The 55,482-nt window shown below is 55.8% G+C and carries 56 protein-coding genes and 4 tRNA genes (1 of these 60 cut by a window edge); 36 read left to right on the top strand and 24 right to left on the bottom strand.

Annotation, left to right across the window (positions count from 1 at the left end; genetic code table 11):
- The first annotated feature begins 1 nt into the window (after position 1).
- Positions 2 to 1,900 (top strand): sulfate adenylyltransferase subunit CysN, encoded by a 1,899-nt coding sequence (gene cysN / locus ACLH0J_RS30575; protein ID WP_104903965.1) that lies wholly within the window; start codon positions 2 to 4, stop codon positions 1,898 to 1,900.
- A 103-nt stretch (positions 1,901 to 2,003) separates the two neighbouring features.
- Here the strand turns inward: cysN and ACLH0J_RS30570 are convergent, their stop codons facing one another.
- The 3 genes from ACLH0J_RS30570 to ACLH0J_RS30560 form a co-directional block, all read right to left on the bottom strand.
- Positions 2,004 to 2,903, bottom strand: a complete 900-nt coding sequence (locus ACLH0J_RS30570) for an acyltransferase (RefSeq protein ID WP_411390264.1) — start codon at positions 2,901 to 2,903, stop codon at positions 2,004 to 2,006.
- Positions 2,904 to 5,003: a phosphate acetyltransferase gene (pta, locus tag ACLH0J_RS30565; protein ID WP_411390263.1), complete on the bottom strand. Its 2,100-nt coding sequence runs from the start codon at positions 5,001 to 5,003 to the stop codon at positions 2,904 to 2,906.
- Positions 5,004 to 5,082: 79 nt separating this feature from the next.
- A complete protein-coding gene (locus tag ACLH0J_RS30560) occupies positions 5,083 to 5,373 on the bottom strand; it encodes a DUF3565 domain-containing protein (protein WP_411390262.1) in 291 nt (96 codons plus the stop codon).
- On the opposite strand from ACLH0J_RS30560, the gene ACLH0J_RS30555 reads away from it, so the two are divergent.
- On the top strand, positions 5,372 to 5,857 hold the full coding sequence (locus tag ACLH0J_RS30555; protein ID WP_411390261.1) for an FKBP-type peptidyl-prolyl cis-trans isomerase: 486 nt from the start codon (positions 5,372 to 5,374) through the stop codon (positions 5,855 to 5,857). The genes ACLH0J_RS30560 and ACLH0J_RS30555 overlap by 2 nt on opposite strands.
- Before the next feature lie 189 nt (positions 5,858 to 6,046).
- Here ACLH0J_RS30555 and rpsT read toward each other — a convergent pair whose 3' ends face one another.
- Positions 6,047 to 6,325 (bottom strand): 30S ribosomal protein S20, encoded by a 279-nt coding sequence (gene rpsT, locus ACLH0J_RS30550; RefSeq protein ID WP_003171647.1) that lies wholly within the window; start codon positions 6,323 to 6,325, stop codon positions 6,047 to 6,049.
- A 253-nt stretch (positions 6,326 to 6,578) separates the two neighbouring features.
- Here rpsT and murJ point away from each other — a divergent pair, with 253 nt between their 5' ends.
- From murJ to ispH, 6 genes are all read left to right on the top strand, one after another.
- A complete protein-coding gene (murJ, locus tag ACLH0J_RS30545) occupies positions 6,579 to 8,117 on the top strand; it encodes a murein biosynthesis integral membrane protein MurJ (RefSeq protein WP_411390260.1) in 1,539 nt (512 codons plus the stop codon).
- Between the two features lie 119 nt (positions 8,118 to 8,236).
- Positions 8,237 to 9,175, top strand: coding sequence for a bifunctional riboflavin kinase/FAD synthetase (ribF, locus tag ACLH0J_RS30540; RefSeq protein WP_411390259.1), 939 nt, complete (start codon positions 8,237 to 8,239; stop codon positions 9,173 to 9,175).
- 13 nt (positions 9,176 to 9,188) lie between these two features.
- Complete coding sequence (gene ileS / locus ACLH0J_RS30535) at positions 9,189 to 12,020, top strand: isoleucine--tRNA ligase (protein WP_411390258.1); 2,832 nt, start codon at positions 9,189 to 9,191, stop codon at positions 12,018 to 12,020.
- Positions 12,013 to 12,525 carry a signal peptidase II gene (gene lspA / locus ACLH0J_RS30530; protein ID WP_411390257.1) on the top strand — a complete coding sequence of 171 codons (513 nt, stop codon included), beginning with the start codon at positions 12,013 to 12,015 and terminating at the stop codon, positions 12,523 to 12,525. The genes ileS and lspA overlap by 8 nt, the downstream gene beginning before the upstream one ends.
- The gene (fkpB, locus tag ACLH0J_RS30525; RefSeq protein ID WP_042946987.1) at positions 12,518 to 12,970 is read left to right on the top strand and encodes an FKBP-type peptidyl-prolyl cis-trans isomerase; all 453 of its coding nucleotides are present in this window, start codon (positions 12,518 to 12,520) and stop codon (positions 12,968 to 12,970) included. Before lspA ends, fkpB begins: the two co-directional genes overlap by 8 nt.
- Before the next feature lie 193 nt (positions 12,971 to 13,163).
- Complete coding sequence (ispH, locus tag ACLH0J_RS30520; RefSeq protein WP_411390256.1) at positions 13,164 to 14,111, top strand: 4-hydroxy-3-methylbut-2-enyl diphosphate reductase; 948 nt, start codon at positions 13,164 to 13,166, stop codon at positions 14,109 to 14,111.
- On the opposite strand, the gene ACLH0J_RS30515 is transcribed toward ispH, so the two are convergent.
- On the bottom strand, positions 14,065 to 14,646 hold the full coding sequence (locus ACLH0J_RS30515; RefSeq protein ID WP_411390255.1) for a GspH/FimT family pseudopilin: 582 nt from the start codon (positions 14,644 to 14,646) through the stop codon (positions 14,065 to 14,067). The two genes, ispH and ACLH0J_RS30515, sit on opposite strands and share 47 nt — an antisense overlap.
- A gap of 205 nt (positions 14,647 to 14,851) precedes the next feature.
- Here ACLH0J_RS30515 and pilV point away from each other — a divergent pair, with 205 nt between their 5' ends.
- The 5 genes from pilV to thiO all read left to right on the top strand — a co-directional run bounded on the left by pilV (position 14,852) and on the right by thiO (position 18,152).
- On the top strand, positions 14,852 to 15,328 hold the full coding sequence (pilV, locus tag ACLH0J_RS30510; protein WP_411390254.1) for a type IV pilus modification protein PilV: 477 nt from the start codon (positions 14,852 to 14,854) through the stop codon (positions 15,326 to 15,328).
- A complete protein-coding gene (locus ACLH0J_RS30505) occupies positions 15,328 to 16,029 on the top strand; it encodes a PilW family protein (RefSeq protein ID WP_411390253.1) in 702 nt (233 codons plus the stop codon). Before pilV ends, ACLH0J_RS30505 begins: the two co-directional genes overlap by 1 nt.
- A 7-nt stretch (positions 16,030 to 16,036) precedes the next feature.
- Positions 16,037 to 16,567, top strand: a complete 531-nt coding sequence (locus tag ACLH0J_RS30500; protein WP_411390252.1) for a PilX N-terminal domain-containing pilus assembly protein — start codon at positions 16,037 to 16,039, stop codon at positions 16,565 to 16,567.
- Positions 16,568 to 16,578: 11 nt separating this feature from the next.
- On the top strand, positions 16,579 to 16,980 hold the full coding sequence (locus ACLH0J_RS30495; protein ID WP_411392913.1) for a type IV pilin protein: 402 nt from the start codon (positions 16,579 to 16,581) through the stop codon (positions 16,978 to 16,980).
- A gap of 62 nt (positions 16,981 to 17,042) precedes the next feature.
- Positions 17,043 to 18,152 carry a glycine oxidase ThiO gene (gene thiO, locus ACLH0J_RS30490; protein WP_411390251.1) on the top strand — a complete coding sequence of 370 codons (1,110 nt, stop codon included), beginning with the start codon at positions 17,043 to 17,045 and terminating at the stop codon, positions 18,150 to 18,152.
- Here the strand turns inward: thiO and ACLH0J_RS30485 are convergent.
- Positions 18,139 to 18,372: a PP0621 family protein gene (locus ACLH0J_RS30485; protein ID WP_411390250.1), complete on the bottom strand. Its 234-nt coding sequence runs from the start codon at positions 18,370 to 18,372 to the stop codon at positions 18,139 to 18,141. The genes thiO and ACLH0J_RS30485 overlap by 14 nt on opposite strands.
- Positions 18,373 to 18,501: 129 nt before the next feature.
- Positions 18,502 to 19,527 (bottom strand): outer membrane protein assembly factor BamD, encoded by a 1,026-nt coding sequence (locus ACLH0J_RS30480; RefSeq protein ID WP_411390249.1) that lies wholly within the window; start codon positions 19,525 to 19,527, stop codon positions 18,502 to 18,504.
- 149 nt (positions 19,528 to 19,676) lie between these two features.
- Here ACLH0J_RS30480 and rluD point away from each other — a divergent pair, with 149 nt between their 5' ends.
- The 7 genes from rluD to ACLH0J_RS30445 all read left to right on the top strand — a co-directional run bounded on the left by rluD (position 19,677) and on the right by ACLH0J_RS30445 (position 24,890).
- Positions 19,677 to 20,639 (top strand): 23S rRNA pseudouridine(1911/1915/1917) synthase RluD, encoded by a 963-nt coding sequence (gene rluD / locus ACLH0J_RS30475; protein WP_010565584.1) that lies wholly within the window; start codon positions 19,677 to 19,679, stop codon positions 20,637 to 20,639.
- The gene (gene pgeF / locus ACLH0J_RS30470; protein ID WP_411390248.1) at positions 20,636 to 21,361 is read left to right on the top strand and encodes a peptidoglycan editing factor PgeF; all 726 of its coding nucleotides are present in this window, start codon (positions 20,636 to 20,638) and stop codon (positions 21,359 to 21,361) included. The genes rluD and pgeF overlap by 4 nt, the downstream gene beginning before the upstream one ends.
- A 154-nt stretch (positions 21,362 to 21,515) precedes the next feature.
- The gene (gene clpB, locus ACLH0J_RS30465) at positions 21,516 to 24,080 is read left to right on the top strand and encodes an ATP-dependent chaperone ClpB (RefSeq protein WP_411390247.1); all 2,565 of its coding nucleotides are present in this window, start codon (positions 21,516 to 21,518) and stop codon (positions 24,078 to 24,080) included.
- A 301-nt stretch (positions 24,081 to 24,381) separates the two neighbouring features.
- Positions 24,382 to 24,457 (top strand) — tRNA-Asn (locus tag ACLH0J_RS30460).
- A 10-nt stretch (positions 24,458 to 24,467) separates the two neighbouring features.
- Positions 24,468 to 24,544 (top strand) — tRNA-Pro (locus tag ACLH0J_RS30455).
- A gap of 5 nt (positions 24,545 to 24,549) precedes the next feature.
- A tRNA-Lys gene (locus tag ACLH0J_RS30450) sits at positions 24,550 to 24,625 on the top strand.
- Positions 24,626 to 24,813: 188 nt separating this feature from the next.
- A tRNA-Pro gene (locus ACLH0J_RS30445) sits at positions 24,814 to 24,890 on the top strand.
- A 169-nt stretch (positions 24,891 to 25,059) separates the two neighbouring features.
- Here ACLH0J_RS30445 and xerC read toward each other — a convergent pair.
- Positions 25,060 to 26,379: a tyrosine recombinase XerC gene (xerC, locus tag ACLH0J_RS30440; RefSeq protein WP_008432853.1), complete on the bottom strand. Its 1,320-nt coding sequence runs from the start codon at positions 26,377 to 26,379 to the stop codon at positions 25,060 to 25,062.
- A complete protein-coding gene (gene mobH, locus ACLH0J_RS30435; RefSeq protein ID WP_008432854.1) occupies positions 26,376 to 28,262 on the bottom strand; it encodes a MobH family relaxase in 1,887 nt (628 codons plus the stop codon). The genes xerC and mobH overlap by 4 nt, the downstream gene beginning before the upstream one ends.
- 205 nt (positions 28,263 to 28,467) lie before the next feature.
- Here mobH and ACLH0J_RS30430 point away from each other — a divergent pair, with 205 nt between their 5' ends.
- Positions 28,468 to 28,956 (top strand): hypothetical protein, encoded by a 489-nt coding sequence (locus ACLH0J_RS30430; protein ID WP_019821334.1) that lies wholly within the window; start codon positions 28,468 to 28,470, stop codon positions 28,954 to 28,956.
- A 235-nt stretch (positions 28,957 to 29,191) separates the two neighbouring features.
- Positions 29,192 to 29,515, top strand: coding sequence for an Ac45/VOA1 transmembrane domain-containing protein (locus tag ACLH0J_RS30425; protein WP_008432855.1), 324 nt, complete (start codon positions 29,192 to 29,194; stop codon positions 29,513 to 29,515).
- Between the two features lie 32 nt (positions 29,516 to 29,547).
- Here ACLH0J_RS30425 and ACLH0J_RS30420 read toward each other — a convergent pair whose 3' ends face one another.
- The 5 genes from ACLH0J_RS30420 to ACLH0J_RS30400 are packed head-to-tail and all read right to left on the bottom strand — an operon-like array spanning position 29,548 to position 34,196.
- Positions 29,548 to 31,062, bottom strand: a complete 1,515-nt coding sequence (locus tag ACLH0J_RS30420) for a conjugal transfer protein TraG N-terminal domain-containing protein (protein ID WP_008432856.1) — start codon at positions 31,060 to 31,062, stop codon at positions 29,548 to 29,550.
- Entirely contained in the window at positions 31,059 to 31,439 is a 381-nt protein-coding gene (locus tag ACLH0J_RS30415; RefSeq protein WP_008432858.1) for a hypothetical protein, read from the bottom strand. Before ACLH0J_RS30415 ends, ACLH0J_RS30420 begins: the two co-directional genes overlap by 4 nt.
- Positions 31,440 to 31,447: 8 nt before the next feature.
- Complete coding sequence (locus ACLH0J_RS30410) at positions 31,448 to 32,809, bottom strand: integrating conjugative element protein (RefSeq protein WP_024073345.1); 1,362 nt, start codon at positions 32,807 to 32,809, stop codon at positions 31,448 to 31,450.
- Between the two features lie 20 nt (positions 32,810 to 32,829).
- Positions 32,830 to 33,771 (bottom strand): TIGR03756 family integrating conjugative element protein, encoded by a 942-nt coding sequence (locus ACLH0J_RS30405; RefSeq protein WP_008432863.1) that lies wholly within the window; start codon positions 33,769 to 33,771, stop codon positions 32,830 to 32,832.
- Positions 33,768 to 34,196, bottom strand: a complete 429-nt coding sequence (locus ACLH0J_RS30400) for a TIGR03757 family integrating conjugative element protein (protein ID WP_008432865.1) — start codon at positions 34,194 to 34,196, stop codon at positions 33,768 to 33,770. Before ACLH0J_RS30400 ends, ACLH0J_RS30405 begins: the two co-directional genes overlap by 4 nt.
- A 948-nt stretch (positions 34,197 to 35,144) precedes the next feature.
- On the opposite strand from ACLH0J_RS30400, the gene ACLH0J_RS30395 reads away from it, so the two are divergent.
- The 5 genes from ACLH0J_RS30395 to ACLH0J_RS30375 all read left to right on the top strand — a co-directional run bounded on the left by ACLH0J_RS30395 (position 35,145) and on the right by ACLH0J_RS30375 (position 38,733).
- Complete coding sequence (locus ACLH0J_RS30395; protein ID WP_008432869.1) at positions 35,145 to 35,477, top strand: DUF2790 domain-containing protein; 333 nt, start codon at positions 35,145 to 35,147, stop codon at positions 35,475 to 35,477.
- 217 nt (positions 35,478 to 35,694) lie between these two features.
- On the top strand, positions 35,695 to 37,020 hold the full coding sequence (locus ACLH0J_RS30390; RefSeq protein WP_008432871.1) for an OprD family porin: 1,326 nt from the start codon (positions 35,695 to 35,697) through the stop codon (positions 37,018 to 37,020).
- Between the two features lie 219 nt (positions 37,021 to 37,239).
- Entirely contained in the window at positions 37,240 to 37,515 is a 276-nt protein-coding gene (locus ACLH0J_RS30385; RefSeq protein ID WP_024073346.1) for a metal/formaldehyde-sensitive transcriptional repressor, read from the top strand.
- An 11-nt stretch (positions 37,516 to 37,526) separates the two neighbouring features.
- Positions 37,527 to 38,492 carry a CDF family Co(II)/Ni(II) efflux transporter DmeF gene (gene dmeF / locus ACLH0J_RS30380; protein WP_008437453.1) on the top strand — a complete coding sequence of 322 codons (966 nt, stop codon included), beginning with the start codon at positions 37,527 to 37,529 and terminating at the stop codon, positions 38,490 to 38,492.
- 43 nt (positions 38,493 to 38,535) lie between these two features.
- A complete protein-coding gene (locus ACLH0J_RS30375; protein ID WP_008437450.1) occupies positions 38,536 to 38,733 on the top strand; it encodes a DUF1289 domain-containing protein in 198 nt (65 codons plus the stop codon).
- Between the two features lie 303 nt (positions 38,734 to 39,036).
- On the opposite strand, the gene ACLH0J_RS30370 is transcribed toward ACLH0J_RS30375, so the two are convergent.
- From ACLH0J_RS30370 to ACLH0J_RS30350, 5 genes are all read right to left on the bottom strand, one after another.
- Positions 39,037 to 39,504 (bottom strand): DUF411 domain-containing protein, encoded by a 468-nt coding sequence (locus tag ACLH0J_RS30370; protein WP_008437448.1) that lies wholly within the window; start codon positions 39,502 to 39,504, stop codon positions 39,037 to 39,039.
- Between the two features lie 162 nt (positions 39,505 to 39,666).
- The gene (locus tag ACLH0J_RS30365; RefSeq protein ID WP_008437443.1) at positions 39,667 to 40,719 is read right to left on the bottom strand and encodes a copper resistance protein B; all 1,053 of its coding nucleotides are present in this window, start codon (positions 40,717 to 40,719) and stop codon (positions 39,667 to 39,669) included.
- Positions 40,691 to 40,936, bottom strand: a complete 246-nt coding sequence (locus ACLH0J_RS30360; protein ID WP_024073347.1) for a hypothetical protein — start codon at positions 40,934 to 40,936, stop codon at positions 40,691 to 40,693. Before ACLH0J_RS30360 ends, ACLH0J_RS30365 begins: the two co-directional genes overlap by 29 nt.
- Before the next feature lie 12 nt (positions 40,937 to 40,948).
- On the bottom strand, positions 40,949 to 42,844 hold the full coding sequence (locus tag ACLH0J_RS30355) for a copper resistance system multicopper oxidase (protein ID WP_058410493.1): 1,896 nt from the start codon (positions 42,842 to 42,844) through the stop codon (positions 40,949 to 40,951).
- A 177-nt stretch (positions 42,845 to 43,021) separates the two neighbouring features.
- Positions 43,022 to 43,228 carry a co-regulatory protein PtrA N-terminal domain-containing protein gene (locus ACLH0J_RS30350; protein ID WP_019821302.1) on the bottom strand — a complete coding sequence of 69 codons (207 nt, stop codon included), beginning with the start codon at positions 43,226 to 43,228 and terminating at the stop codon, positions 43,022 to 43,024.
- Between the two features lie 386 nt (positions 43,229 to 43,614).
- Here ACLH0J_RS30350 and flgB point away from each other — a divergent pair, with 386 nt between their 5' ends.
- The gene (gene flgB, locus ACLH0J_RS30345) at positions 43,615 to 44,028 is read left to right on the top strand and encodes a flagellar basal body rod protein FlgB (protein WP_008437437.1); all 414 of its coding nucleotides are present in this window, start codon (positions 43,615 to 43,617) and stop codon (positions 44,026 to 44,028) included.
- Between the two features lie 30 nt (positions 44,029 to 44,058).
- Here the strand turns inward: flgB and ACLH0J_RS30340 are convergent, their stop codons facing one another.
- The 5 genes from ACLH0J_RS30340 to ACLH0J_RS30320 all read right to left on the bottom strand — a co-directional run bounded on the left by ACLH0J_RS30340 (position 44,059) and on the right by ACLH0J_RS30320 (position 48,126).
- Positions 44,059 to 44,259: a heavy-metal-associated domain-containing protein gene (locus ACLH0J_RS30340; protein ID WP_008437435.1), complete on the bottom strand. Its 201-nt coding sequence runs from the start codon at positions 44,257 to 44,259 to the stop codon at positions 44,059 to 44,061.
- 111 nt (positions 44,260 to 44,370) lie between these two features.
- Positions 44,371 to 46,728, bottom strand: coding sequence for a heavy metal translocating P-type ATPase (locus ACLH0J_RS30335; protein ID WP_024073349.1), 2,358 nt, complete (start codon positions 46,726 to 46,728; stop codon positions 44,371 to 44,373).
- Positions 46,729 to 46,730: 2 nt separating this feature from the next.
- Entirely contained in the window at positions 46,731 to 46,976 is a 246-nt protein-coding gene (locus ACLH0J_RS30330; RefSeq protein WP_032899631.1) for a DUF2933 domain-containing protein, read from the bottom strand.
- A gap of 94 nt (positions 46,977 to 47,070) precedes the next feature.
- Complete coding sequence (locus tag ACLH0J_RS30325; protein ID WP_008437431.1) at positions 47,071 to 47,607, bottom strand: plastocyanin/azurin family copper-binding protein; 537 nt, start codon at positions 47,605 to 47,607, stop codon at positions 47,071 to 47,073.
- Positions 47,608 to 47,772: 165 nt separating this feature from the next.
- Positions 47,773 to 48,126 carry a co-regulatory protein PtrA N-terminal domain-containing protein gene (locus ACLH0J_RS30320; protein ID WP_008437430.1) on the bottom strand — a complete coding sequence of 118 codons (354 nt, stop codon included), beginning with the start codon at positions 48,124 to 48,126 and terminating at the stop codon, positions 47,773 to 47,775.
- Between the two features lie 205 nt (positions 48,127 to 48,331).
- Between ACLH0J_RS30320 and ACLH0J_RS30315 the strand changes: the two genes are divergently transcribed.
- The 8 genes from ACLH0J_RS30315 to ACLH0J_RS30280 form a co-directional block, all read left to right on the top strand.
- Entirely contained in the window at positions 48,332 to 49,027 is a 696-nt protein-coding gene (locus tag ACLH0J_RS30315; protein ID WP_008437429.1) for a heavy metal response regulator transcription factor, read from the top strand.
- The gene (gene copS / locus ACLH0J_RS30310; RefSeq protein ID WP_008437425.1) at positions 49,024 to 50,412 is read left to right on the top strand and encodes a copper resistance membrane spanning protein CopS; all 1,389 of its coding nucleotides are present in this window, start codon (positions 49,024 to 49,026) and stop codon (positions 50,410 to 50,412) included. The genes ACLH0J_RS30315 and copS overlap by 4 nt, the downstream gene beginning before the upstream one ends.
- A 359-nt stretch (positions 50,413 to 50,771) precedes the next feature.
- Positions 50,772 to 51,155 (top strand): copper homeostasis periplasmic binding protein CopC, encoded by a 384-nt coding sequence (gene copC / locus ACLH0J_RS30305; protein WP_008437424.1) that lies wholly within the window; start codon positions 50,772 to 50,774, stop codon positions 51,153 to 51,155.
- Between the two features lie 3 nt (positions 51,156 to 51,158).
- Complete coding sequence (gene copD / locus ACLH0J_RS30300) at positions 51,159 to 52,097, top strand: copper homeostasis membrane protein CopD (protein WP_008437423.1); 939 nt, start codon at positions 51,159 to 51,161, stop codon at positions 52,095 to 52,097.
- Between the two features lie 74 nt (positions 52,098 to 52,171).
- Complete coding sequence (locus ACLH0J_RS30295; protein WP_073844967.1) at positions 52,172 to 52,513, top strand: hypothetical protein; 342 nt, start codon at positions 52,172 to 52,174, stop codon at positions 52,511 to 52,513.
- Between the two features lie 99 nt (positions 52,514 to 52,612).
- A complete protein-coding gene (locus tag ACLH0J_RS30290; RefSeq protein WP_008437421.1) occupies positions 52,613 to 53,869 on the top strand; it encodes a TolC family protein in 1,257 nt (418 codons plus the stop codon).
- Positions 53,866 to 55,350, top strand: coding sequence for an efflux RND transporter periplasmic adaptor subunit (locus tag ACLH0J_RS30285; protein WP_008437420.1), 1,485 nt, complete (start codon positions 53,866 to 53,868; stop codon positions 55,348 to 55,350). Before ACLH0J_RS30290 ends, ACLH0J_RS30285 begins: the two co-directional genes overlap by 4 nt.
- On the top strand, positions 55,347 to 55,482 hold the 5' portion of the coding sequence (locus tag ACLH0J_RS30280; protein ID WP_008437418.1) for an efflux RND transporter permease subunit. It continues 3,023 nt past the right edge of the window; only the first 136 of its 3,159 coding nucleotides appear in the window; its start codon is at positions 55,347 to 55,349; the stop codon falls past the right edge of the window. The genes ACLH0J_RS30285 and ACLH0J_RS30280 overlap by 4 nt, the downstream gene beginning before the upstream one ends.

The raw sequence follows: 55,482 nt of genomic DNA, 5'->3' as shown, positions 1-55,482 counted from the left end.
CATGTCGCATCAATCTGATTTGATCAGCGAGGACATCCTCGCCTACCTGGGCCAGCACGAGCGCAAGGAAATGTTGCGCTTCCTGACCTGTGGCAACGTCGACGACGGCAAGAGCACCCTGATCGGGCGCCTGCTGCACGACTCCAAGATGATCTACGAAGATCACCTGGAAGCTATCACCCGTGATTCGAAGAAAGTCGGCACCACCGGTGACGACATCGACCTGGCGTTGCTGGTCGATGGCCTGCAGGCCGAGCGTGAGCAGGGCATCACCATCGATGTCGCCTACCGCTACTTCTCCACCGCCAAGCGCAAGTTCATCATCGCCGACACCCCTGGCCATGAGCAGTACACCCGCAACATGGCCACCGGTGCGTCCACCTGTGACCTGGCGATCATCCTGGTGGACGCGCGCTACGGCGTGCAGACCCAGACCCGTCGCCACAGCTTCATCGCCTCGTTGCTGGGCATCAAGCACATCGTGGTTGCCATCAACAAGATGGACCTCAACGGCTTCGACGAGGGCGTATTCGAGCAGATCAAGGCCGATTACCTGAAGTTCGCCGACGGTATCGCCTTCAAGCCGAGCACCATGGCGTTCGTGCCGATGTCGGCGCTCAAGGGCGACAACGTGGTCAACAAGAGCGAGCGTTCGCCCTGGTACACCGGCCAGTCGCTGATGGAGATCCTCGAGACCGTCGAGATCGCCAACGACCGCAACTACACCGACCTGCGTTTCCCGGTGCAGTACGTCAACCGTCCGAACCTGAACTTCCGCGGCTTCGCCGGCACCCTGGCCAGCGGCATTGTGCACAAGGGCGACGAAGTCGTGGTGTTGCCATCGGGCAAGAGCAGCCGCGTCAAATCCATCGTCACCTTCGACGGTGAACTGGAACACGCCGGTCCCGGCCAGGCCGTGACCCTGACCATGGAAGACGAGATCGACATCTCCCGTGGCGACCTGCTGGTGCATGCCGACAACGTGCCGCAAGTGACCGACGCCTTCGACGCCATGCTGGTGTGGATGGCCGAGGAGCCGATGCTGCCGGGCAAGAAATACGACATCAAGCGCGCCACCAGCTACGTGCCGGGTTCCATCACCAGCATCGTGCATCGTGTGGACGTGAACACCCTGGCTGAAGGCCCGGCGAGTTCGCTGCAGTTGAACGAGATCGGCCGGGTCAAGGTCAGCCTCGACGCTGCCATCGCCCTGGACGGTTACGCCAGCAACCGCACCACCGGCGCGTTCATCGTCATCGACCGCCTGACCAACGGCACCGTGGCCGCGGGCATGATCATCGCACCGCCGGTCAGCCACGGCAGCGTTGCGCAGCACGGCAAGTTGGCCCATGTGGCCACCGAAGAGCGTGCTCAGCGTTTCGGCCAGCAACCGGCCACTGTGTTGTTCAGCGGCTTGTCGGGCGCCGGCAAAAGCACCCTGGCCTATGCAGTCGAGCGCAAGCTGTTCGACATGGGCCGCGCGGTATTCGTACTGGATGGCCAGAACCTGCGTCACGACCTGAACAAAGGCTTGCCGCAGGATCGTGTCGGGCGTACCGAAAACTGGCGTCGTGCGGCTCACGTCGCGCGTCAGTTCAACGAAGCCGGCCTGTTGACCCTGGCTGCTTTCGTGGCACCGGATGCCGAAGGGCGTGAACAGGCCAAGGCGCTGATCGGTGCCGATCGCTTGCTGACGGTCTACGTCCAGGCATCGCCGCTGGTGTGCGCCGAGCGTGATCCGCAAGGCTTGTACGCGGCCGGTGGGGATAACATCCCTGGCGAGTCCTTCCCGTATGACGTGCCGCTGAATGCCGATCTGGTGATCGACACCCAGGCCCTGTCGCTGGAAGACAGCGTCAAGCAAGTGCTGGAGCTGTTGCGTCAGCGCGGCGCGATCTAAACCTTGTGGGAGGGGGCTTGCTCCCGATTGCTGAGTCTCAGTCACTGCATCTGGTGACTGATCCACCGCTATCGGGAGCAAGCCCCCTCCCACATTTTTTTGATCAATGGTGACCTGGGTAATCGGTGTGCAACTGTTCCAGCAGCGCATCCTTGTCTTCCCACAACCGATTGATCCAGCCCTGGAACGCCAACCGGTACTCCCCATCCTGCTCATAATTCTTGCCAATGAACTCGGGCGGAATCTGCACCTCTTCAAACTGCACCACCACGTCCTTCACATTCCCGCACAGCAAGTCCCAATACCCAGGGCGTCCGGCGGGATAGTGGATGGTCACGTTGACCAGTGACTTCAATTGTTCGCCCATGGCATCCAGCACGAACGCGATGCCACCGGCCTTGGGCTTGAGCAGGTAACGGAAGGGCGAGTTCTGCTGCGCATGCTTGCCGGGGGTAAAGCGCGTGCCTTCAGCGAAGTTGAAAATCCCCACTGGGTTGTCGCGAAACTTCGCACAGGTCTTGCGGGTGGTTTCCAGGTCTTTACCTTTCTTCTCCGGGTGCTTTTCCAGATAGGCCTTGGTGTAGCGCTTCATGAACGGAAAGCCCAACGCCCACCAAGCCAAGCCAATCACCGGCACCCAGATCAGTTCCTGCTTGAGAAAGAACTTCAGCGGCCGAATGCGCCGATTGAGTACGTATTGCAGCACCATGATGTCGACCCAGCTCTGGTGGTTGCTGGTCACCAGATAAGAGTGCTGGTAGTCCAGCCCTTCCAGGCCCTTCAGGTGCCAGCGGGTACGACGTACCAGGTTCATCCAGCCCTTGTTGTTGCTGATCCAGGCTTCATGGGTGTGGTTCATCAGCCATTCGCTGAAGCCCTTGGCGAAGGGCAAGGCCTTGAACAACGCCACGACGAACAGGAACGAGCACAACAGGATCGTATTCAATGCCAGCAGCAGTGAAGCAATCACCCCGCGCACGGCGGCAGGTAGAAAATCCAGCATTTAGATATCCATAGGTCGGTTGGCGGCTTGGATCGCAGTCAGCGCGATGGTGTACACGATGTCGTCGACCTGAGCGCCACGTGGCAGGTCGTTGACCGGCTTGCGCAGGCCCTGGAGCATCGGCCCCAGGCTCACGCAGTCGGCGCTGCGTTGCACGGCCTTGTGCGTGGTGTTGCCGGTGTTCAAGTCCGGGAACACGAACACCGTGGCCTTGCCGGCGACCAGGCTGTCGGGGGCCAACTGGCGTGCGACGGTTTCGTTGGCGGCCGCGTCGTACTGCAGCGGGCCGTCGATCAACAGCGAGCTTTGCTGTTCATGGGCGAGCAGGGTGGCTTCGCGGACTTTTTCCACTTCCTCGCCGCTGGCCGAATCACCGCTGGAATAGCTGATCATCGCCACCCGTGGGGTAATGCCAAACGCGGCGGCAGAGTCGGCGCTTTGCAGGGCGATTTCCGCCAGTTCGGCGGCGCTCGGGTGTGGGTTCATCACGCAATCGCCATACACCAGCACCTGCTCGGGGAACAGCATGAAGAACACCGACGACACCAGGGTGCAGCCCGGTGCGGTCTTGATCAGTTGCAGGGCCGGCCGGATGGTATTGGCGGTGGAGTGGATGACGCCGGAGACCAGGCCGTCGACCTCGTCCAGGGCGAGCATCATGGTGGCGATCACCACGGTGTCTTCCAGTTGCTGCTCGGCCATGGGCGCGTTGAGGCTCTTGCTTTTGCGCAACGCGACCATCGGTTCGACATAACGCTCGCGAATCAGGTCCGGGTCGAGAATCTCCAGGCCTTCGGGCAATTCGATGCCTTGGGCGCGGGCGACCGCTTCCACGTCCGCCGGCTTGGCCAGCAACACGCAGCGGGCGATGCCACGGGCCTGGCAGATGGCGGCGGCTTGTACGGTCAGCGGTTCACTGCCCTCGGGCAGCACGATGCGTTTGTTGGCGGCCTGGGCGCGCTGGATCAACTGGTAGCGGAACACCGCCGGCGACAGGCGCATCTCCCGTGGCGTGCCGCAACGCTGGTGCAGCCAGCGCGCATCGAGGTGGCTGGCGACGAAGTCGGTGATGATCTCCGCGCGCTCGCGGTCGTCGATGGGGATTTCTTTGTTCAGGCTGTTGAGCTGGTTCGCTGTTTCGTAGGAACCGGTACTCACCGACAGCACCGGCAGCCCGGCCTGGAAGGCGCCGCGGCAGAGGTCCATGATGCGCGGGTCGGGCAGGGTGTCGCTGGTCAGCAGCAGGCCGGCCAGGGGCACGCCGTTGATCGCGGCCAGGCTGACGGCGAGGATGATGTCGTCGCGGTCGCCGGGGGTCACCACCAGCACGCCGGGCTTGAGCAGTTCCACGGTGTTGCGCATGGTGCGCGCGCAGATGATGATCTTGGTCATGCGCCGGGTTTCGTAATCGCCGGCGTTGAGGATTTGCGCGCCCATCAGGTCGGCCACATCGCGGGTGCGTGGCGCGTTGAGTTCCGGTTGATAGGGAATGCAGCCAAGCAGGCGGAAATCGCCGCTGCGCAGCAACGGCGAGTGTTCTTTCAGGCGCGCCGAGAAGGCCTCCATGCTTTCATCGGTGCGGACTTTGTTGAGGATCACGCCGAGCACTTTCGGATCCTTCGGACCGCCGAACAGTTGGGCCTGCAACTCCACGCGGCCGGAGAGTTCGGTGAGTACTTCGTTTTCCGGCGCCGAGACCAGGATCACGTCCGCGTCCAGGCTCTTGGCCAGGTGCAGGTTGACCCGCGCGGCATAGCTGGCGCTGCGGGTTGGCACCATGCCTTCGACGATCAGCACGTCCTTGCCTACGGCGGCTTGTTGATACAGAGTGATGATTTCTTCGAGCAGTTCGTCGAGCTGGCCGTCGCCGAGCATGCGCTCCACATGGGCCAGACCCAGGGGTTGCGGCGGTTTCAGCCCGTGGGTGCGCGCGATCAGTTCAGTGGAGCGCTCGGGGCCGGTATCGCCCGGATGGGGTTGGGCAATTGGCTTGAAAAAGCCGACTTTCAGCCCGGCTCGCTCAAGGGTACGCACCAGCCCAAGGCTGATGGAGGTCAGGCCCACACCAAAGTCGGTGGGCGCGATAAAAAAAGTCTGCATGCGAATTCTCTGGAGGTGCATGGCTTCGGCGGCGCTCTATGGTTGAGTGCCTGCCGGGAATCAGACGCCAAGGTTATCGTTATTCGTGCCCTTGCGCACACCAGCCGCAGGCAAAGGGCTGGCCTATTTTTTCCAGGCGTTGCGCGGGGTCGAGTACCCAGGCGCGGGACTGCCAGGGCGGCTGGTGGCGCAGGTGCTGGGTATGGCCGCAAGACAGCTCGGCGACCCAGTGCCGGTCGGCGTCCTGGTGGAATCCGATGATCAAGGTGACCATTGATCGGTCCCGTCCGTCCGGGTTCTGTTCGCTTTCGGGCAAATCCTTGTTTAGACTTGTCCGTTCTTCAATCTTATGCAAAAGGTCTCGCCCCATGACGATCGCCGCTAACAAGGCTGTCTCCATCGACTATACCCTGACCAACGACGCTGGTGAGGTCATCGACAGCTCAGCCGGCGGCGCGCCGCTGGTCTACCTGCAAGGCGCGGGTAACATCATCCCCGGCCTGGAAAAGGCTCTGGAAGGCAAAGGCGTCGGTGATGAACTGACCGTTGCCATTGAGCCTGAAGATGCCTACGGCGAATACTCCGCCGAACTGGTCAGCACCTTGAGCCGCAGCATGTTCGAAGGTGTTGATGAGCTGGAAGTCGGCATGCAGTTCCACGCTTCCGCGCCAGACGGCCAAATGCAGATCGTCACCATTCGCGACCTGGATGGCGACGACGTCACCGTCGACGGTAACCACCCTCTGGCCGGCCAGCGCCTGAACTTCCAAGTGAAGATCGTTGCCGTTCGCGAAGCTTCCCAGGAAGAAGTGGCCCACGGTCACGTCCATGGTGAAGGTGGTCATCACCACTGATCGATGGTTTGATCGGTTGGTAGAAAAAACGCCCCGACTGGTACGGGGCGTTTTTTTTTGCCTGAAATCCACCACTCTCGCAAAGGGTGCTGCGATGATTCCGTGGACAAATAAAAATGCCCCGGACCTTTCGGTACGGGGCATTTTTTAACTGTTTCGCAACCTGGGCTGCGGCGCAGTTTTTACCACTTAGGCTGCAGCAGCAACGTTCAGAGCCTTGATGTGGCCATTCAGGCGGCTCTTATGACGAGCGGCCTTGTTCTTGTGGATGATGCCTTTATCGGCCATACGGTCGATAACCGGCACTGCCAGAACGTAAGCAGCTTGGGCTTTTTCAGCGTCTTTGGTGTCGATGGCCTTAACTACATTCTTGATGTAGGTACGAACCATGGAACGCAGGCTGGCGTTGTGGCTGCGACGCTTCTCAGCCTGTTTTGCACGTTTTTTGGCGGAAGGTGTGTTGGCCACCGTCGAGCTCCTCGAAAGACTTTTTAGGAAATAGCAAACAAAATAGGCCGCGAATCATGCCGATGACTTGAAGTGTTGTCAAGGGCGGCTGATGCGAACTGCTGAGTGGTCGATCTGAAGAGGCGGGTGATTTATTTCCGGCGCTTGACCTGTAAACTCGCGAGCTTTGGCGCTGTGCTGTTGCAGGCGCGCAGTATCGCATAAGTGGGCGCGTAGTTCGCCTGCTCTTTATCTATAGGCGCAAACTCTTTCAATGAATCTGCTCAAATCGTTGGCCGCCGTCAGCTCTATCACGATGATTTCCCGGGTACTGGGGTTTGTGCGTGACACCCTGCTGGCGCGCATTTTTGGCGCCAGCATGGCCACGGATGCCTTCTTTATTGCCTTTAAATTGCCCAATCTGCTGCGGCGCATCTTCGCTGAGGGGGCGTTTTCCCAGGCTTTCGTACCGATCCTGGCCGAATACAAGACCCAGCAGGGCGAGGAGGCGACCCGTACGTTTATCGCTTACGTCTCGGGCCTGCTGACCCTGGTGCTGATGCTGGTAACGATAGCCGGCATGCTCGCCGCGCCCTGGGTGATCTGGGCCACCGCGCCCGGTTTTGCCAATACCCCGGAAAAATTCGCGCTGACCACGGATCTGTTGCGCGTGACCTTTCCTTATATATTGCTGATTTCCTTGTCGTCCCTGGCCGGGGCGATCCTCAATACCTGGAACCGGTTCTCGGTGCCGGCCTTCGTACCGACCTTGCTTAACGTCAGCATGATCATCTTCGCGCTGTTCCTGACGCCGTACTTCGATCCGCCGGTAATGGCTCTGGGCTGGGCCGTGCTGGCCGGTGGCCTGGCGCAGTTGCTCTACCAACTGCCGCACCTGAAAAAGATCGGCATGCTCGTATTGCCGCGCCTGAACCTCAAGGACACCGGGGTGTGGCGCGTGATGCGCAATATGTTGCCGGCGATCCTTGGCGTGTCGGTCAGTCAGATTTCCCTGATCATCAATACTGCGTTCGCCTCGCTGCTGGTCTCCGGCTCGGTGTCTTGGATGTATTACGCCGATCGCTTGATGGAACTGCCTTCCGGCGTGCTCGGCGTGGCCCTGGGCACCATTCTGCTGCCGACACTGGCGCGCACCTATGCCAGTAAGGATCGCCAGGAATATTCGCGCATCCTCGATTGGGGCCTGCGCCTGTGCTTCGTGCTGGTGCTGCCTTGCTCCCTGGCGCTGGGCATTCTGGCCGAACCACTGACCGTGTCGCTGTTCCAGTACGGGCAATTCGATGCGCATGACGCATTAATGACCCAGCATGCGCTGATCGCCTACTCTGTCGGCCTGCTCGGCATCATCGTGATCAAAGTGCTGGCGCCGGGCTTTTATGCGCAGCAAAACATTCGTACCCCGGTGAAAATCGCGATCTTTACGCTCATCATCACGCAACTGCTCAACCTGGTGTTCATCGGCCCATTGGCCCACGCCGGGTTGGCCCTGGCCATCAGCGCCGGCGCGTGCATCAACGCGGGCCTGTTGTTCTATCAGTTGCGCAAGCAGCAGATGTTTCAGCCACAGCCGGGTTGGGGTCTGTTTGCCCTCAAGTTGCTGGTGGCTGTTGCAATGATGTCGGCGGTGCTGCTCGGCCTGATGCACTTCATGCCTGCCTGGGACCAAGGCCATATGCTGGAGCGCTTCCTGCGCCTGGGCGTGTTGGTGGTGGCGGGCGTGGTGGTGTACTTCGGGATGTTGCTGCTGCAAGGTTTCCGCCTGCGGGATTTCAATCGCAAGGCGCTGGGTTAGAGAGTTTGCCGCGATAAAACGGGTGTTTTATCGAATCAACCCATTTGGCCTGCGCTGTTGCCTGTCACCCAAGGCCGGGTGTGGTTATAATCGACCACTTTATGAGCAAGAAGCGCGTTATGCAGCTGGTTCGAGGTCTCCACAACCTGCGCCCCCAGCATCGGGGCTGCGTCGCCACTATTGGCAACTTTGACGGTGTTCACCGTGGCCACCAGGCTATCCTGGCCCGGCTGCGCGAGCGTGCGGTCGAGTTGGGCGTGCCTAGCTGCGTGGTGATTTTCGAGCCACAGCCGCGGGAATACTTTACCCCGGAAACGGCGCCGGCCCGCCTGGCCCGCCTGCGGGACAAGCTGCAACTGCTGGCCGAAGAAGGCGTGGACCGCGTCCTCTGCCTGGCCTTCAACCAGCGTCTGCAAAGCCTCAGCGCCGCCGAGTTCGTCGACCGTATCCTCGTCGATGGTTTGGGCGTGCAGCACCTGGAGGTCGGTGACGACTTCCGTTTCGGGTGCGATCGCGTCGGGGATTTCGATTTTCTGCAACACGCCGGTGTTACCCAGGGGTTTACCGTCGAAGCCGCGCAAACCGTCGAACTCGATGGCCTGCGCGTGAGCAGTACCCAGGTGCGTAACGCCCTGGCCGCTGCCGACTTCGCCTTGGCCGAGCGTTTGCTCGGTCGCCCGTTCCGTATTGCCGGACGGGTACTGCACGGCCAGAAGCTGGCGCGCCAATTGGGCACGCCAACCGCCAACGTGCAACTCAAGCGCCGTCGTGTGCCGCTGACCGGGGTTTACCTGGTGAGCGTCGACATCGACGGCCAATCGTGGCCGGGAGTCGCCAACATAGGCGTCAGACCCACGGTTGCAGGTGATGGCAAGGCCCACCTGGAGGTTCACCTTTTGGATTTTGCCGGGGATTTATATGACCGGCGTTTGACGGTGGTTTTCCACCAGAAGCTGCGTGAAGAGCAGCGTTTCGCCTCCCTTGAGGCGTTGAAAACGGCGATCAATGCGGATGTCGCCGCCGCCCGTGCACTAGCCGCACCTAGCGCCCATCGCTAACGAAGAGCCTTAAATGACCGACTATAAAGCCACGCTAAACCTTCCGGACACCGCCTTCCCAATGAAGGCCGGCCTGCCACAGCGCGAACCGCAGATTCTGCAGCGCTGGGACAGTATTGGCCTGTACGGAAAGTTGCGCGAAATTGGCAAGGATCGTCCGAAATTCGTCCTGCACGACGGCCCTCCTTATGCCAACGGCACGATTCACATCGGTCATGCGCTGAACAAGATTCTCAAGGACATGATCGTCCGCTCGAAAACCCTGTCGGGCTTCGACGCGCCGTATGTTCCGGGCTGGGACTGCCACGGTCTGCCGATCGAACACAAGGTCGAAGTGACCCACGGCAAGAACCTGGGCGCCGATAAAACCCGCGAACTGTGCCGTGCCTACGCCACCGAGCAGATCGAAGGGCAGAAGTCCGAGTTCATCCGCCTGGGGGTCCTGGGCGACTGGGCCAATCCCTACAAGACCATGGATTTCAAGAACGAGGCCGGTGAAATTCGCGCCTTGGCCGAAATCGTCAAGGGTGGTTTCGTGTTCAAGGGCCTCAAGCCCGTGAACTGGTGCTTCGACTGTGGTTCGGCCTTGGCTGAAGCGGAAGTCGAGTACGAAGACAAGAAGTCTTCGACCATCGACGTGGCCTTCCCGATCGCCGACGACGCCAAGCTGGCCGAGGCCTTTGGTCTGGCAAGCCTGGCCAAGCCGGCGGCCATCGTGATCTGGACCACCACCCCGTGGACCATCCCCGCCAACCAGGCGCTCAACGTGCACCCGGAATTCACCTACGCCCTGGTGGACGTCGGTGACCGCCTGCTGGTGCTGGCCGAGGAAATGGTCGAAGCCTGCCTGGCACGTTACGAGCTGCAAGGTTCGGTGATCGCCACCACCACCGGCTCCGCGCTGGAGCTGATCAACTTCCGTCACCCGTTCTATGACCGTCTGTCGCCCGTGTACCTGGCTGACTACGTCGAGCTGGGTTCCGGTACCGGCGTGGTTCACTGCTCGCCCGCCTATGGCGTCGACGACTTTGTGATCTGCAAGCAGTACGGCCTGGTGAACGATGACATCATCAATCCGGTACAAAGCAACGGTGTGTACGTGCCATCGCTGGAGTTTTTCGGCGGCCAGTTCATCTTCAAGGCCGACAAGGCGATCATCGAGAAGCTGCGCGAAGTCGGCGCACTCATGCAAACCTCGACGATCCAGCACAGCTACATGCACTGCTGGCGTCACAAGACCCCGCTGATCTACCGCGCCACTGCGCAGTGGTTCATCGGCATGGACAAACAGCCGACCAGCGGCGATACCCTGCGCAACCGTGCGATCAAAGCCATCGAAGACACCAAGTTCGTCCCGGCCTGGGGTCAGGCGCGCCTGCACTCGATGATCGCCAACCGCCCAGACTGGTGCATCTCCCGCCAGCGTAACTGGGGCGTGCCGATCCCGTTCTTCCTCAACAAGGAAAGCGGCGAACTGCACCCGCGCACCGTTGAACTGATGGAAGTCGTGGCCCAGCGCGTTGAACAGGAAGGTATCGAAGCCTGGTTCAAGCTGGACGCCGCTGAGCTGCTGGGCGACGAAGCGCCTCTGTACGACAAGATCAGCGACACCCTCGACGTCTGGTTCGACTCTGGCACCACCCATTGGCACGTGCTGCGCGGTTCGCACCCGATGGGCCACGCAACCGGCCCGCGCGCCGATCTGTACCTGGAAGGTTCGGACCAGCACCGCGGCTGGTTCCACTCGTCCTTGCTGACCGGTTGCGCCATCGACGATCACGCCCCGTACCGCGAACTGCTGACCCACGGTTTCACCGTCGACGAAAACGGTCGCAAGATGTCCAAGTCCCTGGGCAACGTGATCGCGCCGCAAAAGGTCAACGACACCCTGGGTGCCGACATCATGCGCCTGTGGGTAGCCTCGACCGATTATTCGGGCGAGATGGCCGTCTCCGAGCAGATCCTGCAACGCAGCGCCGATGCCTACCGCCGCATCCGCAATACCGCCCGCTTCCTGCTGTCGAACCTGACCGGTTTCAACCCGGCCACCGACATCCTGCCGGCCGAGGAAATGCTCGCCCTGGACCGTTGGGCCGTGGACCGTACCCTGTTGCTGCAGCGCGAGTTGCAAGAGCATTACGGTGAATACCGCTTCTGGAACGTGTACTCGAAGATCCATAACTTCTGCGTGCAGGAGTTGGGTGGTTTCTACCTCGATATCATCAAGGACCGCCAGTACACCACCGGCGCCAACAGCAAGGCACGCCGCTCGGCGCAGACCGCGCTGTACCACATCTCCGAAGCGCTGGTGCGCTGGATCGCGCCGATCCTGGCCTTCACCGCCGACGAACTGTGGGAATACCTGCCGGGCGAGCGTAACGAATCGGTGATGCTCAACACTTGGTACGAAGGCCTGACCGAACTGCCGGCCGACTTTGAACTGGGGCGCGAATACTGGGAAGGCGTCATGGCCGTCAAGGTCGCGGTGAACAAGGAACTCGAGGTCCAGCGTGCGGCCAAGGCCGTCGGTGGCAATCTGCAAGCCGAAGTCACCCTGTTTGCCGAGGAAGGCCTGACGGCCGACCTGTCCAAGTTGAGCAACGAACTGCGCTTCGTGCTGATCACCTCCACCGCGACCCTGGCACCTTTCGCCCAGGCCCCGGCGGACGCTGTGGCCACCGAAGTCCCGGGCCTCAAGCTCAAAGTGGTCAAGTCGGCCTTCCCCAAGTGCGCCCGTTGCTGGCACTGCCGTGAAGACGTTGGCGTGAATCCTGAGCATCCGGAAATCTGCGGTCGTTGTGTGGACAACATCAGCGGCGCTGGCGAGGTTCGCCACTATGCCTAATGCCACCGGTCGTTTCGGACGTCTGGGCTGGCTCGTACTGAGCGTGCTGGTCCTGGTCATTGACCAGGTCAGCAAGGCTCATTTCGAGGGCTCCCTGGAAATGTTCCAGCAAATCGTGGTGATCCCGGATTACTTCAGTTGGACCCTGGCCTACAACACCGGTGCTGCCTTCAGCTTCCTCGCCGATAGCGGCGGCTGGCAGCGTTGGTTGTTTGCCCTGATCGCCGTGGTGGTCAGTGCGGTGCTGGTGGTCTGGCTCAAGCGCCTGGGCCGCAATGACACCTGGCTGGCTATCGCCTTGGCCCTGGTGCTGGGCGGCGCGCTGGGCAACCTCTACGACCGCATTGCCCTGGGCCATGTGATCGACTTCATTCTGGTGCATTGGCAGAACCGCTGGTATTTCCCGGCGTTCAACTTTGCCGACAGCGCCATCACCGTCGGTGCAATCATGCTGGCCTTGGATATGTTCAAAAGTAAGAAAACCGGAGAGACCGTCAATGACTGATCAGGTATTGGTTGAGCAACGTATCGGCCAGAACACGGAAGTCACTTTGCATTTCGCACTGCGCCTGGAAAATGGTGACACGGTCGACAGCACGTTCGACAAGGCCCCGGCGACGTTCAAGGTCGGCGATGGCAACCTGCTGCCGGGTTTTGAAGCCGCGTTGTTCGGTTTCAAGGCCGGCGACAAGCGCACCCTGCAGATCCTGCCGGAAAACGCCTTTGGCCAGCCCAACCCGCAAAACGTGCAGATCATCCCGCGTTCGCAGTTCCAGGACATGGAACTGTCCGAAGGCCTGCTGGTGATCTTCAACGATGCGGCGAATACCGAGCTGCCGGGTGTGGTCAAAGCCTTCGATGACGCGCAAGTGACCATCGACTTCAACCACCCGTTGGCCGGTAAAACCTTGACGTTTGACGTAGAAATCTTCGACGTTAAAGCGCTCTGACTGACAACGCGGTTCAAAATGTGGGAACGGGCTTGCTCGCGATTGCTGACTAACATTCAGTGACTCTGTTGGCTGATACACCGCTATCGCGAGCAAGCCCGCTCCCACATTTTTCCGCGTCGTTATATAGAGATCAGCCGCGCCCGCGGTTGCAATGATCCAAATTCTTGCGCTGCAAGACACGAGGCACAGCATGCAAATCAAACTCGCCAACCCCCGTGGCTTCTGCGCCGGCGTGGACCGGGCTATTGAAATCGTCAACCGCGCCCTGGAAGTCTTCGGGCCGCCGATTTATGTACGCCATGAAGTTGTGCACAACAAGTTCGTGGTCGAAGACTTGCGCGCACGTGGCGCCATCTTTGTCGAAGAACTGGACCAGGTGCCGGACGACGTTATTGTCATCTTCAGTGCCCACGGTGTGTCCCAGGCGGTGCGTACCGAGGCGGCAGGCCGTGGCCTGAAAGTTTTCGACGCCACCTGTCCACTGGTTACCAAGGTCCATATCGAAGTCGCGCGCTACAGTCGCGATGGTCGCGAGTGCATCCTGATCGGCCACGCCGGGCATCCGGAAGTCGAAGGCACCATGGGCCAGTACGATGGCAGCAACGGCGGTGCCATTTACCTGGTGGAAGACGAAAAAGACGTCGCCAACCTGCAGGTGCGTAACCCCGAGCGCTTGGCGTTCGTGACCCAGACCACCTTGTCCATGGACGATACCAGCCGCGTTATCGACGCCTTGCGCAGCCGCTTCCCGGCTATCGGTGGGCCACGCAAGGACGATATCTGCTACGCCACGCAAAACCGCCAGGACGCAGTCAAGCAACTGGCCGATGAGTGCGATGTGGTGCTGGTGGTCGGCAGCCCTAACAGCTCCAACTCCAACCGCCTGCGCGAGTTGGCCGAGCGCATGGCCACACCGGCGTACCTGATCGACGGTGCCGAAGACATGCAGCGCAGCTGGTTCGACGGCGTCGAGCGCATCGGCATCACGGCGGGCGCTTCGGCCCCGGAAGTCCTGGTGCGCGGCGTTATCCAACAACTGCATGCTTGGGGGGCTACCGGCGCCGATGAGTTGGCCGGGCGTGAAGAGAACATCACCTTCTCCATGCCCAAGGAGCTGCGGGTTCGCTCACTGCTCTGAGTGCCAGGGTGCCGGAGTAGCTCCGGCACAACGCCTGCTCGGCTCGCTCGCTGCGCAGGCTGATGCGCCCGCTGGGCGCCAGCACGATCTGGTACAAGCTCTGTGCCTGCTCCCTGGCGCACACATGCAGCGTGCCAGCACGAAACCCCCCGCCTGAAAATACCGGTTCACCCAGCCCGCTGAAGCGGATCAGGTGCTTGACCGGCCCGTTCCCCAGGATCGGCACTCGCCCGCTGTCCTGGCGCTCCAGCAGCACGGGGTTATCGTCGTCCAGATGGCCGCGTCCGTTCACATCCAGTATCACTCGCCAACCCTGGCTCCAATCGTCGTCCAGTGCGTGAATGACCACCGCGCGGTTATGCGCGATGGCTTGTGCGCGCGCATAACGCAGTCCATTGGCCAGTGATTGCGCGGCACTTTGCCTTTGTTGGGATTCCAGCAGGCTCTTGAAGTTGGGCACCGCAAGGTGCGCCAGGATGCCACTCACCATCAGCCCGAGCAGCAGTTCGATCAGGGTGAAACCTCGTTGTCGCATGTGTCGCCCCTCCGTGGACGTAGGCCAATATTCGGCTGTAGTCATAGGTATAGCGCCCAGGCTGAGACGCTGGATGATGGCCTTTGTGTCCAAAGTATTTCCCTTTGTTCCCGGAGCGGCGCGCGCCGAAATCCGGCGCTAGTCTTGGCTCGCACAGCAGATTTCACTGGCTTTGTTTTGGCCTTCGACATGGATGACGACGGTAATGCTTACTCGCTCGACCCCTTGCTTTCCCCGCGCTGTGTCTGGGCGCCAAACCGGCATGACGCTGATCGAGGTGCTCGTGGCGATGCTGATTCTCTCTATCGGTCTGTTGGGCGCGGCGGTGGTCCAACTCAACGCTCTCAAGTACACCGACAGCTCAAGGATGACCAGCCAAGCCAGTTTCATCGCTTACGACATACTCGACCGCATGCGCGCCAATTCCGAGGCTGACTACGCATGGCGCCGGGCGGCGCGCGTGCCGGCCAGTACAGCCAGCGTGCGTGACTTGGACCTGCGTGATTTCGAGGCCAATATCCGCGGGTTTGCCGGGGAAAGTGCCAAAGGTTCGGTGTCAATCAGCGCAAGCGAAGTGACAGTGAGTATCAGTTGGGATGATCACCGCGGCACGGATGCCCCAGGCGCCCGGCAAACCTTCACCCTGATCAGCCGCGTCGGTAACGAGCCGGGGGCGGCGTGATGAGCGGCTCGGTTCGAGGTTTCAGCCTAGTGGAGTTGCTGTTGGCCCTGGCCGTGGGCCTGATACTGATACTCGGCGTTAGTCAGGTGGCGATCAGCTCGCGAGCGACCCATGCCAGCCAGCAGGCGGCAATGTTGCTTCAGGATGATGCGCGCTTTGTGCTTGGCAAGTTGGTGCAGGATATTCGCCAGGCCGGGATGTTTGGCTGCCTGGCCACGGCCTTCATCGAAAATGCCCCGCCGGCCTTTGATCGACCTGTCGCCTGGAGTACAGGGATCGCTTCCACATCGCTGACGCTCATCACCGCCGACAGTGACGGCGGCAAACCTGATTGGACAGTGTTGTCCGACTGCACGGGTACCGCCCAAGCCTATGCCGGAAATTCACCGGCGCCCGTGCCTGGGCAGATCCGCTTTGCGATACGCCAGCTCACCTACACGTTCGAAGCGGGCCAGTTGAAGATCAGTACGCCCGCAGCGCCAGCCAAGGCGGTGTTGGTGGATAACGTGCAGCGCTTCGATGTCAGCTTTGGCGTTGCCGACCAGCCAGCTTCAGTGAGGGTGGTGCGCTACGACTCCAGCCCGGCCGATGCGTCTTTGATACGCAGTGTGCGCATCCAGATGACGCTTCAGGATCCGACAGGCCGGGTAAAGGATCAAACCTACAGCGTCGTGGCGGCGCTGCGAAACCGTCTGGGGTAGGGCGAGCATGCGGCTTTCTGTGCGTGTTGATGTGAATCAGGCAGGGATGGTCCTGTTGATCAGCCTGGTGTTTTTGCTGCTGTTGTCGTTGATCGGCCTGGTGTCGATCCAGGAGGCTGTGACACAGCAGAGGATCGCCGGCAGCCTCTGGCATCGCAACCAGTCGTTTCAACAGGCCGAAAGTGGGCTGAGGTTGGGTGAGTCGCGCATACAGCGCGAGCCTGCGGCGGCGCCGGTGTGTCAATCGATTGTTACCTGTGCGCCACCGGGTGAAGCGTTTTCGGTAGTGACGGCCGGGACGAATCCTGGTTCGGCCGTGACCTGGGTCGCGATGAAGAATGGGCTCTACGGTATTCAATCCTTGGGGCAAGGTGTGGGGCTGGCCCATCTGCCGCCACAAACCCGGGCGGCGGTGTTTCGAGTGACGGCGGTGGGGTTGAGTGGGCAGTCGCGTACGGTGTTGGAGAGCGTGTACGCGGGGGTAGAAGAGGAGGGGCGCTCGCGGTTTCTGCGAGTGGCTTGGCGACAACTTCAATGAGGCGCAGTGGAGTGGGCATGGACAGCCAGGGTTTTACCTTGATCGAGTCGGTGATCGTTGTTGCGATCATCGCGTTTCTGGCGGGGATTGCTTACCCCGGGTATATCAGCCATGTAAAAAGGGTCTATCGCGCTGAAATCGTCGTGCTCTTGACCGAGCAGGCTCAGCACCTTGAGCGCTTTCATGCAAGGAATGGCAGTTTTATTGACGCAAGCGGCGTCAGTGCAGGCAACGATCGCTATAGAATCACCGCTGCATTGAACCCTCAGGATTACCGCCTGGTAGCCACGCCTGTCGCCGATTCGCTGATGGCCAGCGACCCTTGCGGCGACTTCAGCCTGACCAGCACCGGTGCGCGGGCCAACCCGGGCGCTGCGCCGCACATGTCGCGCAAGGCGTGCTGGGGGCACTGATGAGGATGCTGGATGATTGGGCGCCAGGTGCGCTTGTCCCTATTTATTGGCTGGATCAAATGATGGCTAAGCAACAGCAAGTGGTGATTGTCGGTGGTGGAGTAATCGGGTTGCTCACGGCGTTCAACCTGGCGACCCAGGGGCAGGCGGTGGTGCTGCTGGAGCGCGCGGGTGTGGGGCAGGAGTCTTCCTGGGCCGGTGGAGGCATCGTTTCACCGCTATATCCCTGGCGCTATAGCCCGGCGGTCACGGCGTTGGCCCATTGGTCCCAGGATTTCTATCCGCAACTGGCTGAGCGCTTGTTTGCTGCCACCGGCGTAGACCCGGAGGTTCACACCACAGGCCTGTACTGGCTTGATCTAGAGGACGAAGAGCAAGCTCTGGCCTGGGCTGCACGTGAAGGCCGGCCCTTGAGCAAAGTGGATATCTCCGCGGCCCATGATGCGGTTCCGGTGCTTGGAGGCGGGTATGACCAGGCAATCTATATGGCCAACGTCGCCAATGTGCGCAACCCGCGCCTGGTCAAATCCCTGAAGGCCGCGCTGTTGGCGCTGCCTGACGTGACGATTCACGAGCAATGCGAGGTGGCCGGCTTTGTGCTGGAGGGCGCCCGTGTGGTGGGCGTGAACACGGCCGATGGCGCGATCCTCGGTGATCAGGTCGTGCTGGCAGCAGGGGCGTGGAGCGGTGAGTTGCTGGGGACGCTGGGCTTGTCGTTGCCGGTGGAACCGGTCAAGGGCCAGATGATTCTGTATAAATGCGCGTCGGACTTCCTGTCGAGCATGGTCCTGGCCAAGGGGCGTTATGCGATTCCCCGGCGCGATGGGCATATCCTGATCGGCAGCACCCTGGAGCATGAAGGTTTCGACAAGACTCCCACTGAAACTGCATTGGAAAGCCTCAAGGCATCGGCGGTCGAGCTGATACCCGCTCTGGCAGGCGCAGAGGTGGTAGGGCACTGGGCCGGCTTACGTCCCGGTTCGCCGGAGGGCATTCCCTATATCGGCCAGGTGCCTGGCTTCGAAGGGTTGTGGCTCAACTGCGGGCATTACCGCAACGGCCTGGTACTGGCCCCGGCCTCCTGCCAATTGTTTGCCGACTTGTTACTGGAGCGTGCGCCGATCATCGACCCGACGCCCTATGCTCCCGCCGGTCGACTTAACGCTGGATAGACTTCGGCCCTTGTTCCAGATGCGCCTGGGTGCAATACCACTGCTGGTGTGAGCTGAGCGCGCGGTCCTGTGGCAAGTGCACGCCGCAGTGAGCGCAGCGCACCATCAGGGCCGCACTGGGTTCGCTTGCGGGTGGCTGTCCAGCAGCCGGGCTTTTGAATTTGCGCCAGAACCATACAGCGGCGGCAATAACGGCAATCCAGAACAGGAGACGAAGCATGATGGGAGGATTCTCGACAAGTAATGCGCCAGTTTAGCCAAGGACCTGCCGGGCGCACAGCGCAATAATGCAGCGCCCATGAAAAAGGGAGCCCCGCGGGGCTCCCTTTTTTTGCGTCGCGTCGACCGATCAGTCGAACACGCCGAACGTCATGTAGCTGAACCACGAGCGGTCCTGGTTGTTGCCCAGGGCCTGAGGTGCTTCCTCTTCGATCACGTCGCCGTTCTCGTCGTGTGGCTTTAGGTCCGCAGGAATCGCTTCCTTCGCGTCCTGGAATTGCTTCATCACGTCCTGGTTGGCGCGGGTTTCGCCCGGCGGCAACGGTGGACGCGACTCGATCAGGCCCAGGGTGTACTTGCTCAGCCACGAACGGTTGTCCGCTTCGGCAACCTGAGGCACGAACTGGCCGTCTTTCAGGCTAGGGTGGTCAGGGTAGTTCAGCTTGAGGGTTTCCAGGCTGGTGTTGGCCAGTTCGTCCAGGTGCAGACGCTGGTAAGCCTCGGTCATCACTGCCAGGCCATCACCCACCGAAGGGGTTTCCTGGAAGTTTTCCACTACGTAACGGCCACGGTTGGCCGCAGCTACATAGGCCTGACGGGTCAGGTAGTAGTGGGCTACGTGGATTTCATAGGCGGCCAGCAGGTTGCGCAGGTAGATCATGCGCTGCTTGGCGTCCGGCGCGTAGCGGCTGTTGGGGTAGCGGCTGGTCAACTGGGCGAACTCGTTGTAGGAGTCGCGGGCAGCGCCTGGGTCACGCTTGGTCATGTCCAGTGGCAGGAAACGCGCCAGTAGGCCTACGTCCTGGTCGAACGAGGTCAGGCCCTTGAGGTAGTAGGCGTAGTCCACGTTCGGGTGCTGCGGGTGCAGGCGGATAAAACGCTCGGCGGCGGATTTGGCAGCTTCCGGCTCGGCGTTCTTATAGTTGGCGTAGATCAACTCGAGCTGGGCCTGGTCGGCATAGCGTCCGAACGGATAGCGCGACTCCAGGGCCTTCAGCTTCGCTGTGGCACTGGTGTAGCTATTATTGTCCAAGTCTTTCTGAGCCAGTTGGTACAACTCGACTTCGCTCAGGTTTTCGTCGACGACTTCTTTTGTTGACGAGCAAGCAGCAGTCATGGCGAGGATGGCGATCAGCAGCAGGTGTTTCACTTGCATGGCGGCTTGCGTCCCTATGACGGCCGCTGTCTTGGGCGGGGCCGTCCTGTTATGATGAGCGCCCCGTTGAAAGCCTCGGGGCAAAAGACGCCGTATTTAACCACAAGCGCGCAGCCGAAACCAAAGGCTGTGCCACGCCTAGTCTGAGCATGTCCGATAAAATTGAACTTCGCGCAGAGGTGCCGTCCGAATTGGGCGGCCAACGCCTCGATCAAGTCGCCGCACAATTATTCGCTGAGCACTCGCGCTCGCGCCTTTCCGCCTGGATCAAAGACGGCCGCCTGACTGTGGATGGAGCGGTCATCCGCCCGCGAGACATAGTGCACGGTGGTGCGATTCTTGAGCTGACTGCCGAGCAGGAAGCCCAGGGAGAATGGGTCGCCCAGGACATCGAGCTGGACATCGTCTATGAAGACGACGACATCCTGGTCATCAACAAACCCGCAGGCCTGGTGGTTCACCCGGCGGCCGGGCACGCTGATGGCACCTTGCTCAATGCCCTGCTGCACCACGTGCCGGACATCATTAATGTGCCGCGTTGCGGCATCGTGCACCGCCTGGACAAAGACACCACCGGTCTGATGGTGGTGGCCAAGACCATCCAGGCGCAGACGCAGTTGGTGACGCAATTGCAGAGCCGCAGCGTCAGCCGTATCTACGAATGCATCGTGATCGGCGTCGTGGTGGCGGGTGGCAAGATCAACGCGCCGATCGGTCGCCACGGCCAGCAGCGCCAGCGTATGGCGGTGATGGAGGGCGGCAAGCAGGCCGTCAGCCACTATCGCGTGCTGGAGCGTTTCCGGTCCCACACCCATGTGCGGGTCAAGCTGGAAACCGGCCGTACCCACCAGATTCGTGTACACATGGCGCATATCAACTTCCCGTTGGTCGGAGATCCGGCCTACGGTGGTCGCTTCCGTATTCCGCCGGCGGCCAGTGCCACCATGGTTGAATCGCTGAAAACCTTCCCGCGCCAGGCTTTGCACGCACGCTTCCTGGAACTGGACCATCCGACGAGCGGTAAGCGGATGAGTTGGGAATCGCCTCTGCCGGACGATCTGGTCTGGTTGCTGTCGCTGCTCAAGCAGGATCGCGAGGCATTTGTCGGATGAGTGACTGGCTGACTCCTGACTGGCCAGCGCCGGCTCAGGTCAAAGCCTGCGTCACCACCCGTGCGGGCGGCGTCAGTCTGGCGCCGTTCGACAGCCTCAACCTGGGTGATCATGTCGAGGACAGCCTTGAGGCTGTTCTTGAAAATCGCCGTCGTCTTACCGATGCTTTCGATATTCAGCCGGCCTGGTTACGCCAAGTCCACGGGATCACCGTGGTTGAGGCCGATCCGTCGAGCACTGCCGAAGCCGATGGCAACTGGACCAGCACACCGGGTATTGCCTGCACCGCCATGACCGCCGATTGCTTGCCTGCGTTGTTCTGCAACCGTGCCGGCACGCGTGTGGCGGCTGCCCATGCCGGTTGGCGTGGGTTGGCGGCGGGTGTGCTGGAAGCCGCAGTCGAAAGCCTGGAAGCCGACCCGGCCGATGTATTGGTCTGGCTGGGCCCGGCCATTGGCCCGCAAGCCTTCGAAGTCGGCCCGGAAGTGCGGGAAGCGTTCGTGCAGCAACTGCCGAGCACCGTCCAAGCCTTTGTGCCGAGCACCCATTCCGGCAAGTTCATGGCTGATATCTACCAGTTGGCGCGTCTGCGCCTGGCTGCACGCGGTATCACCGTTGTTTACGGTGGCGGGTTCTGCACCGTCAACGATCCGCGTTTCTTTTCTTACCGCCGCAGTCCACGTACGGGTCGGTTCGCCTCCCTTATTTGGCTGGAGCGCTAGACTCTTCTGATCTGCGTCAACTGTCCGAAGCTTGAATCTCCCAGAATCCACCCCATCTATAGGGCTATCTGGCAGGTTTCTTCATTCAGGATGTGTTACTCGCGAGCAAGCTCGCTCATACATAGCTCCGGCCTGCTCAAAAGGAAGGTGACTAATGCGTATTGATCGTTTAACCAGCAAATTGCAATTGGCTTTATCGGACTCCCAATCCCTGGCGGTCGGCCTCGACCACCCGGCCATTGAGCCTGCGCACTTGATGCAGGCGCTCCTGGAGCAGCAAGGTGGTTCTATCAAGCCCTTGCTGATGCAGGTGGGTTTCGACGTCAACAGCTTGCGCAAAGAGTTGAGTAAAGAGCTCGACCAACTGCCGAAAATTCAGAATCCTACGGGCGATGTGAATATGTCCCAGGATCTGGCGCGTCTGCTGAACCAGGCGGACCGCCTGGCCCAGCAGAAAGGTGATCAGTTCATCTCCAGCGAGCTGGTGTTGCTCGCCGCCATGGACGAAAACAGCAAGCTTGGCAAATTGTTGCTGGGCCAGGGTGTCAGCAAAAAAGCCCTGGAAAACGCCATCAACAACCTGCGTGGCGGCGAAGCGGTGAACGACCCCAACCACGAGGAGTCGCGCCAGGCCCTGGATAAATACACTGTCGACCTGACCAAGCGTGCCGAAGAAGGCAAGCTTGATCCGGTGATCGGTCGTGATGACGAAATCCGCCGCACCATTCAGGTTCTGCAACGTCGCACCAAGAACAACCCGGTGCTGATCGGCGAGCCTGGCGTGGGTAAAACCGCAATTGCCGAGGGCCTGGCCCAGCGCATCATTAATGGCGAAGTGCCGGACGGTCTTAAAGGCAAACGCCTGCTGTCTCTGGACATGGGGTCGTTGATCGCGGGTGCCAAATTCCGTGGCGAGTTCGAAGAGCGGCTCAAATCCTTGCTGAACGAGCTGTCGAAGCAGGAAGGGCAGATCATTCTGTTTATCGACGAATTGCACACCATGGTCGGCGCCGGTAAAGGCGAAGGTTCCATGGACGCTGGCAACATGCTCAAGCCTGCGTTGGCGCGGGGCGAGTTGCACTGCGTCGGTGCCACCACGCTTAACGAGTATCGCCAGTACATCGAGAAGGATGCGGCCCTTGAACGGCGCTTCCAGAAAGTCTTGGTGGAAGAGCCGAGCGAAGAAGACACCATCGCGATCCTGCGCGGCTTGAAGGAGCGCTATGAGGTCCACCATAAGGTGGCGATCACTGACGGCGCGATCATTGCGGCGGCCAAGTTGAGCCATCGCTATATCACCGACCGGCAGTTGCCCGACAAGGCCATCGACCTGATCGACGAAGCGGCCAGCCGTATTCGCATGGAGATCGATTCGAAGCCGGAAGTGCTCGACCGTCTGGATCGGCGCCTGATTCAACTGAAAGTCGAATCCCAGGCACTGAAAAAAGAAGAGGACGAAGCGGCGAAAAAACGCCTGGAAAAACTCCAGGAAGAAATCTTGCGTCTGGAACGCGAGTATTCGGACCTCGAAGAAATCTGGAACGCGGAAAAAGCCGAAGTACAGGGTTCGGCGCAGATCCAGCAAAAGATCGAGCAGTCGCGTCAGGAGCTGGAAGCCGCACGCCGTAAGGGCGACCTGAACCGCATGGCCGAGTTGCAGTATGGGGTGATCCCGGATCTGGAGCGCAGCCTGCAGATGGTCGACCAGCATGGCCACAGCGAGAACCAGTTGCTGCGCAGCAAGGTGACCGAGGAGGAAATTGCCGAAGTCGTCTCGAAATGGACCGGTATCCCTGTGTCGAAAATGCTCGAAGGCGAGCGCGACAAGCTGATGAAGATGGAAAGCCTGTTGCACCAGCGCGTCATCGGCCAGGAAGAGGCGGTGGTGGCGGTATCCAACGCGGTGCGGCGTTCCCGCGCCGGGTTGTCCGACCCGAACCGTCCGAGCGGTTCGTTCATGTTCCTCGGCCCAACTGGCGTGGGTAAGACCGAGCTGTGCAAGGCCTTGGCCGAGTTCCTCTTTGATACCGAAGAAGCCATGGTGCGGATCGATATGTCCGAATTCATGGAGAAACACTCGGTGGCGCGCTTGATCGGTGCTCCACCAGGCTATGTAGGCTACGAAGAGGGCGGTTACCTGACCGAAGCCGTGCGGCGTAAGCCTTACTCGGTGATCCTGCTGGACGAGGTCGAGAAGGCCCACCCGGATGTGTTCAACATCCTGCTGCAAGTACTGGAAGATGGCCGTTTGACCGACAGTCACGGACGCACCGTGGACTTCCGCAACACGGTCATCGTGATGACGTCCAACCTGGGCTCGATGCAGATCCAGGAATTGGTCGGCGATCGTGAAGCCCAGCGTGCTGCCGTCATGGATGCACTGACCACGCATTTCCGCCCGGAATTCATCAACCGGGTCGATGAAGTGGTGATCTTCGAGCCTTTGGCACGGGATCAGATCGCGGGCATCACCGAGATCCAGTTGGGTCGCCTGCGGGCTCGTCTGGCGGAACGCGAGTTGTCTCTGGAGCTGAGCACAGAGGCCTTGGACAAGCTGATCGCGGTGGGTTACGACCCGGTGTATGGCGCACGGCCATTGAAACGTGCGATCCAGCGCTGGATCGAGAACCCGCTGGCGCAGTTGATCCTGTCGGGCAGCTTCATGCCGGGTACCAGCGTCACGGCGACCGTGGAAAACGACGAAATCGTCTTCCATTAAGCCCGACTTGCATGGTGATAAAGAGGAGGCCCCGCATTGCGGGGCCTTTTTTTTCGATAGGGCGTTGAACTGTAAGGCAAAGGCTTGTAAAGTGCGCCCCGCAGCAACGTCAGCCCACGGGTTTCTTCTCCCCAAGAAGAAATCAGAAAGAAGCGCAAATCATTGTCTTAAAAGCAGTTTAAAGGGTTGACAGGGGTTTTTAAGATTGTAGAATAGCGCGCCTCAGAGACACGAACGTAGCGATACGCTAGCGTCGAAGAGGAAGTAAAAAGCAGTAAAGTTTCACTTTGAAATATGTAGTTCCGTGATAGCTCAGTCGGTAGAGCAAATGACTGTTAATCATTGGGTCCCAGGTTCGAGTCCTGGTCACGGAGCCAATTTCAAAACCGGGGTATAGCGCAGTCCGGTAGCGCGCCTGCTTTGGGAGCAGGATGTCAGGAGTTCGAATCCCCTTACCCCGACCATTTTTGGGTCGTTAGCTCAGTTGGTAGAGCAGTTGGCTTTTAACCAATTGGTCGTAGGTTCGAATCCCACACGACCCACCATTTTTGAGACCAGTTGACGCTGGAATCAAATCTTAGAATCAGAGGTTCTAGCTCTGATAGAGGCGGTTTTACGGTTTTGGAAAGTGTTACAGCACTTAGATATCGCCGTAGACATGCAGCCGTCTGAGGCGAACAGTAGTTTCGGTTCGTCATGATGTCAATGTGCATAGGCTTTGCGATGCGCATTCCGGGGTATAGCGCAGTCCGGTAGCGCGCCTGCTTTGGGAGCAGGATGTCGGGAGTTCGAATCCCCCTACCCCGACCATATTTAATGAAAAAGGCGTCTTTATGACGCCTTTTTTTGTGCCTTGAGCAAAGTCGTACCGTTCGTCTGGAAAAAATCCGGATTTCGACCTGGTTCTTTATTCCGGGCATGCGAAAGCCTCTGGCCAACCAGAATTCCCTATAGCCAGTGCGCTTTGATTATGAGCGTACTAGGGCGATGCTCTGGAAAATGATGAGCTTCGCATTGAATGCTCAGTTGAGGTGCGTTTCCTGAATGTGCCGACACCAAGCCCGCTCGCCATTAGCGTCAATAGTAGACTCTGCTCTACTTGATCTACTGGTGGGTCCATAGAGCATGTCATTGACTCGCGATGCAGTTGCGCAGATGCGAGCTCGAGAGCCTTCTGTAGCGCGCTTCGGCCAGTCGACTTGGTCCGCCGATCAATACTGACCTCTGTGCTGCTAGATTGTTGTGGAGCTGGCAGCTTCTTGGGCTCTGGTTGAGCGGTTTCCTGTGAATGCACACCTATTTTGGCGGGTAAGGGGGCAGAGGGTTTGCCACTTGGATCAACCCGTGTCACTCGGCTCAGAGCGCCCTGAGCCCGACTCCGCTCATGTAGAACAGCACGCATATGGTCGTAGTCCGCCTCTATGTAATTCATCGTTGTCGCTAGATTCGAATGATTCAGCAGGCTTTTCGTGAGATGAATGTTTCGCTCAGGCTGCTTCATCAAGTCTGTTGCTAATGTGTGCCTGAAGCGGTGAGGGGTCATGCGCACGCCGATCTTATCGGTGAGCTTGCCGTACATTGACTCCACCTGGTCGATGTTCATTTCCTTGCCATGGAAGTGACGAGAGAATCTGTTGACGTTGAACAGCTGATCGTCTGGTGAAAAACCGATTTTCTCGGCCTCCCCCAAGATCCTGGATAAGTGTGGAGCGAGTCCTTCCATAATGGGGAGGAAAAACTCCCGATGGGTCTTCTCTGTTTCACCGCGGACCAAGATCATCTGGCTGTCCCAGTCGATATCTTTGTAACGCAGGCACAGCAGGGCATTCAGACGTATGCCTGTGTAATAAAACATCTCGAAGACGCTGAGCCAGAACCAGGCAGGTGTGATCTGGCTACGTTCATGCGTACAACGTTCTTGGCCTACAAGGGATATGAGCCAGTTGCGTGCTCGTTGGATGGCGTCTCCATTGATTGTCTTGCTGGCTCGCTTTGGTGGGATAACGCTGGTTTTCTTGAATGGGTTGATCGTGGTATGGGTCATCAGGCCGTGTTCTATGGCGTAGCCCCAAACAGTTCGAAGGTGATTTGAATAGGTGTTCCAGCTGCGTTTGGATAATCCGTTCTCAAGGACTTTTTTTCGCCATGTCAGAACCGCACGATGATCGATCTCCTCAACTGAGGCCGTTCGGAAATGCTTGAGTAGTGCTTTGGTCGAGGCGCGATAGATCTTTGCACTGGCAGGCCGCAGATCATGGGCAAAGATGTATTCCTCCGTCAGATTCGAGGGCGTCGTCATTGTGGCGGCTCCGTTGCTTCTGACTTCAAGGACAGGCTGATATTGTCGAAAGGGACCTCAGAGAAGATTGTTCGCGGGTCTAGTAGTAAGTACCCCTTGAGCTGCTTGGATTTTCGAGGTCCAACAACGTCACAGGTCCAAATATTCAAACTCTTATGCGTTTTTCGATGAAGTTTCTGTTTCTCGAAACTACGTTGAACCAGCTGCCAGGCGCTGACTTGCTGTACTTTGGCTTGCTGTTCGATATGGGGGAATTCAAGGACGTAGCGTTTGAAAATTCCAGGCGTTACCAGCATAGCGGTCCCTGCTACGGTATGAACCAGCGCTTTGGTATCGTTGATAATGATGGTCCGGGATGCGATGCCTTTCTTAAGCCATTCAACAAATCCCTGACCGATCTCGGTGTTATTGCTAGGCATCGGAGTGACTTCTTCGATTATTGCTAAAGGCGCACCTCCTTGATTGGAGGTTTGGGAAGGCTGGATTTCATCCAGTTTCGGAGGCGCGGTATGTGCCGCTGAGACCGCTTTGTTTTTGGTGTCTTCTGATGGCTCATTGATGTTACCAAGGAGCGCCAGTAGCTCGTCAAATTCATCTGTACTGCTCGAGGAATGCTGAGGTAGTTCGAACGGTGATGGCTGTGCCGGTGCTAAAGGCGCCGGCACAGGGCTGGATTGAATTTCCGAAGGCAACTTTTTGGCCGGTGTGGCGACGGTATTTTCAGCTGCAGAGTCTTCTACCGGGTTGCCAGCTTCTACCTCAAGAGTCCCAGCGTAAGCTGTGGGCCGATCACTTGGATCATTCCAGATCAGTGCCGGTGAGAGCTTCAGCAGGGTGAAGGTGTTTCGCCAGCCACGACCATTGTCTATCGTGGCTTTCCAGATTGCCTTGTCTTGGGCATTGGTTTGGATTACCCCCTGATCTTGCAGCATGTTGAAGAAAGGCGCATTCGTACTGGGTACACCTTCAACGCCTTTGGTCAGCAAATAGGCTCGCAATTGATCAGCAATAGGCTTGCTAACCAGCCAAAGAGCATCCTGTGTCAGCCATCCATCTGACGGTCCATCGGGTTGATTCAGTTTGAATGTATCTCGGACCAGGTGACGCAACCCATCTGCTAATTGACGCTGCAAAGACTGTTTGGGCGCGGACAGCGCGCGGGCTGGATTTCCACCGAGCTCCTGTGCGACGGACGCCTGATCGGCCTTGACCACGATCTCTCCCAAAATGCCGGCATGTTCGTACTGACCAGCCAAAATGAAGATTAACTGCGACCACACTTCGGGGAAATTACTGAGCCAATCTAAGATTTCTGAGGAGAGGATCTGCGCGTAGATCAGTGCGGCAGCGGCTCCGTGAAGTTGGTAGTTGCGTCCTTTCACGTAACGGAATCGATAGGGACGATCGATTGGGCCGTGCCACGGGTGCCAGGTTTTACCTCCTGCCAGCTCGACGTGCACGTCGACGGCGATCTTGCCGAGGTCGTGTATCAGAGCGCCGTAAGCCGCGGCGGCAGTCCAGGCCTCAGCCTGTGCTGATTGAGACTCCGGCGGTGCGCCTATAGGAAGCAGGTAGCTCTGTCGAATTTTCAAGGCATAGGCGACGATTTCAAGCCCGTGATCCAGCATGCCGCCAGGGTGTGCATGATGGTGGTTTTGCGAAGCAGGGAGCTGCTGGACCAACTCCGCGTAGCGCTCAAGTGGACGCCTATAGAGCTCGACAAACTGTGAGCGAGATAACGATGCGCGCTGCCAAATGTTCTCCAGTAGTTTCTGACGGCGCGGCGATGCCAGTAGTGCTTGGCTAGAGGCCGGCTGTATAAAACCGTTAGGGGAGGGGCTTTGGGCGGGTAGCGCTTTATTGCGGCGGAAAATAGAGAACATCGCCTGCTCCGTAAATGATTCATGGGGCAGGCTTTTCTCCTATCAAAGGGGGGGCGAGCAAGGGGAAAGGATCACTGGTTGCCTCGGGTATTTCTTTTGGCGAAGAGCCATCTTTCTATGGTGGTGACGGAGAAAGGAATGCAGAATTATCGTCGTTTCGGTCTAAGGGCACGGGGCCGCAGATCGACTATGTGAGGAAAAAATGATGGTTTCACTTCGCTACGCTACGAAATCAACCTCAGATAATGTTTGGGCACTTTGTGATTTGATACGTGACAATAAGTGTGATGAGATCATTCTTTTTGCTAGTGTAGGGAATGATCTTGATGATGAGGAAGCAAGGTGGGACAACAACCTTCCTCTGGTTGTCGCCTTAGCTAAATATATTATTCCTCACGTTGATAGCGTCTTGGTCATTTTTGATGGAGTGTTTCTAACCGCTGCGCGTTCCGCTCGTTATGGTGAAGTACGTGAACTGCTGGATGTAGCTATTGCGTCTGACAAGGTTTATTACTCTGGGCAGAGAGCCCCACTTACTAGCGAAATGACTCCTGACGAGGCTGTTTCAACTCTTATTAATTTAGGTTCTATCCAACCGTTGACGGTTGAGTCCAGAGCTGAATACTTTTCTTTGCTTAGTAATTTTACAGAAGACGAGTTAGTTGAAGTTTATTCGACTCGCGAGATGCGTTGATGAGATTGGACCTTTTTCCCGCTGAAAGCGGCCCTTTCGGGTAAGGCTTTTACCCTTGTGAACCATTCCATTCGCTTCTACAAAACCTTTTACCTTTTGGGCCATTTTTGTTGTGAAAGGGGGGCATCTGGTGCTGAAGGCAAAGGCCGTTTGTCTCATGATCTTGCAGCATAGAAAAATCGGTATTATAAGTAATGTCAAATCGCCCCTAGACCGGGTAAGAAGGAGACGCACCATGACCGCACAGACCTCTCAGGGAGTAGCAAGTCGCTTAGGCTATGGCCTGGGTCAGGCTGCGCGCCTCGTTTGGTGCAGTCAGAACCGTACCCTGCGTTGGGTCAAGCGTCTGGTTGTGGCTGCCGTACTCCTATATTTTTCTGCAGACATTTTCAGCGGGATTATCAGCGTTGCAGTATTTACCTTGGTTTTGGGTGGAGGGCTCTGGGCGTTGAATCACAGACCTACGCCTCGCAGAAACCAGATAGAGTATGGTCAATGCTATGGCCCCGATGGCTATGGGTACTATGTTGCTGGTCAACGTGTAGACGACGATGATTAAGGGTCTCATATCAATGATATGAGACCCTTACGTTACATAACGCTACGTTTGACAGTATTCACCCCTTCCTGACCTGCCTTTTGAACATCTTTTGTTCCGCTGGTAAGGCCTTCCAATGCTTTTCCTGCGCTCACCCCTGCCCATCCCAGCGCGCCCATCCAAAACACTGGCAGGATGATGAACATCGAGCCCATCACGAAGTTTAAGATTGCGTCCTGGGTGGCAGTGTTCAAACCCATCACAGGATCAAATGATAAATGCGGAGAACCGGCTCCATATAAAGCGTCCAATATCGTGGTATCGACCCATCTAGCCAGTTGAAACCAAAAGTCCACGAATATCAGAGCGAAAAAAACAACGGACATAGTCATGGCCACTTTTAGTTGGTAAGCCCCGACGATTAGCACCAAGGGAATGCAAATCACCATCGCCATTTTCAAGAACGCCATGACCATCGGTAGCGCCTGGCGAACCATGTCCATCGCTGGAAAATAGGCCATAGATCCTAATGCAACCCCGAGAGTCCCCGCTGCCCGGGCTGCACCATTCCACACAGTTCCGTCGATTTGTCCCCCGTAGTCCGTATAAACATCCCCTTTCACCTGGTTCGACGGCGAGACCAGTTGCCGGACAAGCGAGTCAGTGACTTCGTCCGGGGACAACCACTTTGCCCAGCCGAGCATTTTGGTCATGAGGTCCGGCGACACTTGAGCCTTGATACGGTCCCGCAGTCCCACTCCGCTATCTGACCACCATTGTTTGCAAGTTGGATAGCCCCCACCTCCACCCACTTGTGGTAAACCCACATCACGAGATGCGTTATAGGGCCATGATGCCCTTGGAGTTTTGGAGTAGTCCGTGTCGTAATAACCCGAGGTGTTCAATAAATAGTGCGAACCAATCCAGCTGAGTTCCTGCGCAAAACGAGGGTCATTCCCTTGCGCTCCCAATTCGGGTTGGCGCATGAATAATCTGGCACGGGAGGGTCCATAGCAATCGTGCGTAAAGTCGCCAATTTCCTGAGCCAATAGCGGGTTGTTGATCTTGGTGTTGCTAACTTCCATGCGTACTTGCCGTAAATCAGTCCCGCAGGGAATTGCTGCTACAGCGCCATTGGTTAATCCCTTTGATAATGCATGCATTAATGCCCACCACATGGGCATCTGGGCACTCTTTCCTGCCAGTGAGCTGAATGTTGTGTTCCAGCCTGTGTCTGTGGGTTTAGGTAAGTTGTATTGACATTGCTGAGCTCTACTCTGGTCAAATGCCAAGGTATCAAAACTCACATTGACGGCTGGTACAGCGAAGAATGCGACTACGATGTAGCCAACGTAGATATTGGTTTCGATACGTGCCAGTGAGAGAACGCCTTTGTTGCCCTCATCGGCCCCCTCACCACGGACTTTCAGCCACTCTCGAATAACGATGATGCAGAAGGGGAGGGCGAATAGACCGGTATCTGAAATCATCGCCCAGATACCATTGTTGATGATCCAACCGACCAACGTCAGGTAGTACTCTAAATAGTCATTGGTGTAGAGCGTCACAGAACACCCCCTGCCTGATACAGCACCTTGCTCAGTTCAACCATCAGAAATAATAAGATCACCATTATCTCGATCTTCAACAGGCCTTTGCGCCGTTTCGAGCGTTCTGAGTTCGATAACCGTACCTTGAATTTGAACCAGGCAACGGTCAGTGCGATATAAAGCATTAGGCGCCAGGTAAAGAGCGGCCAATAGTGGTCGGTGCGCCAGGCTTGCCATTGCTCGGCGCTGTCGAACATGTTCATCAGGACAGCGCTGAGTAGGACTACGAGGGCGGCAGTCGCGAGCAAAACACCCAGAACAAGCAGAATGCTCCTCCCGGTTCGTCGAACCAGCGAACGGTTGGGAGCGGCGACAGGCTCCTGTATTTCGGTCATGGCCTTTCTCACTGTTTGTTCTGGGCGGGTGACTGCAACTGGTCCAATCGATTCGTTTCTGGGGCTCCCGGGGACACGCCACGAGAGTCTTCTGCCCGTGCTTTGCTGCGTTCAATGATGGTCAGAGGCGAGTTCTTCGCGAGCTGCTGACGCATGTCCAGTTCCATTTTGAGGTTGCCGATCTCCTGTTGCAGCGAGGAGCTCTGCTGGCCGACTGCCTGGACGGCGAGGTCATTAGCCGCGACGTTCGGTTCCCGACTGCCTGCCATCAAGGTGCGCTGTAGGGTCAGAGCTTTCTCCAACACATCGGACAACGCGACTTCGGAGGCAAGCCGGCGAGCGAGTACGTCCTGGTCGCGCTCATCCTTGAGTGCTGCTACAACGCCTCGGGTGATGGGTAACGAGTTGCTGCTCGCTGCTTCCAGGTTTTCTAGCGACAGCGTTTTGCTTCCGCTCAGCAGTTCCTGCAGGGCCTTCAGCTTGGTGTCGTACGTTTCCTGGATCAGCGGCGTGAGGCCGACGCCTGCGGCTGTCACCGTTTTAGGGCAACTGTCACAGGTCTGCTGTTGTTGTTCACCCAGGACACGATTGGCAAAGGTGGTGGCTTCCTGGGGCGATGACCAGACATTGCACACCATGCCGTTGTTGCAGTTCGCTTTACTGATGGATGCGGTGTCGCCGGCCGCGCGCTTGTTCAGAAGGTTGTAGCCCGCCTTGGTGACGTCGCCTACGATACGAATTGGCTTCTGACCGGAACCACCTGCTCTATCACCACCAACCCAAGTGACGCCATCGTTTCCACCTTTCTTTTCGACTTGTTCCACCGCCGACACTGCGTCTGTGTTGGATGTTAGCGCCTGACTCATAGCCTGACCTTCAGCAAGCTTGCCCCAGCCCATTTGGTTACCGGCGATATCCGCCATCTTTTCGCCAATGGCGCGGCAGGTGCCTTTGGAGCGGTCGAAGTCCAGGCGGGCCTGCAAAATGCCGTTGGTGATGAGGTTGTATAGCGCCGGGTTCGCACGTTGAAGAATCAGTGCCGGCAGCGAAGCCACGGCGCTGGTGGCGCTCTGTACCACCGAGCTCATGATGTTTTTGAAGCCGGAAGTGGCACCATTCAATTGGTTTTCAAGGGTTGTGCTCAGGCTCATGTTTCCGCAGATTAGATTGGTATTCCAACCGCCTCCCACAGAAATACTATCCATGTTGCCTGCGCTCCCCATGGTGACTGCGTTGCCGCCGCCAATGCTATACAGCACGTTGTCCCCAATGACGCTTCCGGAGGAGGAGACGTTGATTGGATCAGCAGAGAGCGCTATTGCACTGCTGAGGCTGCAGGCGAGCCCTATCGCCAAGGTAGTGAGTTTCATGCTTTGCTCCGATCGCTGTTTCATTGGAAGTCCGTACTGCCGAGGAAGGTCTGTCCTCGACGCTGGCAACACGAATAAGGGCGCCAGAGTGCCCAGGCGTAGCCGCCATCCTGCGCATCGATGTTCGGATCGATGGTGGGAAAGGTTGCGCAAGTCGGGTTGAGGACTGGGGTGAGCTCTTGCCACTTACCAGTGGAGGCGTCACCTTCGCGTAGCGGCCCTGCGGGCCAGTAACCGGGGTAGGGAAGGGCGAGCATCGGCAAGTAGACATGGACCTGGCCTGGGCGGGTAACCACGTCGCCGGCACGCTGCGCAATAACTGCGCCCGTTTTGTAGTCGTCAGTCTGGTTAAGGAAGCCGCTACGCGGGTAGACGTTCCCCCAGCTGCTTGCTGAGAGCAGGCTACCGACTTCGCGCATGCCCGGAATGAGTGCTTCGGGGTATACGGATTCCGGGACGCCGTATCGCCAAGCAATGGGGTCAAGGGTGCTCAGAAAGTAAGGCACAAGCGGTAAGGTTGCGCCTTTGCATACATAGCCCGAGGCGCTGGCAAACTGACTCAACGCCGCACCACCTGGATGGCCGATGACATCGGCTTCCTTAAATTTGATGATGTTGTTCTCTGCAACGTGATTGGTAGTGCCGTCGTTGCCCGCTTGGGCCATCGGATTCGGGGTGCCAAGAGGTGACATCTCTATCCAAGGGTTCATCCCGGTATTCGCATATGCAGACACCACAGCGTCCGGTACGTAGTGACGAACCTTGGTCGAGGTTTTGACTTTGCATCCGAATGGCGTGCAGAGCAGCCAATAGCAGATGCCGACCACTTTGTACTCCAGGCAGGTTGGTGACAGGGTCGAGGCAATAATCGCTGCCGAGTTGATCGCAGCCGATGCACTGAATGACAGGCTGAAAGTGATAGCCAGCGACAAAGGCCGGATCGCAAAACGTGAGCGTCTCATCGTGACAGGCTCCGTGCTCGTTCAATCAACGCGACGGCTTTAGCTGCGTCAGGCTCGCCGTACACGACGTAGCGACGATCTACGACCACGGCTGGGAGTTTTTCGACTCGCAGGCTCCAGGCGTCTATGACGCCCTGCTGGGCTTGGGCCAACTCGTTTTGCAGATGCTTCCCTGCAGGGCTGACAAGGTAGCGTTGAATGGCCGCTTCTGCCTGGCGTGGATCGGCGGGTAGTTGGTTGGAAAGTTGTTCTTCAAGGCGCTGCTGATCATCCAGGAAGATGACGCGAGCGCCAGAAGGTGCGGATACTGGATGTGCTCGGTTTGTAATGACCCACGTCTCCGCGTGGGACGCAGTTGACAAGAACAGTAGCAGTGAAAACAGCCAGCGCCGCGTTTCGCTAATGTGGGTAAGGATCTGGAGCATGGCACCGTACCTGATATGGATTCAGGTACAGAAGACCGGATGGCTGTCTTGAGCGCAGTAAGAAATAGGAATTTGGAAGCTTTGGGTATTTGAGAGCGACGAATTCGTGTGGGTTGGATTAGAGATGGCACTTGGTCGGCTCAAATTGACGACGCAGTGAGTACGCAGTTAACTGGCTATCCACACAGCAAGAGTTCAAGCCAAGTTTATGAGGCGACCCTTCTTGGCCCCATCGCCGCCGATGGTCCACAGTACGCCAGTCGGACGAGTCTCGCCACCGCCCCACGACATAACGAAAAATCACTTCTATTGAAGCTTCGGGCGACATCAACGGCAAAATGCTCGCCCTGCCGATATCGTCAGCGGGTTTGGTCGTGCTGGAGAAAACAACCTCAAGATTCGAAGGCTTTATCTTTATCCTTGGGCAGGCAGTAGTTTGTGCTGTCCTGCTTGAGATCCTTCACGATCAAATGTTGCAAACGGAGCGCCTGCTGCACAGCTTCAATGTCATCTTCGATGACGTTAAGGATAAGATAAAAACCTATCCTCCGAGACCGTATTGCTGTTAAAGACCATCCTGCCGATTGCGTTTTCGGTGCTCTACGTAGTGCCTAATTTCCGCAGCCCATGAGGCTTTTGTGACACGTTCGTAGTCTCATTTAGCTACGCCCAAACGATTCATCCGCCTGTAGCGGTCAAAGCCGCTTTTCATAATAGGAAGATATGCATTTTTATAAAAAATCTCTAGATGCTCCAGGTGGGATACGAGTTGATTTCTGATGGTCGTATGATGCATTCAGCGTGCTCTGCCAATAAAGCTAAACTTTAAATAGTTGAACTCACGAGCTCTACGAGAGGCCTTACAGATATGTAATATTCGCGGCAGCTTCCTGAAAGGCATCACTGGTTATCCTCTAGTCAGAAGTAAGTGAGCACTAGGAGAAAATCATGAAATTATTAAAAGTTGTTTTTGCCGCTTCCATCTTGACCATGTCTTCTTTGGCCATGGCTGAAGGAGGTGGTGACCGTGTTTATGGTCGAATGATGCAAGAGAACCAGAAGGCGATGGAGCAGTACGCCTTAGAAAACGGAAAGGCGACACCTGAAGTTGTTCATTATGAATACGGAATGAACCTCGATGTCCAGAAGGTAATCAGTACCACTCAAGCCAATAAAACCTGTGGCGTAGCCCCTTCGCGCATGACCTATGAAGATTCGGCGGGCAAGCTCAACACCTTGGAATACAAGGTTATGGGTACTAACTGCCCTCACGGAAGTTAATTAGCGTTAGCCCTGACTGCGCAAGGTTGTTCGGTATGTTTTGAGCCTGCTTGCTGTTCGCTGACACAGAAGTAATTTTCAGGTCACGCTGGAGTTATCTATTGTATGAAATTATGTCTGCCGGCACGTAGGAGAAATCCTCACGTGCTGGTGGCTTTTATAATTATAAAAAATATTTCATAAAGAAACTCTGCCAAGCTAAAGCCTGGAGTGTTAAATGAACAATAAAAGCATTTATGGTCTTTCTCTCATTTCCCTTGGCATGAGCATGGGGCAAGTTGCAGTAGCTGTGGAGCAAAAGCCTGAAGGGTTCATTGAGGGGAGCACCTTTAGTATTCTCAATCGGAATCTCTATCTCAATCGTGATTATCGAAAGGGTCAATCAAGCCCCACGGGCAATGGTTACTCAGCCGAATGGGCTCATGGCATCATTGGCCGATTCGAATCAGGCTTTACTCAAGGTACCGTAGGCTTCGGCATTGATGCGTTTGCAATGGAAGGCCTCAAGCTCGATTCAGGTGATGGTCGCTCGGGAGCCCGTAGCTCAGTCGATGTCTTGCCGCACAATAGCAAAGGCCAACCTGAAGACTCCTACTCAAAAGTAGGCGGGGCCGCAAAAGTGCGTTTCCTGGATACAGTCGTCAAGGTAGGCGACGTATTTCCATCGACGCCTGTCGTTGCCTATGGGGATTCCCGACTTCTCCCGGAGAGTTTCCGGGGTGCAACGTTCACTAATACCAGCATCAAAGGCCTGACCCTTCAGGGGGGCCGGCTGCATGCGATGAGCCAACCCAATTCCAGTAGCATGCGTGACGGCTTTTCAACTTTTTACGCCGGTGTAGTAGATGCTCCATGGATCGCTTATCTAGGGGGCGATTACACGGTCAATGAACACGTAGGTGTGAGTCTTTACACCAGCCAATTCAAGGATGTGTGGAACCAATACTACGCGGGCACCACATTGAGCTATCCACTCTCAGAAAGCGTATCGCTAATTGGCGGCTTTAATTACTACCGAGCGGTTGATGAGGGTGAAAAACTTCTGGGAAGCTTCGATAACAAGATCTGGAGCGGCAAGACCGGGGTCAAATTCGGAGCGCACGCCGTGACCGTTGGTTACCAGCGCAATAATGGTAACGACGACTTTGACTACCTTCGCCAGTCCGACTCAATTTTTTTGGATAACTCCATTCAGTACAGCGATTTCAACTCACCGAAAGAGCAATCCTTGCAGCTGCGCTACGATCTAGATATGCAGGCTTTCGGCATCCCCGGTCTGAGCTTCATGACCCGCTACGCTAAGGGTTGGGATGCGGACTATTCCAACGCAAACAGCGTGTACATGCGTCGCGGAGCGGACGGTGCCCCATTGCAGGACCAAAAGCGTTGGGAGCGAGACATCGAGGCTAAGTATGTCATCCAGTCAGGCTCACTGAAGGACATGTCTTTACGTGTCCGCCAAGCAACGACACGAGCTACCGATTTCGAATCTGATTTGGACGAGGTCAGACTGATTGTTGAATATCCACTGCAACTCCTTTAACGGGCATTAGCCATCGGCATCAACTGTCCGGTATCCCCGATACACCCCGTCTCCTTGTTTCTCCTTTGGTTTGGAGACGGCTTAGGCGCCCTAGTGGCGCCTTTTTTTGTGGATTGAAGAAACTGTTGGTATATCCATCCCGGCGGCGAGCGTCCCTGGGGTTGTATGGCTGATTGGAACGTGTGAACATACTCTCAATATAGGTAGGGGGGGTATGGTATGGGTCATATGAGATCAAGCAAAGACAATCTTCTTAAGCGTGTAAAGCGAATCGCTGGGCAAGTCCAGGCGATTGAGCGAGCACTCGACTCTGATGATGACTGCTCGAAAACCCTGCTTTTGGTCGCTTCTGCCCGTGGCGCTATCAATGGGCTGATGGATGAAATTATCGAAGACCACGCTCGTGAACACGTTGCGAATCCGACACTCAGCAACGAAGAAAGAGCGAAAGGCGTCGATGAGCTTCTCGAAGCCATTCGCCGCTATTCCAAATAGGATTTGCCCAGATGAGTAATTCGTACACCGACTATTCCCACGACCATATGTTCCTGGGGAAATCACATGAAGAAAACGCCAAGCGAACCTTGTGGGTAGTGGCTCTGACCGTCGTAATGATGGTTGCTGAAATCACCGCAGGTTATCTCACTGGCTCAATGGCGTTGCTTGCTGATGGATTTCACATGGCAACACACGCTGGAGCACTTGGCATAGCCGCAGCTGCTTACGGTTACGCAAAAAGACATGCCTCAAATGCTCGCTACAGTTTTGGAACTGGCAAGGTTGGAGACTTGGGTGGCTTCGCATCTGCTCTGATTTTGGGACTGGTCTCTTTGGGAATTGCCGGAGAGTCGCTATTTCGTCTCTTTCAACCGACTCAAGTGCAATTCGGGACAGCGACTCTTATCGCAATTGTCGGATTAGCAGTGAATGTGGTGAGCGCGCTTTTGCTGTCTGGCGGTCATAATCATCACCATGGGCATGACCACGGCCAAGATGAATCTCACCATGCACATGGTCATGACAATAATCTGCGCTCTGCTTATATTCACGTCATTGCAGATGCACTGACTTCGGTTCTGGCCATCGCAGCACTGCTTGCTGGTCGTTACCTTGGTTGGGTCTGGCTCGACCCTGCAATGGGGATTGTGGGTGCAGTTGTCATCGCACGCTGGGCTTGGTCGTTGATGCGGGTGACTGCGAGTGTATTGCTAGACCAGACAGATGATCATGTCGCTGAAGAGATTCGTGAACTGGTTGAGCGACAGGGAGATGCTTCGATCATAGATCTTCATGTCTGGCAGGTAGGGCCGCAAGCCCGCGCCGCTATTGTGAGTGTTCTAGGCAGCCCAGCAGTGAATGCACAAAACATACGAGAACGGCTTGCGACAGTTCATGAGATCACTCATCTGACAGTTGAGTACCGCACGAAGCCGGGCGCTGTTTCACCCGATCAGGTCGCCGTTCAGGCTTAGCAATGAGCCCGTAGTTCGCATAAGTTCGCCGAGGAATTGACCAATGGCCAAGGACATCGAGAATCCGTGTACTTCTGTCTGCCAGTTGAACAGCGAACTGTGCGTCAGCTGCGGTCGCACCAAGGAAGACATCAGAAAATGGAAACGAATGAAGCGTCCAGAAAAAATGGCCGCTGTACAACGCGCGACCCTGCGTCTGAAAAGCCTGCAAAAAAAGAACTCTCAAACCACTGTAATTTAACTTTTCTACGCTTTCAGCCGAGACAGATGTCCAGATTCGGAAAGGCAAGCTGAGTGGCAACGCCACCCGAACTTAGCACTATCGTGGTCAGATGCGCAGTGCTTGTCAGCAGACGGAGCATGGCGTCATCTCAAATTGTTATTGAGGACAGCGGTACGGGGTTATCCGATTCGGCGCAGGCGCGCCTTTACAGCTTGTTGCTGATCGTCCTTTGCGTATTGCTTGAGAATGAAATCAACATAGCATGTCCCGCTGCATGGCCATGAGCTGGGACCATGCTGTGGCCGAATGGATGAGGTGGGATTAGTTTGCGGGGTATTCAGCAATGACCTGATCTACGCCGGCTTTGGTCAGGCCGATTATTTGGTAGGTCTCATGTACTCCGTCGACTTCCATTCCTGGAGAACCTGCTGGCATTCCAGGAGCAGCGATCCCGAGAAGGTCGTCACGCTTACTCATCGCAATTATTTGCTCAACTGGCACATGACCTTCAACAAACTTCCCGTTGATCATCGCAGTGTGACAAGACGAGAGTCGTGGAGCGACACCTAGATCTTGTTTGACAGCACTCATGTTGGTTTCTACATGATCAATGACGGTGAAGCCATTGGCCTCAAGATGCTGAATCCATTTTTTGCAGCATCCGCAGTTTGCATCTCGATGCACATCGATGGTCAGGGCCTGCGCCGCTTGAGCCGTTGAGCCGATGAACAGCGCAGCGAATGTTGCAATACGCAGAAATCGACTTGAAAGTCGGAAGCTACCTGTCATGAATATTTCCTTTTCCCTTGGAGACGGCGAGATGTTCTACGAAGCAATAGAACCCCACTCAAGCGTTCATGCCGCTGCAAAGGTTACATTGAAGGATCTACTTTAGAGTCGGGGAGCCAACTCCCCGATCATTTGAATTCGTAGGGCTAGTGCTCAAATCGCTCAGAACCACATCCGAATACCAGCTACAAACCGGGCCTCGTTTGTCTTTTCCCCTTCATCGCTGGCTAGGTCAGCCGTCTTACCATATGAGCGATTCCAGCTAACACCAATGTAGGGTGCGAATTGACGAGTAATTTCGTAGCGCAACCGCAGGCCTAGTTCGGTGTTGGCCAATCCAGATCCTATGCCGCGCTGAGGATCATTTTTCCCGTACAAGTTTACTTCGGCGGTCGGCTGCAAGATCAGGCGATTGGTCAACAGGATGTCGTAATCGCCTTCAAACCGAGCTGCGGTTTGACCGTTCTCACCAATATAAGCAGTCGCTTCAGCTTCAAAGTTATAGAGGGCCATGCCCTGAATACCGAGCGCTCCCCATGTTTGAGGTGACCCAGGTTTGAAGTCTTGTCGAATGCCGGTGACGACATCCCACCAAGGACCGATGGCGTGTCCCCACAGAGCCTGAAGTTCAGCGTTCTCGGTTACGCCATTGGTACGTTCGCCTTCCGAACGCAACCATAGGCGATCGACGTCACCGCCGATCCACCCTTTTGCATCCCAAGCCAGCGCACTACCGTTGTCAGCGTCTTGGTACTCAAATTTATCCAGGAGGATGAACGAGTTAATTTTTTTATCGTGCACACCATGGCCTGGTAAGTCTGGAAAAGCGGCGGCCCGGTCAGCGTCGGTAAGTACGGGGATTGGGGTTCGGCTTGTGGTAGTCGCCCCTCCATCCATGCTTTCCATACCGTCCATTTGCCCGTTATCGCTGTGATCCATAGCCCCCATCTTGCTATGGTCCATGGCTCCCATTGAGCCGTGGTCCATCTTGGAGTGATCCATCGCGGCATCTTTCGGTTTGGCGGGTTTGGATTTTTGTGCAGTTGAAGACTTTGCGTCCGCACTTGATGGCATCGCCATCGACGGATCCATCTCTTCAGCGGCTTGAGCCATGAAAAAGAATGCTGGACCGGTAGAGACTGCAAGTGCCATCAGCGTTGGGCGTAAAAACTTACTGGTCATGATCTCAATCTGCCTTTTTGGTTTTTTGGTCATGATCCATCGACTCATGGCTCATCTGGCTATGGTCCATCGCCCCGTGATCTAGCTTCGAATCGTTTGCCGTTGCTGGCTTGTCCGTTGCTGTAACAGGAACAGTGGTTGAATGGTCGCTGCCATTTTCCTCTGCCAGCACCGTGGACGAGAGTCCACCCAGCAGGACAGCGGCAAAGAGGCAACCCACGAGGGAATTACGATTTCGGTATGTGCTCACAGATCGTCTCCTTTACTCATCAACCCGTACTTCACGGAACATGCCCATTTCCATATGGAAAAGCAGGTGACAGTGATATGCCCAACGGCCTAAGGCATCAGCGGTGACTCGATAGCTGCGTTTGGTACCTGGTGGCATATCGATCGTGTGCTTGCGCACCATGAACTTGCCGTTCTCGTCCTCAAGGTCACTCCACATGCCGTGAAGGTGGATGGGGTGTGTCATCATGGTGTCGTTCACCAAGGTGATGCGCAGACGCTCGCCATACTTCAGGCGCAGCGGTTCGGCGTCAGAGAATTTGATGCCGTTGAACGACCACGAAAACTTCTCCATGTGACCGGTCAAATGAAGCTCGATGGTACGATTTGGCTCGCGGCCGTCAGGGTCTTGGAAAGTGCTTTTCAAGTCGGAGTAAGTGAGCACTCGACGACCATTGTTCCGCAAGCCTATGCCCGGATCACTTAGCTTTGGCGTTGGATTCATGGCTTGCATATCAACCAGGGGATTGTTGGTTTCAGAGGCAGGGTGTGTCTGCATTTCTCCACCCATACCACCCATGCCAGCCATCCCTGACATATCACCATTGCCCATCCCAGCCATCTTGCTGTGATCCATGCCCGCCATGTTAGTCATGTCACCGCTGTCCATGCCGGTCATCCCGGTCATGTCACTTTGGTCCATACCGGTCATCTTGCTGTGGTCCATGCCCGCCATGCCGGACATGTCACCTGGTGTCTTCTCTGCGCCGCCCATACCAGCCATGCTGCCATGGTCCATACCAGCCATACCGCCCATCCCCATGTCATCCATAGTGACGATTGGACGTGGATCTATAGCAGGTACCTGAGCAACTAGCCCTTCACGAAGAGCGAGGGTTCCGCGTGCATAACCCGTCCGATCCATAGACTGGGCGAAGATGGTGTAAGCCTCTTCACTGGCAGGCTCTACGATCACGTCATACGTTTCAGCTACGGCGATGCGGAATTCGTCAACACTCACTGGGTTGACGTGTTGGCCGTCGGCGGCCACAACGGTCATTTTCAAACCAGGAATGCGGACGTCGAAATAGCTCATCGCCGAGCCGTTGATAAAGCGTAGTCGTAGCTTCTCACCCGGCTTGAAAATACCGGTCCAGTTACCGTTTGGCGCCTGGCCATTCATGAGATAGGTGTAAGTATCTGCGCTGACGTCTCCAAGGTCGGTTGGGCTCATGTTCATTTCAGCCCACATCTTCCTGTCAGCTACTGTAGCTGACCAACCTTGCTTACTGACATCGTCGATAAAATCACCAACGGTGCGTTTATGGTGGTTGTAGTAGCCCGACTGTTTCTTAAGCTTGGCCATGACGCGACTAGGATCTTCATCGGTCCAATCAGTCAACATCACCACATAGTCGCGGTTGTATTGAAAAGGTTCAGGCTCTTTCGAGTCGATAACGATTGGCCCGTAAACCCCTGCCTGCTCCTGTAAGCCCGAGTGGCTGTGGTACCAGTACGTACCATTCTGATGAACCTTGAACTTGTACTCGTACATGCCGTCGGGTGCGATGCCATGGAAACTCAAGCCAGGTACACCGTCCATATTGGCCGGCAGAATGATCCCGTGCCAATGGATTGAGGTGTCTTGGTCCAGGCGGTTTTTTACACGCAGGGTGACTGTCTCTCCTTCGCGCCAACGCAGCAAAGGTCCTGGCAATGATCCATTGATGGTCATGGCTGTTCGCGGCGAGCCGGTAATGTTTACAGGTGTTTCACCAATAAACAGATCAAATTCATTGCCGGTGAGTACGCTCGGCAGACCTGGACTTGTCACCGCCCATACTGGAGTGCGCCAAAGGCCAAAGCCGCCGAGAATGCCACCAGCGGCCAAGCCTTTTACGAATGTCCGTCTAGAGGTTTTGGAATGCATGCCGTTTATTTCCAATCAGTCAAAAGGGAAGCCGTGCGAAACAACCGATCATGAGTTGCCCGGATCAGCTTTGCCCACCGTCACAAAAGACAAACTCTTACGGCAAGCGAGCTCAGAAATTGCCACATTTAAACCACCGCAGTGATTACATTTCTGTCAGCTTGGAGGGCTAGCTATTTAGCAATTCTTGTGATCCATCGCCTTGGCTTTGCTTTCAGCGACGGGATGTTGGGCATTTTGCGTTTGAGCTACTCGGTACGATTCCATCGAATTATTCCTGGCCACTTCCATGCGTGCGAAAGTCCGGTCACCACCCCCTTCAGCCATAGCCAAAGAAGAGACGGTCAGAGCCGCGATGACGAACAAGGTTTTGATAGGGTTCATTTGGGGGGCCTCGGATGATTATTGGTGACCCCTGAATCCACATCAGTCGTTGACTCTAGGGGGTGAGCTTGAGGCTCAATAGGACTATAAGACTCATCCCCTGTCAGGAAGCTTAGGCCAATATTACAGTTGTGTCAGGTTGCGATATTTCTCTTGAGATGCAGAGTGATTAGTCCGTAAGGTCTAAGCTATCCAACGACACATAACCTCCATCCACCATCTAAAATTTACCTGTGCGGCGTTGTAAGTTTCCGGTCACTGCACGATGGCGTGGCGTTTTTTGAGTTTTTCGCTGAAATCATACATCGGCTCGGACGCACTACGTTAAGCACTTGAGTGTTCGATAGGTGGGAATTAAATGGCAGCGTAACTAAAGGTGGCCACCGGTGAGTATTAATTTTGACAAAGCGCTTGGCTCCGCAGAAAGAGCATTACGTTTTCGCAGCCAACGAGCTGAGGTACTTAGCAATAATATCGCTAATGCCGACACTCCTAACTTTAAGGCCAGGGACTTGGACTTTTCTGCTGTACTGGCTAGCCAAACAAAAGGAGGTTTGGCTACTCCGTTCTCTTTAAAAACAACAAACCCAAAACATATTGCCGTAAACGAATTAGTAAGTGATATTCACGGCGGTGCTTTGCTTTACAGTACGCCGAACCAACCTTCCATTGATCAAAATACTGTGGATCAACAGGTCGAGGTCGCAAAGTATACGGAAAATGAAATTCATTTCGAAACCGCCTTTACTAGATTAAATGGAGCATTTAAGGGGCTACTTAAAGCTCTGCGAGGTGAATAATAAACTTTACCCAGCGAGGGAATCAGCGCCTCAGGCGCTGATTTGGGAAGGGAAACCGAGTGCTTCGACAGTTTTACGGACTTGCTCTGGGTTTTCACTGCTTTCAACGCTTACCTTACCTGCTGCGCGATCCACGGAAATCATAGCCTCGCTGTCCAGTGACTGAATTGCTTTGGTGATTTTGCTGACGCAGCTACCGCAACCAATGCCTGATACGTTTAAGACGAACATGGTTATTCCTCTTGTGCTGAGCAGTCTATTTTCACCGCAACAACAAGATCAACGTTGACACCACGGTAAGGTCAAGAGTTATGTATAGCGGGCTGTGAGCATCGGTTACGCTCATTCAATTCGGGTATTCCTCAGCCTCAAAGCATTGAAAACTACAGACGCAGAACTGACGCTCATGGCTAACGCAGCAATCATTGGAGACAGAAGGTGCCCCGTCAGTGGATAGAGCAGGCCTGCGGCGAGGGGAATACCCATTGAGTTGTAAAGGAAGGCGAACCCCAAGTTTTGCCGCATGTTTTTTACCGTTGCAACCGAAAGTGCCCGTGCCCGTAAAATCCCCATCAGGTCGCCTTTTACCAGCGTGAGCTGCGCGCTATTCATCGCGACGTCAGTCCCTGTACCCATGGCAATGCCCACATCTGCTCGCGCCAAGGCCGGTGCGTCGTTGATACCGTCGCCGGCCATGGCAACCTTTCGACCGGATTGCTGGAGGTCCGCCACCAGGCGCTCCTTGTCCTGAGGTTTCACTTCACCATGAACCTCTTCAATACCCATCTCCTTGGCGACAGCACGTGCGGTGGTGAGCCCGTCTCCCGTGGCCATGATGATTTTTACGTTATCAGCCTTAAGCTTGGTGACTGCTTCTTTAGAGGTCGGTTTTATCGGGTCTGAGACCGCTAGTAATCCTGCCAAGACCCCGTCAACTGCTAGATAGATGATGCTGATGCCTTCAAGGCGCAACAACTCTGCACGTTCTTGTAAGACCTTTGTGCTCACGCCGGCAGCTTCCATCAGTGCAGTGTTGCCCAGCTGTACTTTCTTGCCATCAACGAGACCACTCACCCCAATCCCTGAGCCGGACTCAAACGATTCAGGCTTGGTGAGCGCAATATTTTCAGTTCGGGCGTGATCGACGATGGCGTGTGCCAAAGGATGTTCGCTGCCTTGATCAAGGCTAGCGGCCAGTTGAAGCACATCGCGTGGGTTGAAATCTGGTGTGGCCTCCACACTGTGAAATACCGGCCGTCCCTCTGTCAGGGTTCCCGTTTTATCGACAATCAGTGTGTCGATCTTGCAAAGGTTTTCGATGGCACTGGCATCTCTGAACAGCACACCCATACTGGCGGCTTTACCCGTCGAAACCATGATCGACATGGGCGTTGCCAGACCCAGAGCACAGGGACAAGCGATGATAAGCACGGCGACAGCGTTGATCAGGCCGAAGACCCAGCTGGGTTCCGGGCCGAACAGTCCCCAACCTATGAGGGTCAGCAACGCAATCGCGATAACCGCCATCACAAAGTAGCCGGCGATCGAGTCGGCCATTCGTTGCATGGGCGCTTTGGAGCGTTGGGCTAGTGCGACCATTTGTACTATCTGCGACAGCATGGTGTCAGCGCCGACCTTTCGCGCCTCCATCACCAAGCTTCCATGAGTATTAAGCGTGGCACCGATCAGACTATCCCCTGCTCTTTTCATGACCGGCACAGGTTCACCAGTGAGCATGGATTCATCCACCGCACTTTCTCCCTCGAGTACAGAGCCATCAACTGGCACTTTTTCACCAGGTCTGACCCGCAAATGGTCTCCCAAGTGAACATGGGTAAGAGGAATGTCTTCCTCCTGACCATCGGCGTTGATCCTGCGTGCAGTCTTGGGAGATAGGCCAAGAAGGGACTTAATGGCGGCGGAGGTTTGTGACCGTGCTTTGAGCTCAAGAATCTGCCCAAGCAAGGTGAGCGAGATGATGACCGCAGCGGCTTCGAAGTAGACGCCGATGCGTCCATCTTGCATGAAGGTGGTGGGAAAACTTTGGGGAAATAGGGTTGCCGCGACGCTGTAAAGATAGGCTGCGGCAGTACCTAAACCAATCAGAGTCCACATGTTTGGACTGCGATTTCTAACGGATGCTATGCCTCTTACAAAAAAGGGCCAACCTGCCCATAAGGTGACCGGAGTGGCAAGAGCGAACTCGATCCAGTTTTGAACCGAACCATGGAAGATTTGTAATGAGTGACCCGCCATGGCTAGAAGGGCCACCATTACGGTTAAAGGCAGCGACCACCAAAAGCGGCGGGTGAAATCCAGGAGCTCGGGTTTGTCATCGTCATCAAGCGCGGGCATGACGGGCTCTAATGTCATGCCACATTTAGGGCAATTGCCGGGCCCTGGCTGTCTTATTTCCGGGTGCATAGGACAGGTAAACTCAGTGGCTACCTGTAGCGTGGGCTCTATAGCGGCGCTGCTGGGTTCAGCGCTGGGATGATTACCAATGTAGCGTTCTGGATCTGCCCGAAATTTCTCTTGGCATTTCTGGCTACAAAATTGATACGTCTGTCCTTGGTAAGACTCGCCAAATTTACTTGGAGGTATAACCGCCATACCGCACACCGGGTCGCGTAGACCACCGTCATTGGGTGAGGCAGCGTGGGCGGGACCGTGATCGTGGTGGCTCGGTGGAGTGGGCATAGCTATTTCTCTTCCTTGTTGGTTCCTGCCTGATCGCCATGGTCATGTCCGCCATGTCCATGTCCAAAAAAATGCATCAATGGACAGATCAACAGGATGAGGTAGGGCAAATACGGATAAACGTGGGTGAAATGTTCCCGCACCCCGTAAAAGGCACCGATCGCAATGAGCATGATCAGTACAACGCCTGTTTTGCGCCTCCAAAATGGTGGGGAGGTGCTTCCAGCCGGATGCTGATGCTTATCCATGATCTAGACCCCGTGTGTGAGCGTGTTGCTCTGATCTCTGCCTCAGAGCATAGCGAACTCTTGCGTCGACGCGGTTTTAGCGGTCGGTTCAGGCTTACTTCAAGTCAAATTGACCGACCATCCCCGACTGGTAATGACCTGGCACGTTGCAGGCAAATTGAAGTCCAGTTGTGTTGTTGAAGGTCCAGATCAACTCCTTGGTTGCCCCTGGCTCGATCAGCACGCTATTCGGGTCGTTGTGTTCCATTCCAACCATCTTCATGCCTCCCATGCTATGGCCCATGTTGCCCCACATTTTTCCAGTTCCGGTGGGTGTAAGCGTTCCATTCTGGAACATGCTCGCCATTTCTTTTTGGTGCGCCGCGTGAGCAGCGGCTTGGCCGATATTGAACTCGTGCAGCAACGCCCCTTTGTTGTGAAGTACAAAGCGAACCGTTTCACCGGGCTTTACGTCGATGCTTTTAGTTTTGAAGAAAATATCACCCATCTCTACATCAACCGTGCGAGTGACCTCTGAGGCGACTCCAGGCTGACCGATATCCTCTTTCCCATGACCTACGCTGGCCATCGCCGTAGCGCCGAGGAGTAGGGTGATTGCCGCAATAACTGGAGTAATGAGCTTAGTTTTCATGGTGACCTCGAGAGCCAGTGGAAAATACTAGCTATGCTAAAGGGATAGAGCTGAGCGTTAACTGACTTGAACACTACATTTCTGTCAGTTTTCCTGAGAAAACACGGCGCCCAGATGACGCCGTGTCTAGTGGGCGGTTCAGAGAGCCCCGTAGGAGTTATTCGGTTACTGATGGTTCTCAGAAAGCATCAGTTTGTGCTCGCGCTGCATTTGGTTCAAAACGTCATCAACCATGGCGTCGTGTTTTTCCATCCAGGCGAGATGTTCCTGAGGTGACATTGATGCTTTTGGATGATCTAGATGAAGCTGGCCCATGATCTCGCCCAGTATTTTCATATGCTCGGCCATGTGAACATGGCGCTGCCCTTCAGGAGCTTTTTCAGCTTGTACCAAGGTCGCTTCGGCTTTATCGCGCAGGCTTTCCATGCGCTCCATAATCCGATCTGCACCACCTTCAGCCAACGCAGATGCTGAGATGAGTATCGAACTAGCAAAGAATAGGACTTTTAAACGGTTCATGAGGAAGCTCCTTTTTGATTTGTTTTCCGGCTCCTCTAGCTTTCATGGTTAAGAGTCGGTCGAGCACCAGAAAGTACTCATGCTCGAACCCTAGACAGCACTCGCTGACATCTACCTGAAGCCAATATTACTTTTCTGTCAGTTGCTGGTTGGCAGAGGCATTTCATTGCAGACTCAGCCTCACAATTATTCGAGAGCCATCCCCATGAGACTTCTGGTTGCGGAAGACGAACCCAAAATAGGTATTTATTTGCAGCAAGGACTCACCGAGGCGGGGTTCAATGTTGATCGTTTTACCAATGGCAAAGACGCGCTTCAGCACGCCTTGAGCGAGGCGTATGACCTGCTGATTCTCGATGTGATGATGCCTGGGCTGGATGGCTGGGAAGTACTTCAGAAAGTGAGAGCATCCGGAAAAAATGTCCCTGTGCTTTTCCTCACGGCGCGAGACCGAGTTGAGGATCGGGTAAAAGGACTTGAGCTGGGGGCTGACGATTACCTGATCAAACCCTTCGCATTTTCTGAATTGCTGGCTCGCGTCAGAACGCTGCTGCGTAGAGGTACCACTGCCCCCTCCCAAACCCATATGAAATTGGCTGATTTGGAGGTGGACCTCCTCAAACGCAGGGTTATCCGCGCAGGCAAACGTATAGATCTAACGGCCAAAGAGTTTGCGTTGCTCGAATTGCTGCTCCGTCGTCGAGGTGAGGTTCTGCCCAAGTCGCTTATTGCTTCCCAGGTCTGGGACATGAACTTTGACAGCGATACTAACGTCATCGAGGTTGCTGTCAGGAGGCTCAGAGCAAAGATTGATGATGATTTTGAGGTCAAGCTTATCCACACCTCTCGAGGCATGGGGTACATGCTGGATGCGCCGGATTCGGGGACGGGGTCGGAATGAAGCGAATGTCCCTGACTACGCGCATGAGCCTGATGTTCATGCTAGCTGTAACGGCTGTGCTCACCGTCGCTGGACTCAGTTTTAACAACCTCAGCCGGCATCATTTCAAGATGCTGGATCAGCAGGCGCTGAACGAAAAGCTTCACTCGACGCAAAGAATTTTGACTGGGTTGAACAGCATTGATCAATTCAGTGATGTTAAGCCTGAGCTGGAGGCACTGCTTGGTGCTCATCGTGATTTGACAGCTCTTATCATCGATGGTGACGGTAAGCTCCTGTTTGCTGACCCAGGTCCGATCGTAGTTCCTGAAGACTTCCGAACGGTCACAAACAGCAATGTCTGGGAGTGGCGAGACCAGGAGCAGATATTTCGAGGCGTGACGGCGCAAGCCATAGTGACGGGGCAGGACAAGCCATTGACAGTGATGTTGATCTTTGATGTTACTCAACATATGGCCTTCTTCGAGACGCTTGAACGATGGTTTTGGATAGGACTGGTGATAAGCGCGCTGGTCAGTGCTGCACTGGGCTGGATGGTAGCGCGTAGTGGACTACGACCTATTCGCCTAGTCACTCAGGTAGCAGCTTCGATGTCAGCTAAATCGCTCAAAGAGCGTATTCCATTAGGTCCCGTTCCCCAAGAGCTCCAGCAGATGGTGCTCTCGTTCAACGCAATGTTATCTAGACTGGACGATGCGTTTGTTCGTTTATCGAACTTCTCTGCGGACATTGCTCACGAATTACGGACACCCGTTAGCAATTTGATGACTCACACTGAAGTGATTTTATCTAGAAAAAGAAATATTGAGGACTACGAGGACAATCTGTACTCAAATCTTGATGACTTGAAACGTATGGGACGTATGATTGATGACATGCTTTTTCTAGCGAAATCAGATAACGGTCTAATTACACATGAAAACAAACCGATTGACCTGGTAGCAGTAGTAGAGAAATTACTCGAGTACTACCGTTTGCTGGCTGATGAGCGAGGGATCGACCTGAAGGTCACAGGCAGGGGTAGCGTCCGAGGTGACGTACTCATGCTCGACAGGGCCATCTCTAATCTGCTCTCAAATGCGCTCCGGTACACCCCCGAAGGAAAGTGTATTACTGTCGATATTCGGCAGAAAGGAACTTCAATATCAGTCTCTGTGGAGAACCCGGGAGAGCCCATTGCGTCCGAGCATCTTGAAAAGCTGTTTGATCGATTTTATCGCGTGGACCCAGCTCGCAGAGAAGGAAGTCCAAGTAATGCAGGGCTAGGTTTATCGATTACTCGATCTATCATTGAAGCGCATGACGGAAAAATATGGTGTACGTCGTTAAACGGAATAACAGCCTTTCATATTGAACTCCCATGTGCTGATGCAAGAAAGGTCTAAGACACCTTGTTCATATGTATGCAGGCAACATGTGGTTAGCTCAATAGGATCGTTTTTGGATGAGAGAAAACTCTTGGAGCGTTCCAAAGAAAGTCGCGTATTTGGCGCCGTATCCGGGCAGATCAGTGCCAAAAACCCGCCCCAAGCTGACTGAAATGTAATCGAACAGTTTGCGTTCATGTGGCATCGTGTACTCGCACTGTGACGTTGGAAATCTTGTGATTCCTCCCTGTCCAGCCGGCCCTAGAACACGGAATTTGCTAGGTATTCGTCAGTGGTTTTAACGAGCGTCAAAAAGTAAAAAACTAGATATTCCCTAAAAACCTAGAACCAACAGCTTTTGCTGTCAGGAGTCTTGCATGTCATTCCTTAAAACTACCACCGTAGCTGTTGCGCTGACTGCGGGTTTGCTTCTGAGTGCAGTTGCTCAGGCGCATCCAAAGCTGGTTTCTTCTACTCCCGCTGAAGGATCGGATGCGGCGGCTCCGTCTAAAATCGAACTGCACTTTTCTGAGAATCTAACGACTCAGTTCTCTGGTGCAAAGCTGATTATGACCGATATGCCTGGTATGCCGAATTCACCTATGGGCGTAAAAGCTAACGTGGCAGGTGGCGGTGATCCGAAGACGATGGTTATTACACCCGCATCGCCATTGACCACGGGTACTTACAAAGTCGAATGGCGTGCCGTTTCCTCGGACACTCACCCGATTACCGGCAACTTTTCTTTCAAAGTGAAATGATTCATGAGCGACTCATTAAATATCGTTGTTCGCTTTGCTCTTTATTTCGACCTGATGCTGTTATTTGGACTGGCAATTTTTGGTCTTTATAGCCTCAGGGGAAAAGAAAGAATATCGGGAACAGTTTTGAATTTTGAGTCGCTTCTTTACAGTACTTCTGCTGTAGGTGTAGCTCTGTCCCTTGCCGCCATGTTGTTACTTGCGAAAGCAATGAGTGGCGTGTCGGGTTTCATGGAGCTACATCACCATATCTTTCAAATGGTTCTCATGGGGACTGACGTCGGTTTGACCTGGATGGTCCGAATAGGGGCGTTGGTGACGGCCATTATTGGCGTTTCCCTGAACAAGCGCTTTCCAACACTGAGTCTTTGGATTGTCACTGTCTGTGGCGCGATTGCGCTAGCGACGCTGGCATGGACAGGGCACGGAGCAATGGACGAGGGGAGCCGTCGCTACTGGCACTTTATTAGCGATATCTTCCATCTTTTGGCCGCAGGCGGTTGGTTGGGTGCGCTAGCGGCATTTGCCCTGCTGCTGCGTTTGAAATCACTGAAAGGTGAGCGAGAAGCACGAATTCTTGCTCGGGTACTGACAGGGTTTGAATCGGCCGGCGCGGTGATTGTAGTGATCATCAGCATTACGGGAGTGGCGAACTACCTATTTATCGTTGGGCCAAATCTCGATGAGGTGATGCTCAGCACTTATGGCGAGTTGCTATTTTTGAAGGTCCTGCTCTTTGCCGGGATGATCGTATTAGCGACGCTCAACCGTTTTCACCTAAGCCCGCTCTTGGAACGTTCTGTTCGAAATGGAGACTATGCTGTCGCGGTCAATGCCTTGCGCCGTAGCATGAAGCTCGAATTTTCAATGGCAGTCATCATTATTTGTCTAGTCGCATGGTTAGGTACTTTAAGCCCGGTCATGGAAATGAGCGCGGCATAGCGGTTGGTGATGGCCGACTAAGGAGTCTCAAGGGTGAATTGTAAGGGCCATTTGCACCGTCTACACTCCAGCTCATGAAACGCTACCTGCGGTTTTGCCTAATTTTCCTGATTAGCTTGGCGCTTCCCCTCAGCGGGATGGCGGGTGTTCAGACATCGATTGAACCATGCCCGATGAAAACCATGGGCATGGCGATGATGGATGGTATGGGGCAAGACTGCTGCCACGACATGAAAAGTCCCACCGAGCATGGCAAACCTTGTAAGCCCGGTCAGGAATGCAAAACTGGCGGCATGTTGCAAGTATCGATCATCAAGCCTCCTATCACCCTGTCCAGTCCTCTCATTCTATCATTCTCCAGCCATTTCCCGCTCGTACAAACCTCTTCAGGGGTATGGCGACCCCCACGTACTTGATTCCTGTACCACACTGAGCCTCATTCCGCGTTAGCGGGATGGCATATCTGCGCGCATGTCTTATGAAGCGCGCGGTGGATCATCACAGGAATCGTGAACATGAACTCCAAGTGCTGTTGCACAGGTTGGTCCTTCCTGGCCGGCCTGGCGGCAAGCGTACTTGCATTGCCGAGCTTCGCTAGCGCATTGACATTCGATGAAGCGCTGCGTCTGGCCGAAAACAATGCACCATCGTTGACCGCACAAGACGCCAAAATTCAAGCAGCCACTAGCGCGGCCATTCCCGCCGGCGAACTACCCGATCCCAAGCTACTGCTGGGCGTGCAGAACTACCCCATTGGTGGACCCGACAGATGGAGCATCGACCAGGACTTCATGACCATGCAAGTGGTCGGGATTAGGCAGGAGATGCCCAACAGCGACAAGCGCAAAGCACGTATCGAGGTCGCGGATGCGGCTGTTGATCGAGCGTCAGCCGAGCGTCGAGTGGCGCGTCTGAACGTCCGACAGTCCACGGCATTAGCCTGGATCAGAAGCTACTCGGTTGAGCGTAAAGATGCGTTGTTCCAGGACTTCTACAAAGAAAACCGTCTTCTGACCGATACCGTCAGAGCTCAGATTGCGGGTGGCCGAGCCCAACCCGCCGATGCGGTGACACCTAAACAGGAAGCTGCTCAACTGGCTGAGCAGCAGGATGATTTAGTTCGTCAACGTGCACAGGCCCGGGCCGCCCTCAAGCGCTGGATTGGCCCTGCCGCCGATGACAAACCGGTAGGCGGTTTGCCTGATTGGCCTATTGAGACCTCAGGTTACTCCCATAAGCTGCAACATCACCCCGAATTAGCGGCTTTTGTGCCGATGACCCGTGAAGCACAAGCCAAGATCCGTGAAGCTGAGGCGGAAAAGCAGTCTGACTGGAGCTGGGAATTCGATTATCAGCACCGAGGCCAACAATTCGGTGACATGGTCAGCGTGCAGTTTTCATGGGATCTCCCGCTGTTCCCTAACTCTCGGCAAAACCCCAAGATTGCGGCCAAGCACGCCGAACTAAACCAGCTTGAGGCTGAGCGCGAAGCCCTGTCACGCGAGCATACCCAGCAACTGGAGGATGAGTTGGCTGACTACGAGCGCCTCAATCGTGCAGTCAGCCGTAATCAGGAAAGCTTGTTGCCGTTGGCTAAAGAAAAGGTCGAACTCACGATGGCCAGCTACCGCTCCGGCAAGGGTGATTTGAACTCGGTTGTTGCCGCCCGACGCGAACTCATCGAAGCCCGTCTCAAGCAGGTTGACGTTGAAGAGCAACGTGCCCTGACCAGCGCTCGCCTGTATTTCTCTTACGGGGAGTCCGCTCAATGATTTTTAAATTATGGAAAGGGACTTTAATCATCGGCATCTCGATTGCCTTGGGTGTTGCCGGGGGTTACTGGTTAGCCCAACCGCGAATGAGCGGAGTAGCTGGTGTCGTACCGGATCATGAACCCAAAGCCTCTGCCGATCGAAAAGTTCTGTATTGGTATGATCCCATGTACCCACAACAGAAATTCGATAAACCGGGTAAGTCACCCTTCATGGACATGCAGATGATCCCTCAATACGCAGATACCAAGGGGGACAGCGCTGCCATTCGAATTGATCCAAGCCTGACTCAGAACCTTGGTGTGCGACTGGCTAGTGTCAGTCGAGGCGTATTTGCCTCGACACTGAACGTGGTAGGTGTGCTGGCCTTCAACGAACGGGACGTTGCAGTCATTCAGGCCCGTACAGCGGGTTTTGTCGAGCGTGTGTATGCCCACGCACCTGGTGATGTGCTGAAAGCGAATGCCGCCTTGGCAGATATCTTGGTGCCGGAGTGGGCAGCTGCTCAGGAGGAATTTCTCGCCCTCAAGCGTAGTGGCGATGCTGGCTTGCTGACAGCGGCCCGGCAGCGACTGCGGCTAACCGGAATGCCACTTACGTTAATTGCTCAAGTTGAGCGCACTGGCAAAGTTCAATCGAACCTGACGCTGACCAGCCCTATTGGTGGTGTGCTTCAAGAGCTGAGTGTGCGTGAAGGTATGACGGTGGCCGCAGGCGAGACGTTGGCTCGTGTTAATGGTTTGAGCAGTGTCTGGCTGGCCGTGGCTGTACCAGAGGCGGAAGCTGGGTCAATCGTAGTAGGGCAAGCAGCTGAAGCGCGTTTATCCGCATTCCCTGGAGTTGTGCTCAAGGGCGTCGTCAGTGCGATTCTTCCGGAAACCAGTTCGGACAGTCGCACACTTCGCGTTCGAGTTGAGTTACCCAATCCAGATGGCCGACTCAGACCAGGTTTGACCGCACAGGTAAGCCTCAATCGTTCAACGGAGCAAAGTGTTCTGTGGGTGCCGAGCGAGGCCGTCATTCGTACCGGTCGACGTGCGTTGGTCATGCTCTCTGAAGACGCTGGTCGATATCGCCCGGTGGAGGTGCAGCTAGGCCAGGATAACGATGGCAAGACGGCGATATTGAAAGGCTTGGAAGAGGGGCAGAAAGTGGTGACCTCTGGCCAGTTCCTGCTCGACTCGGAGGCCAGTCTCAAGGGCGTTGTCGCAAGCTCATTGGACGTTTCGCCATCTACTATGCCCGTTGGCGCTTTGCATGAGGCCGATGGTCAGATCGTTGAGATCAACGACAAAGAAGTCACGCTCGCCCACGGTCCCTTCAAGACATTGGGTATGCCAGGCATGACGATGACTTTCCCTCTCGCCACTCCTGCTCTGATGAAGGGCCTAAAAACGGGCGACAAGGTTCGGATCGCTGTTAGCCAGACGGACGATGGTCTGCGTGTTGAACGTCTGGAACGCTCTGGGGGCCAGCCATGATTGCGGCCCTTATTCGCTGGTCGGTGGCCAACCGCTTTCTTGTGTTGCTGGCGACGCTGTTCGTCACGGCATGGGGGATCTGGGCGGTTCAAAGTACGCCCATCGATGCATTGCCAGACCTGTCGGATGTTC

The sequence above is a fragment of the Pseudomonas sp. MPB23 genome (assembly GCF_046605395.1).
GTDB lineage: Bacteria > Pseudomonadota > Gammaproteobacteria > Pseudomonadales > Pseudomonadaceae > Aquipseudomonas.
The sequence above is the reverse complement of the archived record's forward strand: the minus strand, read 5'-3'. Positions and strand labels throughout refer to the sequence as shown.

Bases quoted from the DNA above. Each gene is read 5' to 3' on its own strand.
- cysN (WP_104903965.1), top strand. From the start codon at position 2: ATGTCGCATCAATCTGATTTGATCAGCGAGGACATCCTCGCCTACCTG.
- ACLH0J_RS30570 (WP_411390264.1), bottom strand. From the start codon at position 2,903: ATGCTGGATTTTCTACCTGCCGCCGTGCGCGGGGTGATTGCTTCACTG.
- pta (WP_411390263.1), bottom strand. From the start codon at position 5,003: ATGCAGACTTTTTTTATCGCGCCCACCGACTTTGGTGTGGGCCTGACC.
- ACLH0J_RS30555 (WP_411390261.1), top strand. From the start codon at position 5,372: ATGACGATCGCCGCTAACAAGGCTGTCTCCATCGACTATACCCTGACC.
- ACLH0J_RS30560 (WP_411390262.1), bottom strand. From the start codon at position 5,373: ATGGGGCGAGACCTTTTGCATAAGATTGAAGAACGGACAAGTCTAAAC.
- murJ (WP_411390260.1), top strand. From the start codon at position 6,579: ATGAATCTGCTCAAATCGTTGGCCGCCGTCAGCTCTATCACGATGATT.
- ribF (WP_411390259.1), top strand. From the start codon at position 8,237: ATGCAGCTGGTTCGAGGTCTCCACAACCTGCGCCCCCAGCATCGGGGC.
- ileS (WP_411390258.1), top strand. From the start codon at position 9,189: ATGACCGACTATAAAGCCACGCTAAACCTTCCGGACACCGCCTTCCCA.
- lspA (WP_411390257.1), top strand. From the start codon at position 12,013: ATGCCTAATGCCACCGGTCGTTTCGGACGTCTGGGCTGGCTCGTACTG.
- fkpB (WP_042946987.1), top strand. From the start codon at position 12,518: ATGACTGATCAGGTATTGGTTGAGCAACGTATCGGCCAGAACACGGAA.
- ispH (WP_411390256.1), top strand. From the start codon at position 13,164: ATGCAAATCAAACTCGCCAACCCCCGTGGCTTCTGCGCCGGCGTGGAC.
- ACLH0J_RS30515 (WP_411390255.1), bottom strand. From the start codon at position 14,646: ATGCGACAACGAGGTTTCACCCTGATCGAACTGCTGCTCGGGCTGATG.
- pilV (WP_411390254.1), top strand. From the start codon at position 14,852: ATGCTTACTCGCTCGACCCCTTGCTTTCCCCGCGCTGTGTCTGGGCGC.
- ACLH0J_RS30505 (WP_411390253.1), top strand. From the start codon at position 15,328: ATGAGCGGCTCGGTTCGAGGTTTCAGCCTAGTGGAGTTGCTGTTGGCC.
- ACLH0J_RS30500 (WP_411390252.1), top strand. From the start codon at position 16,037: ATGCGGCTTTCTGTGCGTGTTGATGTGAATCAGGCAGGGATGGTCCTG.
- thiO (WP_411390251.1), top strand. From the start codon at position 17,043: ATGGCTAAGCAACAGCAAGTGGTGATTGTCGGTGGTGGAGTAATCGGG.
- ACLH0J_RS30485 (WP_411390250.1), bottom strand. From the start codon at position 18,372: ATGCTTCGTCTCCTGTTCTGGATTGCCGTTATTGCCGCCGCTGTATGG.
- ACLH0J_RS30480 (WP_411390249.1), bottom strand. From the start codon at position 19,527: ATGCAAGTGAAACACCTGCTGCTGATCGCCATCCTCGCCATGACTGCT.
- rluD (WP_010565584.1), top strand. From the start codon at position 19,677: ATGTCCGATAAAATTGAACTTCGCGCAGAGGTGCCGTCCGAATTGGGC.
- pgeF (WP_411390248.1), top strand. From the start codon at position 20,636: ATGAGTGACTGGCTGACTCCTGACTGGCCAGCGCCGGCTCAGGTCAAA.
- clpB (WP_411390247.1), top strand. From the start codon at position 21,516: ATGCGTATTGATCGTTTAACCAGCAAATTGCAATTGGCTTTATCGGAC.
- xerC (WP_008432853.1), bottom strand. From the start codon at position 26,379: ATGACGACGCCCTCGAATCTGACGGAGGAATACATCTTTGCCCATGAT.
- mobH (WP_008432854.1), bottom strand. From the start codon at position 28,262: ATGTTCTCTATTTTCCGCCGCAATAAAGCGCTACCCGCCCAAAGCCCC.
- ACLH0J_RS30430 (WP_019821334.1), top strand. From the start codon at position 28,468: ATGGTTTCACTTCGCTACGCTACGAAATCAACCTCAGATAATGTTTGG.
- ACLH0J_RS30425 (WP_008432855.1), top strand. From the start codon at position 29,192: ATGACCGCACAGACCTCTCAGGGAGTAGCAAGTCGCTTAGGCTATGGC.
- ACLH0J_RS30415 (WP_008432858.1), bottom strand. From the start codon at position 31,439: ATGACCGAAATACAGGAGCCTGTCGCCGCTCCCAACCGTTCGCTGGTT.
- ACLH0J_RS30410 (WP_024073345.1), bottom strand. From the start codon at position 32,809: ATGAAACTCACTACCTTGGCGATAGGGCTCGCCTGCAGCCTCAGCAGT.
- ACLH0J_RS30405 (WP_008432863.1), bottom strand. From the start codon at position 33,771: ATGAGACGCTCACGTTTTGCGATCCGGCCTTTGTCGCTGGCTATCACT.
- ACLH0J_RS30400 (WP_008432865.1), bottom strand. From the start codon at position 34,196: ATGCTCCAGATCCTTACCCACATTAGCGAAACGCGGCGCTGGCTGTTT.
- ACLH0J_RS30395 (WP_008432869.1), top strand. From the start codon at position 35,145: ATGAAATTATTAAAAGTTGTTTTTGCCGCTTCCATCTTGACCATGTCT.
- ACLH0J_RS30390 (WP_008432871.1), top strand. From the start codon at position 35,695: ATGAACAATAAAAGCATTTATGGTCTTTCTCTCATTTCCCTTGGCATG.
- ACLH0J_RS30385 (WP_024073346.1), top strand. From the start codon at position 37,240: ATGGGTCATATGAGATCAAGCAAAGACAATCTTCTTAAGCGTGTAAAG.
- dmeF (WP_008437453.1), top strand. From the start codon at position 37,527: ATGAGTAATTCGTACACCGACTATTCCCACGACCATATGTTCCTGGGG.
- ACLH0J_RS30375 (WP_008437450.1), top strand. From the start codon at position 38,536: ATGGCCAAGGACATCGAGAATCCGTGTACTTCTGTCTGCCAGTTGAAC.
- ACLH0J_RS30370 (WP_008437448.1), bottom strand. From the start codon at position 39,504: ATGACAGGTAGCTTCCGACTTTCAAGTCGATTTCTGCGTATTGCAACA.
- ACLH0J_RS30365 (WP_008437443.1), bottom strand. From the start codon at position 40,719: ATGACCAAAAAACCAAAAAGGCAGATTGAGATCATGACCAGTAAGTTT.
- ACLH0J_RS30355 (WP_058410493.1), bottom strand. From the start codon at position 42,844: ATGCATTCCAAAACCTCTAGACGGACATTCGTAAAAGGCTTGGCCGCT.
- ACLH0J_RS30350 (WP_019821302.1), bottom strand. From the start codon at position 43,228: ATGAACCCTATCAAAACCTTGTTCGTCATCGCGGCTCTGACCGTCTCT.
- ACLH0J_RS30340 (WP_008437435.1), bottom strand. From the start codon at position 44,259: ATGTTCGTCTTAAACGTATCAGGCATTGGTTGCGGTAGCTGCGTCAGC.
- ACLH0J_RS30335 (WP_024073349.1), bottom strand. From the start codon at position 46,728: ATGCCCACTCCACCGAGCCACCACGATCACGGTCCCGCCCACGCTGCC.
- ACLH0J_RS30330 (WP_032899631.1), bottom strand. From the start codon at position 46,976: ATGGATAAGCATCAGCATCCGGCTGGAAGCACCTCCCCACCATTTTGG.
- ACLH0J_RS30325 (WP_008437431.1), bottom strand. From the start codon at position 47,607: ATGAAAACTAAGCTCATTACTCCAGTTATTGCGGCAATCACCCTACTC.
- ACLH0J_RS30320 (WP_008437430.1), bottom strand. From the start codon at position 48,126: ATGAACCGTTTAAAAGTCCTATTCTTTGCTAGTTCGATACTCATCTCA.
- ACLH0J_RS30315 (WP_008437429.1), top strand. From the start codon at position 48,332: ATGAGACTTCTGGTTGCGGAAGACGAACCCAAAATAGGTATTTATTTG.
- copS (WP_008437425.1), top strand. From the start codon at position 49,024: ATGAAGCGAATGTCCCTGACTACGCGCATGAGCCTGATGTTCATGCTA.
- copC (WP_008437424.1), top strand. From the start codon at position 50,772: ATGTCATTCCTTAAAACTACCACCGTAGCTGTTGCGCTGACTGCGGGT.
- copD (WP_008437423.1), top strand. From the start codon at position 51,159: ATGAGCGACTCATTAAATATCGTTGTTCGCTTTGCTCTTTATTTCGAC.
- ACLH0J_RS30295 (WP_073844967.1), top strand. From the start codon at position 52,172: ATGAAACGCTACCTGCGGTTTTGCCTAATTTTCCTGATTAGCTTGGCG.
- ACLH0J_RS30290 (WP_008437421.1), top strand. From the start codon at position 52,613: ATGAACTCCAAGTGCTGTTGCACAGGTTGGTCCTTCCTGGCCGGCCTG.
- ACLH0J_RS30285 (WP_008437420.1), top strand. From the start codon at position 53,866: ATGATTTTTAAATTATGGAAAGGGACTTTAATCATCGGCATCTCGATT.